The organism is Bacillus sp. 01N42_2, from assembly GCF_056399565.1.
Genome location: NZ_JBFTRO010000012.1, coordinates 1 through 55,231 on the forward strand (window position 1 = coordinate 1; position 55,231 = coordinate 55,231).

At 45.3% G+C, this 55,231-nt stretch carries 59 protein-coding genes, 2 tRNA genes and 1 rRNA gene; 61 read left to right on the forward strand and 1 reads right to left on the reverse strand.

Annotation, left to right across the window (positions count from 1 at the left end; genetic code table 11):
- Positions 1–30 precede the first annotated feature (30 nt).
- From rrf to rsmI, 14 genes are all read left to right on the forward strand, one after another.
- Positions 31–146: ribosomal RNA gene (gene rrf / locus AC1DN5_RS18375) — 5S ribosomal RNA — on the forward strand.
- Positions 147–320: 174 nt separating this feature from the next.
- On the forward strand, positions 321–515 hold the full coding sequence (locus AC1DN5_RS18380; RefSeq protein ID WP_366970202.1) for a sigma factor G inhibitor Gin: 195 nt from the start codon (positions 321–323) through the stop codon (positions 513–515).
- A 151-nt stretch (positions 516–666) separates the two neighbouring features.
- Positions 667–1,281, forward strand: a complete 615-nt coding sequence (locus AC1DN5_RS18385; protein ID WP_016936508.1) for a 5-bromo-4-chloroindolyl phosphate hydrolysis family protein — start codon at positions 667–669, stop codon at positions 1,279–1,281.
- Between the two features lie 15 nt (positions 1,282–1,296).
- A complete protein-coding gene (locus tag AC1DN5_RS18390; RefSeq protein WP_366970201.1) occupies positions 1,297–2,415 on the forward strand; it encodes a toxic anion resistance protein in 1,119 nt (372 codons plus the stop codon).
- Positions 2,416–2,493: 78 nt separating this feature from the next.
- Positions 2,494–3,927 (forward strand): aminotransferase class I/II-fold pyridoxal phosphate-dependent enzyme, encoded by a 1,434-nt coding sequence (locus tag AC1DN5_RS18395; RefSeq protein WP_366970200.1) that lies wholly within the window; start codon positions 2,494–2,496, stop codon positions 3,925–3,927.
- Positions 3,924–4,562 (forward strand): dTMP kinase, encoded by a 639-nt coding sequence (tmk, locus tag AC1DN5_RS18400; RefSeq protein WP_047478044.1) that lies wholly within the window; start codon positions 3,924–3,926, stop codon positions 4,560–4,562. The genes AC1DN5_RS18395 and tmk overlap by 4 nt, the downstream gene beginning before the upstream one ends.
- A 70-nt stretch (positions 4,563–4,632) precedes the next feature.
- The gene (gene darA, locus AC1DN5_RS18405; RefSeq protein ID WP_004264734.1) at positions 4,633–4,962 is read left to right on the forward strand and encodes a cyclic di-AMP receptor DarA; all 330 of its coding nucleotides are present in this window, start codon (positions 4,633–4,635) and stop codon (positions 4,960–4,962) included.
- 12 nt (positions 4,963–4,974) lie between these two features.
- On the forward strand, positions 4,975–5,415 hold the full coding sequence (locus AC1DN5_RS18410) for a YaaR family protein (RefSeq protein WP_047478049.1): 441 nt from the start codon (positions 4,975–4,977) through the stop codon (positions 5,413–5,415).
- Between the two features lie 11 nt (positions 5,416–5,426).
- Entirely contained in the window at positions 5,427–6,416 is a 990-nt protein-coding gene (gene holB, locus AC1DN5_RS18415; protein ID WP_016936513.1) for a DNA polymerase III subunit delta', read from the forward strand.
- Between the two features lie 2 nt (positions 6,417–6,418).
- Positions 6,419–7,246, forward strand: coding sequence for a competence/sporulation regulator complex protein RicT (gene ricT, locus AC1DN5_RS18420; RefSeq protein WP_004264723.1), 828 nt, complete (start codon positions 6,419–6,421; stop codon positions 7,244–7,246).
- Between the two features lie 14 nt (positions 7,247–7,260).
- Positions 7,261–7,620, forward strand: coding sequence for a replication initiation-control protein YabA (gene yabA / locus AC1DN5_RS18425; protein WP_016936514.1), 360 nt, complete (start codon positions 7,261–7,263; stop codon positions 7,618–7,620).
- A gap of 60 nt (positions 7,621–7,680) precedes the next feature.
- On the forward strand, positions 7,681–8,424 hold the full coding sequence (locus tag AC1DN5_RS18430; RefSeq protein WP_099743897.1) for a tRNA1(Val) (adenine(37)-N6)-methyltransferase: 744 nt from the start codon (positions 7,681–7,683) through the stop codon (positions 8,422–8,424).
- Positions 8,411–8,710 carry a GIY-YIG nuclease family protein gene (locus AC1DN5_RS18435; protein WP_047478056.1) on the forward strand — a complete coding sequence of 100 codons (300 nt, stop codon included), beginning with the start codon at positions 8,411–8,413 and terminating at the stop codon, positions 8,708–8,710. The genes AC1DN5_RS18430 and AC1DN5_RS18435 overlap by 14 nt, the downstream gene beginning before the upstream one ends.
- Positions 8,685–9,566, forward strand: a complete 882-nt coding sequence (rsmI, locus tag AC1DN5_RS18440) for a 16S rRNA (cytidine(1402)-2'-O)-methyltransferase (protein WP_366970199.1) — start codon at positions 8,685–8,687, stop codon at positions 9,564–9,566. Before AC1DN5_RS18435 ends, rsmI begins: the two co-directional genes overlap by 26 nt.
- Positions 9,567–9,615: 49 nt before the next feature.
- Here rsmI and abrB read toward each other — a convergent pair whose 3' ends face one another.
- Complete coding sequence (abrB, locus tag AC1DN5_RS18445; RefSeq protein WP_169510469.1) at positions 9,616–9,906, reverse strand: transition state genes transcriptional regulator AbrB; 291 nt, start codon at positions 9,904–9,906, stop codon at positions 9,616–9,618.
- A 483-nt stretch (positions 9,907–10,389) separates the two neighbouring features.
- On the opposite strand from abrB, the gene metG reads away from it, so the two are divergent.
- From metG to lysS, 47 genes are all read left to right on the forward strand, one after another.
- Positions 10,390–12,381 (forward strand): methionine--tRNA ligase, encoded by a 1,992-nt coding sequence (metG, locus tag AC1DN5_RS18450; RefSeq protein WP_366970198.1) that lies wholly within the window; start codon positions 10,390–10,392, stop codon positions 12,379–12,381.
- A gap of 75 nt (positions 12,382–12,456) precedes the next feature.
- A complete protein-coding gene (locus AC1DN5_RS18455; RefSeq protein ID WP_016936519.1) occupies positions 12,457–13,224 on the forward strand; it encodes a TatD family hydrolase in 768 nt (255 codons plus the stop codon).
- Between the two features lie 134 nt (positions 13,225–13,358).
- Positions 13,359–14,684, forward strand: coding sequence for a ubiquitin-like domain-containing protein (locus AC1DN5_RS18460; RefSeq protein WP_342007290.1), 1,326 nt, complete (start codon positions 13,359–13,361; stop codon positions 14,682–14,684).
- A gap of 134 nt (positions 14,685–14,818) precedes the next feature.
- Positions 14,819–15,382, forward strand: coding sequence for a ribonuclease M5 (rnmV, locus tag AC1DN5_RS18465; protein WP_013350755.1), 564 nt, complete (start codon positions 14,819–14,821; stop codon positions 15,380–15,382).
- Positions 15,372–16,253: a 16S rRNA (adenine(1518)-N(6)/adenine(1519)-N(6))-dimethyltransferase RsmA gene (gene rsmA / locus AC1DN5_RS18470; RefSeq protein ID WP_016936521.1), complete on the forward strand. Its 882-nt coding sequence runs from the start codon at positions 15,372–15,374 to the stop codon at positions 16,251–16,253. Before rnmV ends, rsmA begins: the two co-directional genes overlap by 11 nt.
- A 173-nt stretch (positions 16,254–16,426) precedes the next feature.
- Positions 16,427–17,302, forward strand: a complete 876-nt coding sequence (gene yabG, locus AC1DN5_RS18475) for a sporulation peptidase YabG (protein ID WP_016936522.1) — start codon at positions 16,427–16,429, stop codon at positions 17,300–17,302.
- Between the two features lie 210 nt (positions 17,303–17,512).
- Positions 17,513–17,773 carry a biofilm formation stimulator Veg gene (veg, locus tag AC1DN5_RS18480; protein ID WP_003218330.1) on the forward strand — a complete coding sequence of 87 codons (261 nt, stop codon included), beginning with the start codon at positions 17,513–17,515 and terminating at the stop codon, positions 17,771–17,773.
- Positions 17,774–17,935: 162 nt separating this feature from the next.
- The gene (locus tag AC1DN5_RS18485; RefSeq protein WP_011996172.1) at positions 17,936–18,124 is read left to right on the forward strand and encodes a small, acid-soluble spore protein, alpha/beta type; all 189 of its coding nucleotides are present in this window, start codon (positions 17,936–17,938) and stop codon (positions 18,122–18,124) included.
- Positions 18,125–18,267: 143 nt separating this feature from the next.
- Positions 18,268–19,137, forward strand: a complete 870-nt coding sequence (gene ispE, locus AC1DN5_RS18490) for a 4-(cytidine 5'-diphospho)-2-C-methyl-D-erythritol kinase (RefSeq protein WP_016936523.1) — start codon at positions 18,268–18,270, stop codon at positions 19,135–19,137.
- 55 nt (positions 19,138–19,192) lie between these two features.
- Positions 19,193–20,050 (forward strand): pur operon repressor, encoded by an 858-nt coding sequence (purR, locus tag AC1DN5_RS18495; protein WP_004264666.1) that lies wholly within the window; start codon positions 19,193–19,195, stop codon positions 20,048–20,050.
- Entirely contained in the window at positions 20,047–20,427 is a 381-nt protein-coding gene (ridA, locus tag AC1DN5_RS18500) for a 2-iminobutanoate/2-iminopropanoate deaminase (protein WP_004264663.1), read from the forward strand. Before purR ends, ridA begins: the two co-directional genes overlap by 4 nt.
- A gap of 195 nt (positions 20,428–20,622) precedes the next feature.
- Complete coding sequence (spoVG, locus tag AC1DN5_RS18505; protein ID WP_004264660.1) at positions 20,623–20,916, forward strand: septation regulator SpoVG; 294 nt, start codon at positions 20,623–20,625, stop codon at positions 20,914–20,916.
- Between the two features lie 191 nt (positions 20,917–21,107).
- Complete coding sequence (glmU, locus tag AC1DN5_RS18510; protein WP_016936524.1) at positions 21,108–22,478, forward strand: bifunctional UDP-N-acetylglucosamine diphosphorylase/glucosamine-1-phosphate N-acetyltransferase GlmU; 1,371 nt, start codon at positions 21,108–21,110, stop codon at positions 22,476–22,478.
- Positions 22,479–22,499: 21 nt separating this feature from the next.
- Positions 22,500–23,453, forward strand: coding sequence for a ribose-phosphate diphosphokinase (locus AC1DN5_RS18515; protein ID WP_013350761.1), 954 nt, complete (start codon positions 22,500–22,502; stop codon positions 23,451–23,453).
- A gap of 84 nt (positions 23,454–23,537) precedes the next feature.
- The gene (locus tag AC1DN5_RS18520; protein WP_016936525.1) at positions 23,538–24,146 is read left to right on the forward strand and encodes a 50S ribosomal protein L25/general stress protein Ctc; all 609 of its coding nucleotides are present in this window, start codon (positions 23,538–23,540) and stop codon (positions 24,144–24,146) included.
- Between the two features lie 84 nt (positions 24,147–24,230).
- The gene (pth, locus tag AC1DN5_RS18525) at positions 24,231–24,797 is read left to right on the forward strand and encodes an aminoacyl-tRNA hydrolase (protein WP_045926508.1); all 567 of its coding nucleotides are present in this window, start codon (positions 24,231–24,233) and stop codon (positions 24,795–24,797) included.
- Between the two features lie 61 nt (positions 24,798–24,858).
- On the forward strand, positions 24,859–25,089 hold the full coding sequence (locus tag AC1DN5_RS18530) for an anti-sigma-F factor Fin family protein (protein ID WP_016936527.1): 231 nt from the start codon (positions 24,859–24,861) through the stop codon (positions 25,087–25,089).
- Between the two features lie 70 nt (positions 25,090–25,159).
- Positions 25,160–28,693: a transcription-repair coupling factor gene (mfd, locus tag AC1DN5_RS18535; protein ID WP_327813713.1), complete on the forward strand. Its 3,534-nt coding sequence runs from the start codon at positions 25,160–25,162 to the stop codon at positions 28,691–28,693.
- 136 nt (positions 28,694–28,829) lie between these two features.
- A complete protein-coding gene (spoVT, locus tag AC1DN5_RS18540; RefSeq protein ID WP_016936529.1) occupies positions 28,830–29,366 on the forward strand; it encodes a stage V sporulation protein T in 537 nt (178 codons plus the stop codon).
- Between the two features lie 161 nt (positions 29,367–29,527).
- Entirely contained in the window at positions 29,528–31,108 is a 1,581-nt protein-coding gene (locus AC1DN5_RS18545; protein WP_327813712.1) for a putative polysaccharide biosynthesis protein, read from the forward strand.
- Positions 31,098–32,573 carry a bifunctional methyltransferase/pyrophosphohydrolase YabN gene (yabN, locus tag AC1DN5_RS18550; RefSeq protein ID WP_327813711.1) on the forward strand — a complete coding sequence of 492 codons (1,476 nt, stop codon included), beginning with the start codon at positions 31,098–31,100 and terminating at the stop codon, positions 32,571–32,573. Before AC1DN5_RS18545 ends, yabN begins: the two co-directional genes overlap by 11 nt.
- Before the next feature lie 2 nt (positions 32,574–32,575).
- On the forward strand, positions 32,576–32,836 hold the full coding sequence (locus AC1DN5_RS18555) for an RNA-binding S4 domain-containing protein (protein WP_007409934.1): 261 nt from the start codon (positions 32,576–32,578) through the stop codon (positions 32,834–32,836).
- Between the two features lie 78 nt (positions 32,837–32,914).
- Entirely contained in the window at positions 32,915–33,217 is a 303-nt protein-coding gene (yabP, locus tag AC1DN5_RS18560) for a sporulation protein YabP (RefSeq protein WP_004264638.1), read from the forward strand.
- A complete protein-coding gene (gene yabQ / locus AC1DN5_RS18565; RefSeq protein ID WP_016936532.1) occupies positions 33,214–33,849 on the forward strand; it encodes a spore cortex biosynthesis protein YabQ in 636 nt (211 codons plus the stop codon). The genes yabP and yabQ overlap by 4 nt, the downstream gene beginning before the upstream one ends.
- Before the next feature lie 17 nt (positions 33,850–33,866).
- A complete protein-coding gene (divIC, locus tag AC1DN5_RS18570) occupies positions 33,867–34,244 on the forward strand; it encodes a cell division protein DivIC (protein ID WP_016936533.1) in 378 nt (125 codons plus the stop codon).
- An 80-nt stretch (positions 34,245–34,324) separates the two neighbouring features.
- Complete coding sequence (locus tag AC1DN5_RS18575; RefSeq protein WP_004264630.1) at positions 34,325–34,711, forward strand: S1 domain-containing RNA-binding protein; 387 nt, start codon at positions 34,325–34,327, stop codon at positions 34,709–34,711.
- Positions 34,712–34,869: 158 nt separating this feature from the next.
- Positions 34,870–34,946, forward strand: a tRNA-Met gene (locus AC1DN5_RS18580).
- Between the two features lie 9 nt (positions 34,947–34,955).
- Positions 34,956–35,027 (forward strand) — tRNA-Glu (locus AC1DN5_RS18585).
- 209 nt (positions 35,028–35,236) lie between these two features.
- Positions 35,237–37,726, forward strand: coding sequence for a stage II sporulation protein E (gene spoIIE / locus AC1DN5_RS18590; RefSeq protein WP_366970197.1), 2,490 nt, complete (start codon positions 35,237–35,239; stop codon positions 37,724–37,726).
- Between the two features lie 67 nt (positions 37,727–37,793).
- Positions 37,794–38,531 (forward strand): vWA domain-containing protein, encoded by a 738-nt coding sequence (locus AC1DN5_RS18595; RefSeq protein ID WP_327813708.1) that lies wholly within the window; start codon positions 37,794–37,796, stop codon positions 38,529–38,531.
- Complete coding sequence (locus AC1DN5_RS18600) at positions 38,497–39,498, forward strand: protein kinase domain-containing protein (protein ID WP_016936536.1); 1,002 nt, start codon at positions 38,497–38,499, stop codon at positions 39,496–39,498. Before AC1DN5_RS18595 ends, AC1DN5_RS18600 begins: the two co-directional genes overlap by 35 nt.
- A gap of 104 nt (positions 39,499–39,602) precedes the next feature.
- Entirely contained in the window at positions 39,603–41,021 is a 1,419-nt protein-coding gene (tilS, locus tag AC1DN5_RS18605; protein WP_029575221.1) for a tRNA lysidine(34) synthetase TilS, read from the forward strand.
- Positions 41,018–41,557 carry a hypoxanthine phosphoribosyltransferase gene (hpt, locus tag AC1DN5_RS18610; protein ID WP_004264611.1) on the forward strand — a complete coding sequence of 180 codons (540 nt, stop codon included), beginning with the start codon at positions 41,018–41,020 and terminating at the stop codon, positions 41,555–41,557. Before tilS ends, hpt begins: the two co-directional genes overlap by 4 nt.
- A 97-nt stretch (positions 41,558–41,654) precedes the next feature.
- Entirely contained in the window at positions 41,655–43,574 is a 1,920-nt protein-coding gene (gene ftsH / locus AC1DN5_RS18615) for an ATP-dependent zinc metalloprotease FtsH (RefSeq protein ID WP_004264608.1), read from the forward strand.
- Positions 43,575–43,722: 148 nt separating this feature from the next.
- The gene (locus tag AC1DN5_RS18620; RefSeq protein WP_016936538.1) at positions 43,723–44,499 is read left to right on the forward strand and encodes a type III pantothenate kinase; all 777 of its coding nucleotides are present in this window, start codon (positions 43,723–43,725) and stop codon (positions 44,497–44,499) included.
- A 10-nt stretch (positions 44,500–44,509) separates the two neighbouring features.
- Positions 44,510–45,385: an Hsp33 family molecular chaperone HslO gene (gene hslO, locus AC1DN5_RS18625; RefSeq protein ID WP_047478107.1), complete on the forward strand. Its 876-nt coding sequence runs from the start codon at positions 44,510–44,512 to the stop codon at positions 45,383–45,385.
- A gap of 45 nt (positions 45,386–45,430) precedes the next feature.
- Positions 45,431–46,321, forward strand: coding sequence for a peptidyl-prolyl cis-trans isomerase (locus tag AC1DN5_RS18630; protein ID WP_366970196.1), 891 nt, complete (start codon positions 45,431–45,433; stop codon positions 46,319–46,321).
- A 75-nt stretch (positions 46,322–46,396) separates the two neighbouring features.
- Entirely contained in the window at positions 46,397–47,323 is a 927-nt protein-coding gene (gene cysK, locus AC1DN5_RS18635; RefSeq protein WP_366970195.1) for a cysteine synthase A, read from the forward strand.
- Between the two features lie 169 nt (positions 47,324–47,492).
- Positions 47,493–48,905 (forward strand): aminodeoxychorismate synthase, component I, encoded by a 1,413-nt coding sequence (pabB, locus tag AC1DN5_RS18640; protein WP_366970194.1) that lies wholly within the window; start codon positions 47,493–47,495, stop codon positions 48,903–48,905.
- Positions 48,906–48,920: 15 nt separating this feature from the next.
- The gene (gene pabA, locus AC1DN5_RS18645) at positions 48,921–49,508 is read left to right on the forward strand and encodes an aminodeoxychorismate/anthranilate synthase component II (RefSeq protein WP_366970193.1); all 588 of its coding nucleotides are present in this window, start codon (positions 48,921–48,923) and stop codon (positions 49,506–49,508) included.
- Positions 49,505–50,389: an aminodeoxychorismate lyase gene (gene pabC, locus AC1DN5_RS18650; protein WP_366970192.1), complete on the forward strand. Its 885-nt coding sequence runs from the start codon at positions 49,505–49,507 to the stop codon at positions 50,387–50,389. Before pabA ends, pabC begins: the two co-directional genes overlap by 4 nt.
- Positions 50,370–51,227: a dihydropteroate synthase gene (gene folP / locus AC1DN5_RS18655; RefSeq protein WP_016936544.1), complete on the forward strand. Its 858-nt coding sequence runs from the start codon at positions 50,370–50,372 to the stop codon at positions 51,225–51,227. Before pabC ends, folP begins: the two co-directional genes overlap by 20 nt.
- Positions 51,220–51,582 (forward strand): dihydroneopterin aldolase, encoded by a 363-nt coding sequence (gene folB, locus AC1DN5_RS18660; RefSeq protein ID WP_045926517.1) that lies wholly within the window; start codon positions 51,220–51,222, stop codon positions 51,580–51,582. The genes folP and folB overlap by 8 nt, the downstream gene beginning before the upstream one ends.
- On the forward strand, positions 51,579–52,082 hold the full coding sequence (gene folK / locus AC1DN5_RS18665; RefSeq protein ID WP_047478118.1) for a 2-amino-4-hydroxy-6-hydroxymethyldihydropteridine diphosphokinase: 504 nt from the start codon (positions 51,579–51,581) through the stop codon (positions 52,080–52,082). Before folB ends, folK begins: the two co-directional genes overlap by 4 nt.
- The gene (locus tag AC1DN5_RS18670; protein WP_016936547.1) at positions 52,034–52,261 is read left to right on the forward strand and encodes a helix-turn-helix domain-containing protein; all 228 of its coding nucleotides are present in this window, start codon (positions 52,034–52,036) and stop codon (positions 52,259–52,261) included. Before folK ends, AC1DN5_RS18670 begins: the two co-directional genes overlap by 49 nt.
- The gene (gene dusB / locus AC1DN5_RS18675) at positions 52,261–53,262 is read left to right on the forward strand and encodes a tRNA dihydrouridine synthase DusB (RefSeq protein WP_016936548.1); all 1,002 of its coding nucleotides are present in this window, start codon (positions 52,261–52,263) and stop codon (positions 53,260–53,262) included. Before AC1DN5_RS18670 ends, dusB begins: the two co-directional genes overlap by 1 nt.
- 91 nt (positions 53,263–53,353) lie before the next feature.
- Positions 53,354–54,853 carry a lysine--tRNA ligase gene (gene lysS / locus AC1DN5_RS18680; protein WP_016936549.1) on the forward strand — a complete coding sequence of 500 codons (1,500 nt, stop codon included), beginning with the start codon at positions 53,354–53,356 and terminating at the stop codon, positions 54,851–54,853.
- Positions 54,854–55,231 lie beyond the last annotated feature (378 nt).

The following is a 55,231-nucleotide window of genomic DNA, read 5'->3' on the forward strand; positions in this document are numbered from 1 at the left end:
TATCTAGTTTTGAGAGAACACTCTCAATGGTTTGGTGGCGATAGCGAAGAGGTCACACCCGTTCCCATGCCGAACACGGAAGTTAAGCTCTTCAGCGCCGATGGTAGTCGGGGGTTTCCCCCTGTGAGAGTAGGACGCCGCCAAGCCATCATAACGGTAAAGGCAGCTCATGATGAGCTGCCTTTTTTGTTTTGAATAAAAACAATACAAACACCGAAATACGGCAACGCCCATATACTAATTGCAAACTTCAAAAAGGTCCAAATTGTGTATACAATCAATGGCTTCAGGGAAGGCTATTCATACGGAGGTGGGCACAAATGAATGAAACGTCCAGCCATGAAGAAACATGTATTGTGTGTGAAACTAAAAAAAGCAGGGGTATTCATATTTATACGAAATTTATATGTTTAGAGTGTGAGAAGAAAGTAGTTTCAACTCCAACCTCTGATCCGAATTATGAATTTTTCGTTCGTAAACTGAAAAGCCTTCATGCACCGACATTATATTCTTAACCCTGAAAAGGGTCTTTTTTTTGCTTTAAAATAAGGGAGTAGTTTTTTCACTTTTTATAAAAGAACTGATACGATAAGAAGAGGAACTTGTTTAGAAATGGAATGTAATAGATAATACTGATAAAAGTGAATAAATAGGAGTCGATCTAATATGAAACCGTTTATTCAATATATGAAATGGATGCTTTGCGGCAGCGCGGTTTTTGTATTAGCGGGAACAGCCGCTTTTACGATAGGGCATCAGCCTTTTCTGTATTCGCTTTTATACGGAGCAGCAGGCGGAACTGCCGTCAGTATGGCCGGACTGTGGAATGCGAAGCGCCTCTTTTTAAAAAAACACCGGCTGACAAGAAAAGAATATACTTATATCAAGGAAAATCTTGAGGAAGCAAGAAATAAAATCGTTCGATTACGCAGGGCGCTTTTTCGCTCTAAAAGTATACAAATGCTGAAGCAGAATGCAGAAATACTGCGGATAACGCGGCGGATATATCTGCTCACAAAGCAGGAGCCGAAGCGTTTTTATCAGGCGGAGCGTTTCTATTATCAAACGCTTGATTCTGTTGTGGAGCTGACTGAAAAGTATGCTCTGCTCTCATCACAGCCGCGAAAAAATAAAGATTTATCAATGTCCTTGAGTCAGACAAGGATGACTCTTGCGGAGCTTGCCAGGCGGCTGGAAGAGGATCTTCATGAACTGATGAAGGAAGACATCGACGATCTGCATTTTGAATTAGATATGGCAAAGCAGTCACTGAGAAAGTAAGAAAGGGGGAAGGAAATGGCCAAAGACCGTTCCGATGATATCATGGGCGCTCAAAATAATCAGGCTGATCTAAAGCTTGCAGATACGCTGCCGGAAGAAAAAAGAGAAGCGGCACTTCAGCTCGCTGAAAAACTGGATCCTGGGAACATGCAAAGCATTGTTCTGTTTGGTTCACAGGCCCAGGCGAATCTTCTTGAGTTTTCCCGCACGATGATAGAGCATGTGCAAAGAAAAGATGCAGGAGAGATGGGACAGATACTGTCTGATTTGATGAGAAAGCTTGACCAGGTAAATCCGGATGATCTGCAGATGAAGAACAAAGGATTCTTTGCCCGTTTGTTCAAAAGGGTATCCGGCTCTGTACAGCAAGTGCTTTCGAAATATCAAAAGACCAGTGTACAGATTGACCGTATCAGCAGAAGGCTCGAACTTTCTAAAAATGGGCTGTTGAGTGATAATAAATGGCTAGATCAGCTGTACGCCCAAAATAAACGATACTTTTCTGACTTAAATATGTATATAGCAGCGGGTGAATTAAAGTTAGATGAGCTGAAAACAAAGCTGATTCCCGAAGCGGTAAGAAAAGCTGAATTAGGGGAACACAATCAAATGGCCGCTCAGGAAGTGAATGACCTTCGCCAGTTTGCCGACCGTCTGGATAAGAGAGTGCATGATCTGCTGCTGAGCAGGCAGATTACGCTTCAGAGTGCGCCGCAAATCCGTCTGATTCAAAACACGAATCAGGCACTGGCAGAAAAAATTCAGTCCTCCATTGTTACGGCTATTCCTTTATGGAAGAATCAAGTCGCCATCGCCCTGACACTAATGAAGCAGCGGAGTGCGGCGGATGCGCAGCAGAAGGCGGCGGATACGACGAATCAATTGCTCCTGAAAAATGCTGAGCTTTTGAAAACAAGTACAGTCGAGACCGCCAAAGCCAATGAGCGCGGACTTGTTGAGGCAGATACCCTAAAAAAAGTGCAGGAAAGCTTAGTCACCACACTGGAAGAAATCATGTCTATTCAAGAAGAAGGCAGGATGAAGCGCAGGCGGGCCGAGGAGGAGCTTATGATTATGGAAGGCGATTTGAAAAAGAAACTGCTTGATATGAAGTCCGGCCGGGATAATGGCTAGTTGGCAAAAAGTCTTAGCTTTAAGTTGGCTCACAGGCACGATATAATAAGAAAGACAGGCAAAGGATTTGTTTAAAATATGGACACACCTTTATATACAGCGCTGCTGAAGCATGCGCACCGAAATACGTATTCTTTTCATGTTCCGGGACATCACAATGGAGATGTCTTTTTTGATGAAGCCAGATCTGTATATCAATCTCTTTTATCTATTGATATGACTGAGATCACAGGGCTTGATGACTTACATCACCCGACGGGAGTCATCAAGGAAGCACAGGATTTGCTGAGCAGACTTTACGGTTCTCGGGAAAGCTTCTTTCTCGTCAATGGAACGACTGCCGGCAATCTGGCAATGATTTTAGCTGTTTGTGAACCGGGCGAACCCATTCTGATCCAGCGTAATTGTCACAAGTCTGTTTTCCATGCGGTGGCAATGGCTGGAGCCAAGCCGGTGTATTTAGCGCCGGAAATTGATAAAAACATGCATGTTCCGGCCCATGTACCCCTTCCGGTCATTGAAAAAGCGTTAGCGTCATATCCGAATGCGAAAGGCCTTGTTCTGACTAATCCGACTTACTACGGTCATGCTGCCGATTTGACCGCGGCAGTTAACAAAGCCCATTCATACGGCGTTCCTGTACTGGTGGATGAGGCTCATGGCGCTCACTTTGTGTTAGGTGAACCGTTCCCGCCATCATCATTGGATATGGGGGCGGATGCCGTTGTTCAATCGGCTCACAAAACGCTTCCGGCTATGACGATGGGATCTTACTTTCATTTAAACAGCACCCGCATTGACAGAGATCGATTAACCTATTATTTAAGCAGTTTGCAAAGCAGCAGCCCGTCATATCCGATAATGGCCTCTTTAGATACGGCGCGCGCTTATGTTCAGGATATCGCTGAAAAAGGGACACTCCCCGGTCATATGGCGCATATTGAACAAATCAAACGAATGTTCGCATCAATTTCTTCTATTGAAATGATCGAACCTTCCGGATTTGGGCTCAGGGCGGACCCGTTAAAATTCATTCTTCGGTCAAAGCTCGGACATTCCGGCTATTCATTACAAAGTATGTTGGAGAGTGAAGGCATTGTTGCCGAGCTGGCTGACGAGTACCAAGTATTGCTCGTCCTGCCGATAGGCGGCCGGCGGATGATAGAACAGGAAACCGTAAGAAACATACAGAGGAAACTGGAGAATACACCGCCCGATAAATTGCCGGATACCGTGAATTGGACCTTTCCGTCCATTTCGACACTTGAATATCCGCAAAATGAGATGCGGAAGTTTACAAAAGAGCTTACGGATATAAATAAGGCGGCCGGACGCTTGCACGCGGGGAATATTATTCCCTATCCCCCGGGAATTCCGCTGATCATGGACGGAGAACGGATAACAGAAGAGATCGTACAAAAGCTTTCCCGTTTAATCGGCATGGACGCGCATATTCAAGGCTTGTTAAACGGGGAACAACTACTTGTTTATACAGAAGAGGAGAAATCATGAGCGGTTTATTTATTACATTTGAAGGTCCTGAAGGTGCAGGGAAAACGACTGTGCTTCAGGAAGTGAAAGAGATTCTGTCGGCAAAGGGGCTTCCGGTAACAGCGACAAGAGAACCGGGCGGCATCGACATTGCGGAACAGATCAGAGAAGTGATCTTAAATAAAAACAATACACTGATGGATGCAAAAACGGAGGCGCTGCTCTACGCCGCTGCGAGAAGACAGCATTTAGCCGAGAAGGTGCAACCTGCATTGGAAGAAGGACGCATTGTGCTGTGCGATCGTTTTATCGACAGTTCGCTGGCTTATCAAGGCTATGCGAGAGGGCTCGGCATTGATGAAGTGCTTTCTATTAACCAGTTTGCAATCGGCGATACGATGCCTGATGTCACTATCTATTTTTCTATCGATCCGGAAGAAGGGCTGAAACGGATTACGTCGAATGATTCAAGAGAAAAGAATCGTCTTGATCTTGAGGCCCTGCACTTTCACACGAAAGTTCGGGAAGGATATCAAAAGGTGATGCAGCTTTTTCCGGAAAGATTTCATACAATCGACGCATCGAAAAAGAAGGAACTCGTCATTCAGGACGTACTTCAGGTGATAAATGAAACATTGAAAAAAATTCAGTTGTGACCTGTTTCTCATAAGTTGATATAATGAATGTAACGACCATGTTCTTTCCAACCTAAAGGGGGCCTATAGAATGAAATTAATAGTGGCAGTGGTGCAGGATCAAGACAGCAACAGACTTTTGAAAGTATTAACCGACCACAACTTCAGGGTGACGAAGCTTGCGACAACAGGCGGATTTCTTAAATCAGGCAATACGACGTTTATGATCGGGGTGGAGGATATCCGTGTCGATAAAGCGCTCAGCCTCATTAAAGAAAATGGCTGTAAACGTGATCAGATGATTGCCCCGGTATCCCCGATGGGCGGGAATGCGGATTCTTACGTTCCTTATCCTGTCGAAGTGGAAGTCGGCGGAGCGACGGTCTTTGTCCTTCCGGTCGATGAATTTCATCAATTTTAAGGATTTGACGACGTGAAAATAAATTCTGACTTACGCACATTTATTGAGAAAAAGCAGCAGCCTGCTTATAAAGCGGCAGAGCTTTCCGGGACGTTTAAAAGTTCAATGGACAGCCAAAGCAGCAAGCTGAAATTTGACCAGCTGAGCAGGTTCTTAACGGATATAGAAACGTTCGGGAAAAGACTGACGAAGTCGAGGAACTTCAAAGACTTAGCGAAATTCAAAGGATTGGTAAAACGTTTTGTAAAAGAGGCCGTTGACAGCGGATTATCGCATGAAACGACGAAAAGCTTTGACATGTACGGCAGCAGCCGGACCCTGGGGCTTGTAAAAGAAATAGATGAAAAGCTGCTCCAGCTGACAGAAGAGATGTTAGATCAGGAAAAACCGGCAATTGATTTGCTGGATCGAATCGGAGAAATAAAAGGTTTATTGATTAACCTTTACACATAGAGAGTGATACAATGGCAATATCATGGAAGGAAATGACCGGGCAGCAGCCCAGAGTGATGCGTCTTTTGCATAATAGCATTGAAAAGAAAAGGCTTTCTCACGCATATCTGTTTGAAGGCAAAAAAGGCACTGGCAAATTGGATGCCGCACTGCTTCTCGCAAAAAGCTTTTTTTGCCTTGAAGACGGGACTGAGCCTTGCGGGGAGTGCCGGAACTGCAAGCGTATTGATTCCGGAAACCACCCCGACCTGCATGTGGTTCAGCCCGACGGATTATCCATTAAAAAAGCTCAGATCCAATCGCTTCAGGAGGAGTTTTCTAAAACAGGACTGGAATCGCATAAAAAGCTGTACATTATATCCCATGCGGATCAAATGACGACAAATGCGGCAAACAGTCTGCTGAAATTTTTAGAGGAGCCGAGTCAAGACACTATCGCTATTCTGATTACTGAGCAGCTCCACAGAATATTGGATACCATCGTTTCGAGATGCCAGGTTCTTCCGTTTCAGCCGCTTCAGCCGAAAGCAATAGAAGAAAGGCTGGTTGAACAGGAAGTAAGCCCTCACATGGCCAGACTCTTAGCAAATATGACAAATAATATTGCGGAAGCAGTCGAATTAAGTCGAAATGATGAGTTTGCAGAGTCCAGAGCGAAAGTGATAAAATTGTATGAAGTCTTACATCAGCGGAAAGGACATGCCTTTTTCTTCATTCAGGATCAGTGGGTGCCCTTTTTCAAAGAAAAAACCCATCAAGAAATGGGTCTTGATATGCTCTTATTGATATACCGTGATGTATTATCCATCCAAATTGGAAATGAAGATAAACTGATTTATCAAGACTTATTCCAATCAATAAAACAGCATGCGCTGCAATTTACACAAGAAAGCGTTACGAACCAAATTCTCGCTGTTTTAGAAGCAAAAAAACGGCTTCATTCCAATGTGAATACACAGGGATTAATGGAGCACTTGGTGTTAACGTTGCAGGAGGGATAAGCTTGTACAACGTAATAGGCGTCCGCTTTAAAAAAGCGGGGAAAATTTATTATTTTGATCCGAACGGATTTGATATAGAACAGGACAGCTGCGTCATTGTTGAAACTGTAAGAGGTGTCGAATACGGGCAGGTTGTCATCGCAAATAAACAAGTGGACGAGCATGATGTGGTGCTTCCGCTTCGAAAGGTCATTCGCGTTGCTGATGAACGCGATCTTCTCATTGTAGAAGAAAATAAACAAGAGGCCCTGTCCGCCTTTGAAGTCTGTCAGAAAAAAGTGGCTGACCACGGCTTAGATATGAAACTCGTTGATGTTGAGTTTACGTTTGACCGCAATAAAGTCATTTTTTACTTCACGGCTGACGGACGGGTTGATTTCAGGGAATTGGTCAAAGACTTGGCTTCTATCTTTAAAACAAGAATCGAGTTGCGTCAAATCGGTGTGAGGGACGAGGCGAAAATGCTCGGCGGTATCGGCCCGTGCGGGAGAATGCTTTGCTGCTCCACGTTCCTCGGTGATTTTGAACCGGTATCCATCAAAATGGCAAAGGATCAAAATTTATCGTTGAACCCGACGAAAATTTCCGGTCTGTGCGGCCGTTTGATGTGCTGTTTAAAGTACGAAAATGATGAGTATGAGACGGCAAAAGAACAGCTGCCGGATTTAGGCGAAATGATTACGACGGCAAACGGCCCCGCAAAGGTTGTCGGTCTTAATATTCTGGAACGGGTGCTTCAGGTGGAACTGAAGAATCGTGAAAAAGTGATAGAATATACTTGGGAAGAGCTCTTGGAAGAGGGCGTCGTATCCGCACAAACCACAGATTAACGAGGTGTGGAACCTTGGATAAAAAAGAGTTATTTGATACTGTCATAAACCTGGAGGAACAAATCGGTTCGCTGTACCGTCAGCTGGGTGACTTAAAGCAGCATATCGGCGAAATGATTGAAGAGAATCACCATCTTCAGCTTGAAAACAAGCATTTGCGTAAGCGGCTTGATGACACGACAGAGCAAATTGAGCAATTCAAAGCCGATCAGAAAGAAACAAAAACACAGAAGGCAGAGCAAAGTGATATAGGAGAAGGCTACGACAATCTGGCCCGGCTGTATCAAGAAGGCTTTCATATTTGCAACGTCCATTATGGGAGCGTCCGCAAGGGAGATTGCCTTTTTTGTCTGTCCTTCTTAAATAAAAAATGAGGAAAAGGCTTCCGCTGATGTCGGAAGCCTTTTTCAAAGAGTGCCGAAAGGAATAAGATTATGGTTTCATTACGTGATGATGAAAGATTGGATTACTTATTAGCAGAGGATATGAAAATTGTACAGAGCCCGACGGTTTTCGCTTTTTCATTAGATGCCGTGCTGCTGTCAAAGTTTGCATACGTTCCGATTCAAAAGGGAAACATCGTTGATTTATGTACGGGGAATGGAATTGTGCCGCTTCTGCTTAGTACAAGGTCAAAGGCGGATATCACCGGGGTTGAAATTCAGGAGCGTTTGTATGATATGGCGCTCCGAAGCGTGGAATACAACGGATTGGACGGTCAGATCAGCCTCATTCATGATGATCTGAAAAATATGCCGGAAAGACTCGGACATAATAAATATGATGTTGTCACCTGCAATCCGCCTTATTTTAAAACACCGAAAGAGGCTGAGCAGAACCTGAACGAACATCTCAGAATCGCAAGGCACGAAATTCTTTGCACGCTTGAAGATGTAATTTCCGTCAGCAGCAAACTGTTGAAGCAAGGCGGGAAAGCGGCGCTCGTTCATCGGCCGGGCCGGCTTTTGGAAATCTTTGAATTAATGAAAGCGTACCGAATAGAACCGAAACGGGTTCAGTTTATCTATCCGAAACAAGGAAAAGAAGCGAACACTATTTTGGTTGAAGGAATTAAAGGCGGCCGCCCTGATCTCAAAATTCTTCCTCCGCTGTTTGTATATGATGAACAAAATGAATATACGAAAGAGATCCGCACGATTTTATATGGAGACAAATAGTCATTTCTTTTATGTGCTGCTGTGCAATGACAACAGTCTTTACGCCGGTTATACAAATGATCTGCAAAAACGGCTGAAAACCCACAATGAGGGAAAGGGCGCGAAGTACACAAGGGCGCGGAGGCCGGTTTCGCTATGCCATGCGGAATCATTTGATACAAAACGGGAAGCCATGCAGGCGGAATACCGTTTTAAGCAGCTGACCCGAAAGAAAAAAGAACAATATATAGAAGAAAAACGAAGCAGCAAGGAGGCTGTATATGTTAAGTCGCCAGATGAGTTTTAACGGAAAATCTGAAATGGGAATCCTTTATCTTGTTCCTACACCGATCGGCAACTTGGAGGACATGACCTTTCGTGCAGTGGAGACGCTGAAATCGGTCGATGTCATAGCTGCCGAAGATACGAGACAGACGAAAAAGCTGTGCCACGTCTATGATATAGAAACATCTCTTACCAGTTATCATGAACACAACAAAGAAAGCAGCGGCCATAAAATTATTGAATGGCTGAAAAACGGAAAGAATGTGGCTTTGGTCAGTGACGCCGGTATGCCGACAATTTCCGACCCGGGGGCTGAGATTGTAAGAGATTTTACCCAAATCGGCGGTTATGTCGTACCGCTTCCCGGTGCAAATGCGGCGTTAACCGCACTGACCGCATCAGGTATCACCCCGCAGCCGTTTTTCTTCTACGGATTCTTAAACAGACAGAAAAAAGAAAAGAAGAAAGAACTTGAACTCCTGAAAAAACGGCAGGAAACGATGATATTTTACGAAGCGCCGCACAGATTAAAAGAAACATTAACAACAATGCATGACGTTTTGGGGAATCGAACCATCGCCGTCACGAGGGAATTAACGAAAAAGTACGAGGAATTCATCAGAGGAACCATCGCCGAGGTGCTTGAATGGGCAAATGAAGATCAAATCCGCGGTGAGTTCTGTCTCGTTGTCGAAGGCAATCAAGCCACTGAACCGGATGAAGATGACAAGCCTTGGTGGACGGAGCTTTCTGAGAAAGAGCATGTGGAGCATTACATAAACGAAGGAGCATCTTCCAAACAGGCCATAAAACAAACAGCGGTAGATCGGAACGTCCCGAAACGCGAGATTTATGACGCTTATCACATTCAATCATAAAAAAAACCGTTCTTGTATCGTAACAAGAACGGTTTTTGTATGAAATAACTTATTTTTGGTTTTGAAGCTGATTTTGAATTTCAGAGATGATTTGCTCAGCGCCTTCTTTGCTGAGTACCAATTTGCCGCCGGCAAGTTTAAGGTTATCATCAGAAACTTCACCAGTTACTTGGCAAGTCATGTTTGGTTTATATTTTTTAAGGATGATTTTTTCATCATCAACATAAATTTCAAGAGCGTCTTTTTCTGCGATGCCCAGTGTACGGCGAAGTTCGATAGGGATAACTACGCGTCCAAGTTCATCAACTTTACGTACGATACCAGTAGATTTCATTAACAGTCTCCTCCCGAGAGATAATTATTTTGTAGTTTATATTTTTCTTCGTCATTATTCGACAAAATTCCTTACATTCCTAGCATAACAAGGTTTCCAATAATCGTCAATCTTTTTGTTTACTATTGATTGTAAGAATTAGTTCTTATAGTAAGTAAAGCCTTGGAAATCCTGAAATAACAGGCTTTTTGACTGCTTTTTCGAACCTATTATCCTACTGAAAATCCTTTTAAATCAAGACTTTCGAACCAAGATGTTTTATATTAGTAGATTATATACGACAAATTTCGACATGTTAAGACTTTTTTTAATTTCAATAAAAATTTTTAATTTTATTTACTCTTTTACGCGCAGTACGTATATATCCTTGATCTTAAAGGCTAAGATGGTATCATAGATAGAGGACAAATATCAATATTGTATATCAAATAAAACCGCTCTCGTCCTTTGGGCGTGAGCTTTTCGACATTCTGAATGGGAGGTTGCAACATGCCGCAAGACAATAATACTTTTTATATTACGACCCCGATATATTATCCGAGCGGAAAATTACATATCGGCCATGCTTATACTACCGTGGCCGGCGATGCGATGGCGCGTTACAAAAGATTAAAAGGATTTGACGTACGCTATCTGACAGGAACGGATGAACACGGACAAAAAATCCAGCAGAAAGCGGAGGAAGAGAATATCACACCTCAGGCTTATGTGGATCGTGCCGTGGCTGAGATCCAAAAACTATGGAAGCAGCTCGACATTTCTCACGATGATTTCATTCGGACGACGGAAAGCCGGCATAAAGAAATTATTGAGAAAGTGTTCCAAAAGCTTCTTAATAATGGTGATATCTATCTGGATGAGTATGAGGGCTGGTACAGCATCCCTGATGAAACATTTTATACTGAAACACAGCTGGTGGATGTGGAACGAAATGAAAAGGGTGAGGTTGTCGGCGGAAAAAGCCCGGACAGCGGCCACCCAGTCGAATTAATCAAAGAGGAGTCATACTTCTTCCGCATGAGCAAATATGCAGACCGCCTGCTGAAGTTTTATGAGGACAATCCTTCATTCATCCAGCCTGAATCACGCAAAAATGAAATGATTAACAATTTCATTAAACCGGGGCTTGAAGATTTGGCCGTTTCCAGAACGACGTTTGACTGGGGCGTAAAAGTGCCGGGAAACCCGAAGCATGTCGTGTATGTATGGATTGACGCATTATTCAACTACATTACGGCGCTCGGTTACGATACGGAAAATGATGAGCTTTACAAAAAGTACTGGCCTGCTGACGTCCACCTTGTCGGTAAAGAAATTGTCCGTTTTCATACCATTTACTGGCCGATTATGCTGATGGCGCTTGATCTCCCGCTCCCTAAGCAAGTATTCGCGCATGGCTGGTTATTGATGAAAGACGGAAAAATGTCGAAATCAAAAGGAAATGTCGTTGATCCGGTAACATTGATTGAACGCTACGGCTTGGATGAGCTTCGCTATTACCTGCTTCGCGAAGTGCCATTTGGTTCAGACGGTGTCTTTACGCCGGAAGGTTTTGTAGAACGGATTAATTATGACTTGGCAAACGACTTAGGAAACCTTCTGAATCGTACAGTCGCTATGATCCAAAAGTATTTTGACGGTGAGATTGGTTCATATGAAGGAAATGTGACTGATTTTGATCAAGAGCTTTCTTCTGTAGCCGGTGAAACGGTTAAAGCATATGAAAAGGCAATGGAAAACATGGAGTTTTCAGTGGCTTTATCAACACTATGGCAATTAATCAGCCGTACGAACAAATATATTGATGAAACTGCTCCGTGGGTGCTGGCAAAAGATCCGGAAAAACAAAAAGAATTACGTTCTGTCATGTATCATTTAGCTGAATCATTGCGTATTTCGGCCGTACTGCTTCAGCCTTTCTTAACGCAGACGCCTGAAAAAATGTTTGCTCAGCTCGGGATTGAGGATCAGTCTCTTAAAGCTTGGGACAGCATTCAGACATTCGGCCAATTAAAGAACGCGAAAGTGAAAAAAGGGGAGCCGCTTTTCCCTCGTCTTGAAGCTGAAGAGGAAGTAGCTTACATCAAGCAAAAAATGCAAGGGACTGCTCCTGTGAAAGAAGAAAAAACAGAAGAGCCGCAAGAAGCAGAGCGTCTTCCGGAAATTACGTTTGATCAATTTATGGATACAGAACTTCGCGTCGCAGAAGTCTTGTCCGCAGAACCGGTAAAAAAAGCGGACCGTCTGCTGAAGCTGCAAATTGATCTGGGCTTTGAACAGCGCCAAGTTGTATCAGGTATCGCGAAGCATTACACACCGGATCAGCTTGTGGGAATGAAGATCATTTGTGTAACGAATCTAAAACCGGTAAAACTGAGAGGCGAGCTTTCTCAAGGGATGATACTGGCAGGAGAATCTGACGGCGTCCTTAAGGTTGTAGCTGTCGACCAGTCATTACCGAAAGGCACCAGAATTAAATAATAGATGCAAAAGGTGTTTCACGTGTAACATTTCGTCGAACACCTTTTGTTTTTCAACAAGAAAGGAGTTTTTATGATGCTTTTTGATACACATGCACACTTAAACGCCGAGCAATTCGACACAGACTTAGAAGAAGTCATTGCGCGTGCAAAGGCTGAAAAAGTTGAACGAATCGTCGTTGTCGGATTCGACAAACCTACCATCACGCGTGCAATGGAGCTGATTGAGGAATATGACTTTATATACGCTGCGATCGGCTGGCATCCGGTAGACGCAATTGACATGACAGAGGAAGATTTATCATGGATTAAGGAACTGTCCGCTCATGAAAAAGTCGTGGCAATCGGAGAAATGGGCCTTGACTATCACTGGGACAAATCACCGAAGGATATCCAAAAAGAGGTATTCCGGAAACAAATCGCGCTTGCCAAAGAAGTGAACCTTCCAATTATCATTCACAACCGTGATGCAACCGAGGATGTTGTCACGATTTTGAAAGAAGAGGGAGCGGAAGAAGTCGGCGGCATTATGCACTGCTTTACGGGCAGCGCGGAGGTTGCGCGGCAGTGTATGGATATGAATTTCTATATCTCATTCGGAGGACCGGTTACCTTCAAAAATGCGAAGAAACCAAAAGAAGTGGCAAAGGAAATTCCGAATGACCGTTTGCTGATCGAAACTGACTGTCCTTTCCTGACACCCCATCCTTTCCGCGGCAAACGAAATGAGCCAAGCTACGTGAAATATGTTGCTGAACAGCTCGCGGAATTAAAAGGACTGACGTATGAAGAAATTGCTTCGATAACAACCGAAAACGCAAAAAGACTTTTCCGTATGAACTGACAAAATGCGCTGTCGTAACGTGTAAAGGCTTGTCCGATTCAGTGGATATGTAAAACGGTTCTACAAGCTTCCTTCTCCTCATAAGATAGGTTGTCGATATGTCTCTCTTCCTTTTTTTGCTTTGTTTTTGCATAATGAGGGATACGCTGAAGGTTTTTTATCTTCGAGATGGGAGGGTTGACAGCATTTTAGATACTCTATATAATCTCTCCGAGGAGAAGGAGGCGTTTTTCATCACACAAAAAATGAAAAAACTGTTTTCCGTAAAGCTTGGTAAAAGCAAGGTTATTCTTATTGCAGCTATTATTCTGCTGGGCGGAACCGGGACTGCATACGGGGCACATGAGCTCTCAAAACAATCAGTCTCTGTTTCTATCAACGGCAAGAAAAAGCAAATACGCACTCATGCAAAAACGGTTGGGGAACTTCTGGAAGATTTACATATAGAGACAAGAAATGAAGACCGGATTACCCCGTCTAAGCAGACAGCATTGGCTGAGAACATGAATGTCGTATATGATGCTGCAAAGCAGATCCGTGTGACAAGAGGCGGAGAAGAAAAGACTTTATGGTCAACGGCAAAAACAGTCGGCGCATTTCTGAACGAACAGCATACACCTGTGAATCAGCACGATAAAATAGATCCAGCAGCAGATACGAAAGTGACAAACGGCATGAAAGTCACGGTCGACCCGGCTTTTCAGGTCACTGTAAATGATGCGGGAAAGAAAAAGAAAATATGGACGACTTCGACTACGGTCGCTGACTTTTTAACGCAGCATAAGATGGACATGAAAGACGAAGATCAAGTAAAACCGGCATTACACGAAAAGCTCACAAAAGATCAGGCCGGCATACAAATCACTCGTATCGAAAAAGTCACCGATGTAGTTGAGGAAAAAATAGCGTATCGAGTGAAAGAAAAAGAGGATGCGTCTCTCGACAACGGGAAAGAAAAGATCGTTCAAAAAGGAAAAGAAGGCAAGCTTAAAAAGCATTTTCATGTTGTCAAAGAAAATGGAAAAGAAGTATCAAGAAAGCTTGTCAAAGAAGAAACATCTGAAAAAAGCAAAGATCAGATCATTGCGGTCGGCACAAAGCGGCACAGTCCCAAGATTGAGCAGCTCAGTGCACCGGTGAAGGCTTCTTCGGGTGAAACCGGATCTTCCGGTAAAGTGATTACCGTGTCTTCCACGGCATATACCGCAAGCTGCAGCGGCTGTTCCGGCCATACGGCTACAGGCGTTAACCTGACAAGCAATCCGAATGCCAAGGTCATTGCGGTAGACCCAAGCGTCATTCCGCTCGGCACAAGAGTCCACGTAGACGGATACGGGGATGCTGTGGCCGCAGATACGGGCTCAGCCATTAAAGGAAGACGGATTGATGTCTTTTTCCCTGAAAAATCTTCGGCATACCGCTGGGGAAAGAAACAGGTCAAAATAAAAATTTTAAATTAATTCCGATTCATTCAGAGGGTTTTGCGCCCTCTGTTTTTTTCGTTATAATAGGTAAAGTGTATTTTCAGTATATTAGACGTGACATGTAAACAAAGGTTTCGTTTTGGATATAAAAAGTTTTTTTGGAGGAAGTAATGAAAATTAAAGAAATTATTGTAGTCGAGGGACGCGATGACACTGCGCGCATAAAACTTGCCGTTGATGCGGATACGATTGAGACGAACGGTTCGGCAATCGGAGATGAAGTCATCAGGCAGATTCGGCTGGCGCAGGAAACGAGAGGAGTCATCGTGCTGACGGACCCGGATTTTCCGGGGGAAAAGATCCGGAAAACCATTTCCGAAGCAGTACCCGGCTGTAAACACGCATTTCTGCCCAAACATCTTGCCAAACCGAAGAACAAGCGCGGCATCGGCGTTGAGCACGCATCCATTGAAAGCATCAGAGCATGTCTGGAAAATGTGCATGAAGAGATGGAGGCAAAGCCGAGTGAGATTTCGGCTGAAGATTTAATACAAGCCGGTCTGATCGGCGGGCCGGCTGCCAAAAGACGCCGCGAACGATTGGGCGACCTGCTGAAGATCGGCTATACAAACGGCAAACAGCTTCAAAAACGGCTGCAGATGTTTCAAATCAAAAGAAGTGATTTTATTGATGCGCTCGATGCTATGATGCAGGAGGAACAGGATGAACAATAAAGATATCGCGACACCTATCAGAACGAAAGAAATTCTGAAAAAATACGGTTTCTCTTTTAAAAAGAGTCTGGGACAGAATTTCTTAATTGATACAAACATATTGGACAGAATTGTGGACCATGCGGAAATAACGGATCGGACCGGAGTCATTGAAATCGGACCCGGAATCGGCGCGCTGACAGAGCAGCTTGCCAAACGGGCGAAAAAGGTCGTCGCGTTTGAAATTGATCAGCGCCTCCTGCCCATTCTCAATGATACGCTGTCTCCGTATGACAATGTAACGATCATTCATCAGGATGTGCTGAAAGCAGACGTCAAATCCGTCATTGAAGAGCAGTTTCAGGATTGTGATGAAATTATGGTGACGGCGAATCTTCCGTATTATGTAACGACCCCGATCATCATGAAGCTTTTGGAAGAGCATCTTCCCTTAAAAGGAATTGTCGTCATGCTGCAAAAAGAGGTTGCTGAGCGGATGGCGGCTGATCCTTCCTCTAAGGAGTACGGATCGCTTTCCATCGCAGTTCAGTTCTACACGGAGGCCAAAACGGTCATGACCGTACCGAAAACGGTGTTTGTGCCTCAGCCTAACGTCGATTCCGCGGTCATCCGTCTCTTGCTTCGAGACGGCCCGGCGGTTGACGTCGATAATGAACCGTTTTTCTTCCAGCTGATTAAAGCAAGCTTCGCTCAGCGCCGGAAAACCTTGCTGAACAACCTTGTGAACAATCTTCCGGGCGGAAAAGAGAAGAAAGCTCAAATCGAAGAAATTCTCCAAGAAACGAATATTGACGGAAAGCGGCGCGGTGAATCCCTGTCTATAGAAGAATTCGCGCTCCTGTCCAACGGATTGTATAAAGCCCTTTTCTAAGAAGGGCTTTTTGTTTTGCGTCACCACTTGGACTGCCGCTACATAGGCTAGAGAAGAACCTTATTCATTCAACTGCAAGAAAAGCTTGAAACATCAAGCGCCGCAGCGGAAAGAGGTGCATTTGATAAGGCTTCTTTCATGATGAGGCTTAGTCTATTTGTGGAGTGGGTAACGTGCAATTTCAAATAGGAGATATGGTAGCCAGAAAATCCTATCAAATGGATGTTTTATTTCGCATTATCGGCATAGAGCAAACAAGCAAAGGAAATTCAATTGCCATCCTGCATGGTGACGAAGTCAGATTGATTGCGGATGCTGATTTTTCTGATTTGGCGCCTGTAAGAAAAGACGAACAGGCCGTGAGAAAGCAGAAAGATGAAAGCAGGATGAATGAATCTCTCGAGCTGCTCCGCCAGGATTATAAGCTGCTTCGGGAAAAACAGGAATATTATGCGACGAATCAATATCAGCATCAGGAGCACTACTTTCATATGCCCGGCAAGGTATTGCATTTGGACGGCGATGAGGCTTATTTGAAAAAGTGCCTGAACTTTTACGAAAAAATCGGTGTGCCGGTGTACGGGATTCACTGCCATGAGAAAAAAATGCCGGCATCCATTGAGGAGCTGCTCGATAAATACCGGCCGGATATTTTAGTCATCACCGGCCATGATGCATATTCCAAGCATAAGGGAGACGTGAACGATTTAAGCGCCTACAGGCATTCTAAACACTTTGTCGAAACGGTTCAAAGAGCGAGACGAAAAGTCCCCCACTTGGACCAGCTTGTCATATTCGCGGGTGCCTGCCAATCCCATTTCGAGTCTTTAATCAAAGCGGGCGCGAATTTTGCAAGTTCACCGTCACGCGTCAACATTCATGCGCTTGACCCGGTATATATTGTCGCGAAAATCAGCTTCACTCCGTTTATGGAGCGGATTAATGTGTGGGATGTCCTGAGAAATACGCTGACGAGAGAGAAAGGGCTGGGAGGCATTGAAACGAAGGGTGTGCTGCGTGTCGGTATGCCGTATAAATCAAATGGATGAGTGAAAAACCCGCATGAAATTCGCTATGCGGGTTAATTATTTTACATATTGATACATAAATTTCCGGAACTTGTGAAAAATAATGCAGAAATCAATAGAATTTTGTCAAAATAATTTTGTTGACAATGACTTATTAACGTTGATATAATTTAAATTTTGTTTGACAAAATTGGGCTCTTGTTGTACAATAAATGTAGTGAGGTGGATGCAATGGCGAAGACGTTGTCCGATATAAAAAGATCGCTTGATGGGAATTTAGGTAAACGGCTTACGTTAAAAGCAAACGGCGGCCGCCGAAAAACGATTGAGCGTTCGGGCATTTTAGCTGAGACGTACCCTTCTGTTTTTGTGATACAACTAGATCAAGACGAGAATTCGTTTGAAAGAGTTTCATACAGTTATGCTGATATTCTGACTGAGACTGTTGAATTGACATTCAATGATGATGCGGCAAGCTCAGTAGCATTTTAATGGGCAGTGAACCTTTTGTTTACTGCTTTTTGTTTTGCCTTCTAAAGCTCTTCTAATTATTCCCTCGAAAGTTTCAGCTGATTAAACGGAAGCTATAAGTGTCACATGTTTTATCGTGGCGTGCACGAATGGTGATCAATTCTATAAAAGGGGTTGTTTCGTTTGGGCAGACGTCGTGGAGTTATGTCAGATGAGTTCAAGTATGAGCTGGCAAAGGACCTTGGTTTTTACGATACGGTGAAAAACGAGGGCTGGGGCGGCATTCGGGCGCGCGATGCCGGGAATATGGTAAAGCGTGCGATTGAGATTGCCGAACAGCAGATGGCGGCTCAGAACCAAAATAACCGATAATGCAGTGGCCCGGGGGACAATCCGTTCCCCGGTTTTTTCTATCGGCTGTCAAAATCGGCGTCAATTTCGGATAAGTACCTCCGGGTCTCCAAATGTGATACAATGTTCATACTTATGTTTAGATGGAGAAGTAGGTGAAAGCTATGCGTATTTTAGAAAAAGCGCCGGCCAAAATCAATCTGTCCCTCGATGTGAGGAGTAAACGCCCGGATGGTTATCATGAAGTGGAGATGATCATGACGACAATTGATTTGGCAGATCGGATTGAACTGACAGAACTGCCCGAAAACGTTATCAGAGTGGCGTCGCATAATCGCTTTGTTCCGGATGATCAAAGAAATCTGGCTTATCAGGCAGCCAAACTGCTCAAAGAACGGTTTCAAGTCAAAAAAGGCGTTTCCATTATGATTACAAAGGTGATCCCTGTAGCGGCGGGGCTTGCCGGCGGAAGCAGCGATGCGGCTGCCACGCTAAGAGGGCTGAACAGGCTTTGGGATTTAAAGCTTTCTGTCGAAGAGCTCGCGGAGCTTGGCGCTGAAATCGGTTCAGACGTGTCCTTCTGTGTTTACGGAGGCACTGCCCTGGCAACCGGACGCGGTGAGAAGATCAGGCATATCAGTGCTCCGCCTCATTGCTGGGTCGTGCTCGCCAAACCGACGATCGGGGTATCGACCGCCGAAGTGTACCGCCGGCTGAATTTGCAGCAGGTTCGGCATCCGGATGTACAGGCGATGATTGACGCAATTGAAGAAAAAAGTTTCCAAAAGGTGTGCAGCCAACTAGGAAACGTATTGGAATCGGTTACGCTCAACCTTCATCCCGAGGTGGCGATGATTAAAAATCAAATGAAACGCTTCGGTGCCGATGCGGTGTTAATGAGCGGAAGCGGACCGACTGTATTCGGTTTGGTTCAATACGAATCAAAGGTGCAGCGGATTTATAACGGGTTAAGAGGCTTCTGTGATCAGGTGTACGCGGTGCGGATGATCGGCGAACAGAATGCTCTTGATTAAATCCGTATGTTAAGTTATATTGTTTTTAAATTATTCGGATTTTGGGGGTAAGTTCATGAAGTTTCGTCGCAGCGGCAGATTGGTGGACTTAACAAATTATTTGTTAACCCATCCGCATGAATTAATACCGTTAACGTTTTTCTCTGAACGGTATCAATCAGCAAAGTCATCAATCAGTGAAGATTTAACGATTATTAAACAGACCTTCGAACAGCAAGGCATTGGGACGCTGCTTACAGTGCCGGGAGCTGCCGGAGGCGTCAAATACATTCCGAAAGTGAAACAGGCTGAAGCAGAAGCGTTTATACAGGAGCTGGGACAGTCTTTAGTAAATCCTGAGCGTATCCTTCCGGGCGGTTATGTATATTTAACGGATATCTTAGGCAAACCATCTGTCCTCTCTCATGTAGGCAGGCTTTTTGCTTCCGTTTTTGCGGAGCGGGAGATTGATGTGGTGATGACCGTTGCGACAAAGGGAATCCCTCTCGCTTACGCAGCGGCCAGTTATCTGAACGTTCCGGTTGTCATCGTACGAAAAGACAATAAAGTGACGGAAGGCTCCACGGTGAGCATCAATTATGTATCAGGGTCGTCTAACCGCATTCAAACGATGTCACTTGCGAAAAGAAGTTTGGCCACGGGGTCGAACGTTTTGATTATTGACGACTTTATGAAAGCGGGCGGCACCATAAACGGCATGATCAGCTTGCTTGATGAGTTTAATGCGAACGTCGCGGGAATAGGCGTCTTGGTTGAAGCTGAGGGAGTGAATGAACGGCTTGTCGATGAATACATGTCGCTGCTCACACTTTCAACCATCAATATGAAAGACAAAACGATTGAGATTCAAAACGGCAATTTTCTGCGATTTTTTAAAGAACAGCATTTAAAGAATGGGGAGACAGAAAAATGACAAAAGCAATCCATACAAAACACGCGCCGGCAGCAATCGGGCCATATTCACAAGGAATCATCGTAAACAACATGTTTTACAGCTCAGGCCAGATTCCTCTTACTGCTGAAGGAGAAATGGTAAACGGTGATATCACAGAACAAACGCATCAGGTGTTCAGCAATTTAAAGGCTGTGCTGAAAGAAGCGGGCGCTTCTCTCGAGACGGTTGTCAAAGCAACGGTATTTATTGCTGATATGGAGCAGTTTGCGGAAGTGAATGAAGTGTACGGACAATACTTTGATGTACATAAGCCGGCAAGGTCTTGTGTGGAAGTGGCGAGACTGCCGAAAGACGCTCTCGTGGAAATTGAAGTCATTGCGCTGGTGAAATCTTAAATCTCAGAAAAGTGGTTCCGGTCTCCGGAATCACTTTTTTTATGCAGTATATGATCCCCCGATATGGTTTATCACCTAATTGTGTATGTATATCCTATATTTTCAAAAAAACTTTTTGAAATGTGCAGGAATTTAAAAAGAATCGTGGAATTGTTAGACTAATGCTTTTATATAGGGAAAAGGTGGTGAACTACTGTGGAAGTTACTGACGTAAGATTACGCCGCGTGAATACCGATGGTCGCATGAGAGCGATTGCATCCATCACGCTGGATCACGAATTTGTCGTACATGATATTCGTGTGATTGATGGAAACAATGGTCTTTTCGTTGCGATGCCGAGTAAACGCACCCCTGATGGAGAATTCCGCGATATTGCTCATCCTATTAATTCCAGCACGCGGGGCAAGATCCAGGATGCTGTTTTAAATGAGTATCATCGTTTGGGTGATTCTGAAGCATTAGAATATGAAGAAGCTGGGGCTTCTTAAACATAACAAAATGTAAGGACTGCTGATAAAGGCTGACACAAGGCCTTTTCCGGCAGTCCTTTTTTAAATCTGATTTTTCAGTAATAAAGCGATTACATAGAAAATTCTTGCACTTTTTGATGTCTTCTTGAAATCAACAGCTATTTAGGATATATTTTTCTATGGATAAAAGGGATATTGGAGGCCATTAAATGGATAAGCGGTTTGCAGTGATTTTAGCTGCCGGAAAAGGAACGAGAATGAAATCTAAGCTTTATAAGGTCCTTCATCCGGTATGCGGAAAGCCTATGGTAGAGCACGTCGCAGACGAGGCTCTGAAATTATCTTTAGCGAAGCTTGTCACCATCGTAGGACATGGCGCCGAAGATGTGAAAAAGCAGCTCGGACAGAAAAGCGATTACGCTCTCCAAGCAGAACAGCTCGGTACGGCTCATGCAGTCAAGCAGGCAAAACCATTTCTTCACGGAGAGAAAGGTGTCACGATCGTTATTTGCGGCGATACACCGCTTCTGACGGCGGAGACGATGGAAGCCATGCTGAATGAACATACAAACAAAGGCGCAAAAGCCACGGTGTTAACGGCCGTTGCCGACGATCCCGCCGGATACGGAAGAATCATCCGGGGAGAAGACGGCGCCGTTCAAAAAATCGTGGAGCATAAGGATGCTTCGGAGCAAGAACGTCTTGTGAAAGAAATCAACACGGGAACGTACTGTTTTGATAACGAGGCCCTTTTTCGTGTCATCGAACAGGTTTCGAATGAAAATGCCCAAGGCGAGTATTACCTGCCGGATGTAATCGAAATCCTCAAAGACGAAGGCGAAACTGTTGCCGCTTACCAGACTGGTAACTTCCAAGAGACGCTCGGAGTGAATGATAGAGTCGCTCTTTCTCAGGCTGAAATGTATATGAAAGAGCGTATTAACAAACGGCATATGCAAAACGGAGTCACTTTAATCGATCCGATGAATACGTACATCTCACCTGACGCACGTATCGGACAAGATACAGTTATTTATCCCGGAACTGTGTTAAAGGGACAAGCTGAAATCGGCGATGAATGTGTCATCGGCCCTCACACTGAGATAGAGGACAGCTCGATCGGCAGCCGCACTGTGATTAAACAATCCGTTGTCAATCGGAGCAAAGTTGGGAATGATGTAAATATCGGTCCTTTTGCTCACATCAGACCTGATTCCGCAATCGGCAATGAAGTGAAGATCGGAAACTTTGTGGAAATCAAGAAAACACAATTCGGCGACCGAAGCAAAGCATCTCATTTAAGCTATATCGGTGATGCCGAAGTGGGCACGGACGTCAATCTCGGGTGCGGCTCCATCACGGTCAATTATGATGGGAAGAACAAATATTTAACCAAAATTGAAGACGGCGCGTTTATTGGCTGCAACTCCAATCTGGTCGCTCCTGTCACAGTGGGAGAAGGCGCGTACGTCGCTGCGGGCTCAACCGTAACTGAAGATGTGCCGGGCGAAGCGCTTGCCATTGCCAGAGCAAGACAAGTAAATAAAGAAGATTATGTGAAAAATATTCATAAAAAATAATCCTAAAATCGGAGGTTTACCATGTCTAACGAATACGGAGATAAGAATTTAAAGATTTTTTCTTTGAATTCAAATCCAGAACTTGCAAAAGAAATCGCGGATAATGTAGGAGTTCAATTAGGAAAGTGCTCTGTTACAAGATTCAGTGACGGAGAGGTCCAGATCAACATAGAAGAAAGTATTCGCGGCTGTGATTGTTATATCATTCAGTCTACAAGTGCGCCGGTCAACGAGCACATCATGGAATTGCTGATTATGGTGGACGCTTTAAAGCGCGCTTCCGCGAAAACAATCAACATTGTGATTCCGTACTACGGTTATGCGCGCCAGGACAGAAAAGCAAGATCACGTGAACCGATCACGGCAAAACTTTTTGCAAACCTGCTTGAAACAGCGGGTGCGACACGCGTGATCGCGCTTGATTTACACGCGCCGCAAATTCAAGGTTTCTTTGATATTCCGATTGACCACTTAATGGGTGTTCCGATTTTAGGCCATTACTTTGAAGGTAAAGACTTGAAAGATATCGTCATTGTTTCTCCTGACCACGGCGGTGTGACGCGCGCCCGCAAACTTGCGGACCGTCTGAAAGCGCCGATCGCGATTATCGACAAACGCCGTCCTAGACCGAATGAGGTAGAAGTGATGAACATCGTCGGTAACGTGGAAGGAAAAACTGCGATTCTGATCGATGATATTATTGATACCGCCGGCACAATCACACTTGCTGCAAACGCGCTGGTTGAAAACGGAGCCGCGGAAGTGTATGCATGCTGTACGCACCCTGTATTGTCAGGCCCTGCGGTTGAGCGGATCAACAACTCTAAAATCAAGGAGCTTGTCGTAACGAACAGCATTAAGCTTCCTGAAGAGAAAAAAATCGAACGCTTTAAGCAGCTTTCTGTCGGACCGCTTCTGGCTGAAGCGATTATCCGTGTTCACGAGAAACAATCTGTCAGCTATTTATTCAGCTAAACCGAAACTTTAAGGTTTAAATCCCAGTTATTGTGGGTATTGTTCTAATAGGACGATAAAACGATAATTAGGATGGTGCTGAATATGGCAACTTTAAAAGCAAATGAAAGAACAGATTTTAAACGTTCGACGCTTCGGAAAATCCGTCATTCAGGACATGTTCCAGGGATTATATACGGGAAAGAAACAACGAACACGGCTGTCTCTTTAGACAGTGTCGAATTGCTTAAAACATTGCGGGACGAAGGAAAAAACACGATTATCACAATTGATGTCAACGGAAATCAGCAATCGGTTATGGTGACAGATCTTCAGACAGACCCGCTCAAAAACGAATTGACGCACGCCGATTTTCAAGTCGTGAATATGAGTGAGGAGCTGGAGGCGGAAGTGCCGATTCAGCTGACGGGAGAGGCGAAAGGAGTCAAAGACGGAGGCGTCATCCAGCAGCCGCTGCATGAGCTTTCGATCAAGGCTAAGCCGAAGGACATCCCTCAGACAATCAATGTTGATATTTCCGGGCTTGAAATGAATGATGTGCTGACCATCGCAGATCTGACTGCCGACGGCAATTATACATTTACAAACGATCCGGAAGAAGTCGTGGCTTCCATCCTTCCTCCTAAGCAGGAAGCATTCGAAGAAGATGCAGAACCATCTCCTGAGGAAGAGCCCGAAGGAGAAAATCAATAAGCGCTTTAAGACGTAACCCGCCCGAGGTTACGTCTTTTGTGCTAGAATGAGAAGAATTACAGCGATGTTGAGGGAGGATTTACGATGCTTGTGATTGCCGGTCTGGGTAACCCGGGAAAAACCTACGAGAACACGAGACATAATGTCGGCTTTATGGCCATTGACGAGCTTTCTAAAGAATGGAATATTGAATTAAATAAAACGAAATTCAACGGACTTTACGGAATCGGTTTTGTTTCCGGAAAAAAAGTTCTACTTGTTAAACCGCTTACATATATGAATTTATCAGGGGAATGTTTGCGGCCGCTATTGGATTATTATGAAGCCGATCATGAAGATTTGAAAGTCATATACGATGACCTGGATCTTCCGACGGGGAAAATCAGGCTCCGGACGAAGGGGAGCGCAGGCGGACACAACGGAATTAAATCGCTTATTCAGCACCTCGGAACCCCTGAATTTGACCGGGTCAGAATCGGAATCGGCCGTCCCGTCAACGGGATGAAAGTCGTTGATTATGTGCTGGGCGCTTTTACGAAAGATGAAGCGCCGCATATCAATGATGCCGTCTCAAAAACCGTAAAAGCCTGCGAAGCTTCCTTGACGAAACCATTTTTAGAAGTTATGAACGAATTTAATGCAAATGTATAAGATAAATAATGGGAGACCATACTAGGGAAAAATGATTTTTTCACATCAGGAGGTCCAATGTATGGCTTTGCATTATTTCTGCCGCCACTGCGGTTTTAAGGTAGGGAGCCTGGAGTATTCGTCGGTGCCGACACAGTCACTTGGATTTCAGCACTTAACAAATGAGGAAAGAAACGATATGATTTCATATAAAGACAATGGAGATGTCCATGTTCTTACAATTTGTGAAGACTGCCAAGAGGCGCTGGAACGCAATCCGCACTACCATGAACACAACACATTTATTCAATAATGAGCTTTGGTGTAGATTCTAGACCAAAGCGTTTTTCTGTTCTTGCAGAAAATAGAGAGGAGGGGCCCATATGGACAATATTCAAACCTTTATTAAAGAAAGCGATGATTTTAAATCCATTGTTAACGGTTTACATGAGGGGCTGAAGGAACAGCTGCTTGCGGGTCTGTCAGGTTCTGCGCGTTCTGTTTTTACCTCCGCCCTTGCACAGGAAACGAAAAAGCCGATTTTCTTTATCACTCATAATTTATATCAGGCCCAAAAAGTGACGGAAGATCTGACGGCGCTTCTCGGGGATCAATCTGTTTTTTTATACCCCGTAAATGAATTGATTTCTTCAGAAATTGCGGTGGCGAGTCCTGAACTGCGCGCTCAGCGGCTTGATGTCATTAATAGATTAACAAACGGAGAAGCGCCGGTCGTAGTGGCACCCGTTGCAGCACTGAGAAGAATGCTTCCGCCGAAAGAACTGTGGAAAAGCAGCCAAATCGCCATATCACTCGGAGACGATATAGAACAGGATCAGCTGTCTGCACGCCTTGTAGAGGTGGGGTATGAGCGTTCCGATATGGTTTCTGCACCCGGTGAATTCAGTATTCGCGGCGGAATAATCGACATTTATCCGCTGACGTCAGAACATCCGGTGCGGATTGAGTTGTTTGATACGGAGGTCGACTCCATCAGAAGCTTCAACTCTGATGACCAGAGATCAATTGAGACGCTAAAAACGGTGGCCATCGGACCGGCGAAGGAACTGATCATCCGGGCGGAAGAAAAAGCCCGCGCGATGGAAAGGCTCGATAAAGGGCTTGCCGACAGTCTGAAGAAGCTGAAGCAGGACAAACAAAAGGAAATGCTTCATATCAATATCTCACATGATAAAGAACGGTTATCAACGGGACAGACTGATCAGGAACTTGTGAAGTATCTCTCGTACTTTTACGAAAAGCCTGCTAGTTTGCTAGATTATACACCGTCAGACACCTTGTTATTGTTAGACGAGGTCAGCCGGATTCATGAAATGGAGGATCAGCTCCAAAAAGAAGAAGCCGAATTCATGACAAGTCTGCTGGAAGAAGGAAAAATTCTGCATGACATCAATTTATCCTTCAGCTTTCAGGAGATTATGGCCGAGAAGCGGCGTCCTGCCATTTACTTTTCATTATTTTTGCGTCATGTTCAGCATACAAGCCCTCAAAATATCGTGAATGTCACAAGCCGGCAGATGCAGAGTTTTCACGGGCAGATGAATGTGCTCGCCGGTGAAATGGAGCGCTTTAAGAAATCAAACTTCACCGTCGTCTTTTTAGGCGCAAATAAAGACAGAACCGACAGATTGGCGTCCGTGCTGGCTGATTACGAAATTGAAGCCGCCAAAACGGACAGCTCCAAAGCGCTTGTACAAGGACAGGTCTATGTCATGGAAGGCGAGCTGCAATCCGGTTTTGAACTGCCGCTGATGAAGCTGGCCGTCATTACGGAGGAAGAGCTGTTCAAAAACCGAATCAAGAAGAAGCCGAGAAAGCAGAAGCTGACAAATGCTGAACGGATCAAAAGCTACTCTGAGCTTCAAGTCGGTGACTATGTCGTCCACGTCAACCACGGGATCGGTAAGTATTTGGGGATCGAAACACTTGAAATCAAGGGCATTCATAAAGATTACCTCAACATTCATTACCAGGGCAGTGATAAGCTGTACGTCCCGGTAGAACAAATTGATCAGGTGCAGAAGTACGTCGGCTCTGAAGGAAAAGAACCGAAGCTTTATAAACTGGGCGGCAGTGAATGGAAACGGGTGAAGAAAAAAGTTGAAAACTCCGTTCAGGATATTGCCGATGATCTGATTAAGCTTTATGCGGAACGCGAAGCAAGCAAAGGCTATGCGTTCTCGCCGGATCATGAAATGCAGCGTCAGTTCGAGTCTGCTTTCCCTTATCAGGAAACCGATGATCAGCTCCGATCCATTCAGGAAATTAAAAAGGATATGGAAAGAGAGCGTCCGATGGACCGTTTGCTTTGCGGTGATGTCGGTTACGGGAAGACGGAGGTAGCCATCCGTGCGGCCTTTAAAGCGATCGCCGACGGAAAACAGGTCGCGCTCCTTGTACCGACGACCATACTCGCGCAGCAGCATTATGAAACCATTACGGAGCGTTTCCAAGACTATCCGATTAACATCGGTCTTCTCAGCCGATTCAGAACGAGAAAAGAATCTAATGAAACGCTCAAAGGTCTGAAAAACGGAACAGTAGATATCGTGATCGGAACCCACAGGCTCTTATCTAAAGATGTCGTCTATAAAGATCTCGGCTTGCTCATCATCGACGAAGAGCAGCGCTTCGGTGTTACACATAAGGAAAAAATCAAACAGATCAAAGCCAATGTCGATGTGCTGACTCTGACGGCGACGCCGATTCCGCGTACGCTTCATATGTCCATGCTCGGTGTGCGGGACTTATCTGTTATTGAAACGCCGCCGGAAAACCGTTTCCCTGTCCAGACATATGTCGTGGAATACAACGGCGCGCTTGTACGAGAAGCCATTGAAAGAGAACTGGCGCGCGGAGGACAGGTATATTTCTTGTACAACCGCGTGGATGATATCGAGCGGAAGGCTGACGAAATTTCTATGCTTGTTCCCGATGCGAAAGTGGCATACGCCCACGGAAAAATGACCGAAAATGAATTGGAAAGCGTCATGCTTAATTTTCTGGAAGGGGAATCAGATGTCCTCGTCAGCACGACTATTATTGAGACAGGCGTAGATATACCGAACGTCAATACCTTGATCGTGTTTGACGGAGACAAAATGGGACTGTCTCAGCTGTATCAGCTGAGAGGACGGGTCGGCCGCTCCAATCGTGTCGCGTACGCGTATTTTACGTACCGCAGAGACAAAGTGCTTACTGAGGTGGCGGAAAAACGGCTGCAGGCGATTAAAGAATTTACCGAGCTGGGATCAGGGTTTAAAATTGCCATGCGTGACTTGACGATCAGGGGAGCGGGGAACCTTCTCGGCGCCCAGCAGCACGGTTTCATCGACTCGGTCGGTTTTGACCTGTATTCGCAAATGCTCAAAGAAGCCATTGAAGAGCGTAAAGGCGATACGCCGAAAAGCGAACAGTTTGAGACAGAAATCGATATCGAGCTTGATGCATATATTCCTGAAAACTATATACAAGACGGCAAGCAAAAAATCGACATGTATAAACGTTTCAGATCAATCGCTACAATTGAGGAGAAAAATGAGCTTCAAGATGAAATCATCGACAGGTTCGGCAGCTATCCTAAAGAGGTTGAATGGCTGTTTACAGTTGCTGAGATGAAAGTGTACGGCAAATATGAACGCGTCGAACTCATCAAGCAGGATAAGGACGCGGTCAGATTCACTATTTCGGAAGAGGCCAGCTCCCAGATTGACGGCCAGAAATTGTTTGAACTCGGCAATAAATACGGCCGGCAGATCGGACTGGGAATGGAAGGGAAAAAACTGAAAATCTCAGTGCAGACGAAAGGCCGCAAAACCGAAGAGTGGCTGGAGACCGTACTCGGCATGCTGAAAGGCCTTCAAGATGTGAAGAAAGAAACAATCGCGTCCTCATAAAAATTGTTACTCTCTGGTGTATATTACATTTGATGTGACGGATACTAATTTCAAGCGAGTGGCGGAAGCTACATAAAGTAAAGAGCTTTAGTACTTTCCCTTAAATATCATCACATGAAAGAGAGGCACCAGAGAGATGAAAGCTACAGGTATTGTACGTCGTATTGATGATCTAGGACGGGTCGTCATCCCTAAGGAAATTCGGAGAACACTGCGAATCAGGGAAGGAGACCCGCTTGAAATATTCGTTGACCGCGACGGAGAAGTTATATTGAAAAAATATTCTCCTATCAGTGAGCTTGGCGATTTTGCGAAAGAATATGCGGATGCATTGTATGACAGTCTCGGTCATTCCGTTTTGATTTGCGACCGTGACGTGTATATTGCCGTTTCGGGCAGCTCCAAAAAAGAATTTCTGAATAAATCCATCAGCGATTTGCTTGAAAAAACGATGGACCAGCGCAGCTCGGTGCTGGAAAATGACGTAAAATCCGCACAGCTTGTTAATGACATTGATGAAGACATGAGCTCCTATACAATCGCTCCTATCGTGGCGAATGGCGATCCTATCGGTGCCGTGGTCATTTTTTCTAAAGAACAGGCACTTGGAGAGGTAGAACACAAAGCGGTAGAAACGGCAGCCAGCTTTTTGGCGAGACAAATGGAACAGTAGGTCTTATTACCATTATTGAAATAAGAAACGGGGAAAGAACAGCTCTTAAACAAGTGCTGTTCTTTTTCATATGTGCTCACTATCGGTTCGGCCGTTAGGATTGTGATATAATAAGCTCGTTTTATAGACGTAATTTTCTAGCGGCTGGAAGGAGCTTTTGGATGAACGATTCAGTTGGCGTCAAACGGCAATCGGCATGGAAAGGTGCTTTTGTGCTTGTTGTTGCGGGCATCGTGACAAAGATATTAAGCGCCGTGTACAGAGTTCCTTTTCAGAATATTGTCGGTGACGTCGGATTTTACATTTATCAGCAGGTGTATCCGTTTTTAGGCATCGCGGTCATGCTTTCAACATCCGGATTTCCGGTGATCATCTCAAAATTAATGAACGATTATAGCAATCATAAACAAAAAATAATGAAAATTTCCGCCCTTTATGTCACGGCGGCCGGACTTATACTGTTTGTGCTCATGTATGCCGGCGCGGCGCCGTTGGCCGGTTTTATGGGTGACGCCCGCCTTGAACTGCTGATACGGGTAGCGGCGTTCGCTTTTATACTGTTTCCGTTTACGGCGGTTTTTCGGGGGTATTTCCAGGGCGTGCATGATATGATGCCGTCCGCCTTATCCCAGATCACCGAACAGCTTCTCCGTGTGGCGGTGCTTCTCGGTTTATCTTTCTGGCTTTTGAAAAGCGGCCGTTCATTATATGCGGCAGGTGCGGGGGCAGCCTCGGGATCAATTGCCGGAAGCTTGGCGGCTCTTTGCGTATTGGCCTTATTCTGGTACAAGCAGGAAGACAAGAAGACAGACATCGGACATATCGAAACAGGTATCATTGTAAAAAAGCTGCTGCTTTATTCAGTCACCATCTGTATCAGCAGTGTACTCATGCTTTTGATTCAGCTCGTAGACGCCTTAAACTTATATTCACTGCTGTCAGACGGGACAAAGAGCCATGCTGCGAAACAGCTGAAAGGCATATATGACCGCGGACAGCCGCTCCTTCAGCTGGGAACCGTGTTTGCCGTCAGTATCGCCGCATCTCTTGTTCCTTCCATTTCAAAAGCGGTGCATGGGAACAAGCCGTTTATTATAAAAGAGAAAGCGACCTCTGCCATTAAGCTCTGCCTTGCGGTAGGAATCGGCGCATCGGCCGGACTTTTTTGCATTTTAGAACCGGTGAACATCATGCTTTTCCAAAACAGTGAAGGGACGCAGCCCTTACAAATATTCAGTTTATCTATCTTTTTTGCTTCGATTGCGCTTACGGCAGCCGCGATCCTGCAAGGCGCGGGACATACCGTCTTCCCCGCCGTGTCCGTCTTGGCGGGAGGGGTGCTGAAATGGGTGCTGAATGTTTGGCTGGTCCCGGACTGGGGTATTACAGGAGCGGCGCTGGCGACCGTCTTGGCATTTGCCGCAGTTGCGTGCCTGAATCTGCAGAGAATTTGGTCGAAGGGCTGGCTGACGAATATCGGCGGCATAATTGCCCGTTTGTGCTGGTGCACTCTGCTGATGGCTTCTTTTCTGCTCGTGTATACGAAGCTTTGGCAGTTATTCGTTCCCGTCAGCAGAACCGGAGCAGTATGTGAGAGTCTGTCTGCGTCAGTCATAGGGGGGCTTTTGTTTATTTATTGTATGATGAGAATGAAGATATTTACGGACGAAGAGCTGAGCAGCCTTCCTTTCGGCAATGCTTTAAGCAAATTGAACAAGAGGAGAGAAAAACATGGCAGGTAACATTACGGTCGTCGGCCTCGGCGCCGGTGACATGGATCAGTTGACAGTGGGCGTACATAAGCTGCTGACTCAGGCGAAGCATCTATATATAAGAACGAAAGACCACCCTTTGATTCCGGAATTAGAGCAAGAGGCTGCAGCGGATATCCGGTATTTTGATGATATTTATGAAAAGCACGATCAGTTTGAAGCGGTCTATGAAGAGATCACGGACATTCTGTTTGAAAAAGCGAAGCAAGAGGATGTCGTCTACGCTGTACCCGGCCATCCGTTTGTCGCTGAGAAAACCGTTCAGCTGTTATTTGAACGCCGGGAAGAACAGCAGGTGACGGTTCATACCGCCGGAGGACAAAGCTTTCTGGATGCCACCTTTAATGCATTGCGGATTGATCCGATTGAAGGGTTTCAATTTACAGATGCGCAAACAATGACGCCGGATGAGCTTGAGCTCCGCCATCACCTGATCATTTGCCAGGTTTATGACCAAATGACGGCCTCTGAGGTGAAGCTGACGCTTATGGAGAAATTGCCTGACGATTATGAAGTGGTCATCGTAACGGCAGCCGGAAGCAAGGGAGAAAAGATCACCAAAGTGCCTTTGTTTGAACTTGACCGCAATGTAGAGATAAATAACTTAACAAGTGTGTATGTTCCGCCGATTAAAAAAGAAGAACTCCTTTACCAGGAATTTTCCGCATTCCGAAGAATTATTCGTGAGCTTCGCGGGCCGAACGGCTGTCCGTGGGATCAAAAGCAGACACACCAGTCATTAAAGAAATATATGATTGAGGAATGCTACGAATTGCTTGAGGCCATTGACGAAGAGGACACGGATCACATGATAGAAGAGCTCGGGGATGTCATGCTTCAGGTTATGCTTCATGCCCAGATCGGAGAAGACGAAGGGTATTTCTCAATTGATGATGTCATCAGAGACATCAGCGCCAAGATGGTCAGACGGCACCCGCACGTGTTTAAGGATGTTAAGGTTCAGGATGAACATGATGTCGTCGCCAACTGGGAAGAAATCAAAAAGGCGGAAAAGCAAACAACATCCTCTTCATTGCTGGATGCCGTGCCAAAAACACTGCCTTCTCTTGCAAAAGCGGCCAAGCTTCAGAAAAAAGCCGCAAAAACCGGCTTTGACTGGGATGACGTTCAGGATATATGGGAGAAAGTAAATGAAGAGCTGAAGGAATTTTCTGCGGAGGCTTCCGCCGAATCAGCAGATGAAATCAGCTTAAAAGCTGAATTCGGCGATGTTTTATTTGCATTGGTCAATATCGGCCGATACTATAAAATTGAGCCTGAGGAAGCGCTCGCCATGACAAATGACAAATTCCGCAGACGCTTTGCTTATATTGAGAAAGAAGCGGCGGCAAAGGGACTTGAATTGACCGCAATGTCACTTGAGGAAATGGACAAATTGTGGGATGAAGCAAAAGAAATGGAGAGGAGATTCTAAATATGAGACTTGATAAGTTTTTAAAAGTATCCAGATTAATTAAGCGCCGCACTTTGGCGAAAGAGGTCGCCGACCAGGGGAGAATCACCGTTAACGGGAATCAGGCGAAAGCCAGCTCAGACGTAAAAGCCGGCGATGAACTGACGGTTCGCTTCGGCCAAAAGCTTGTCACGGTAAAGGTAAACGAATTGAAAGAAACAACCAAAAAAGAAGAAGCCGCGGGCATGTATACAATCGTCAAAGAAGAAAAACTCGGCGAATAGGCTTGTTCTAAACAAAGCTCCCGCCTCATACAATGCAGTAATAATGCTAAAAGTATCGAGGATATGGGGGCTGAATAGATGAATTCATATTATGAGCAAAAAGGTTCTTCTTCTGTTCCGGAACAGCATGATGTGACGATGAAAGGGAGAAAGCATTTAGACATTTCGGGCGTCAAGCATGTAGAAAGTTTTGACAACGAAGAGTTTTTGCTGGAAACGGTTATGGGAATGCTTTCCGTCAGAGGCGAGAACCTGCAGATGAAAAACCTTGATGTGGAAAAAGGGATTGTATCTATAAAGGGCAGGGTGTTTGACCTTGTATATTTAGACGAGCAGCAAGGGGATAAAGCTAAAGGGTTTTTTAGCAAGTTGTTTAAATGACGCTGACGACCCAATTTTATACGATGCTGGCAATGACCGGTATGGGCGCCTGGCTCGGAGCGTCGCTTGATACATACAGGCTGTTTGTCAGCCGCGCCAAAACGGCCAGATGGCTGTTATTCATTCATGACCTTCTTTTTTGGATTGTACAAGGTCTGCTGTTTTTCTATGTGCTGCTCAACGTGAATGAAGGTGAACTCAGGATATACATTTTCTTGGCTGTCTTACTGGGAATTGCGACGTACCAAAGCCTGTTTAAACGAATGTATATAAAAATACTGAAATTCGCCATCCATCTTGCGGTATCTCTTTACCAATTCGCAAAAAAGCTCATTCAGCATGTGCTGTTCCGTCCGGTGGTTCTGCTTTTTAAGCTGCTCATCGGACTGATCACGTTTATTTCTTTATACTCCTATCGGGTGAGCGCCTTTTTTGTGAAGTGTCTTTTTAAGATCGTAACGTTTTTGCTGCATCCGCTGTTCTTCCTGTTGAAACAATTATTGAAACTTCTTCCTGAAAAGTGGCGTCTTACTTTCAAACGATATTTTCAAAAAAGTGCAGGATTTTTACAAAAGAGCAAGAAACTAATCATAACAATCAGATCGACCATGATACGTATTTTGAAAAGATGAAAGGAGGACCGTCTGGTTTGAATCTATCTAGAGAACGTACAATAACTGAAATTCAAAACGACTATAAAGAGCAGGTTGAGCGGCAATCCCAGCTTATGAAAAGAAGGCGGAAAGGGCTTTTCAGACGGTTGATCGTATTCGGCGCCCTTGTGTTGTTGACGGCTATTGTCTTAGCGGGTTCTCTGTGGTCACAGACCTCTTCCCTTAGCGCAAACGAAGAAAAGAAAGCTCAGCTGGAAAAACAAGTGAAAGAATTGGACGCGAAACAGGCTGATTTAAAAGATGAAATTTCCAAATTAAAGGATGAGGATTACGTCACAGAGCTTGCCAGAAGAGACTTGTTTATGTCAGGAAATGGTGAGATTCTCTTTAATGTAGAAAAGAAGAGCAAGTAGCCTTGTTGACACTTAAAATTTTATTTAGGTATAATTAAACAAACGATCTTTTTATAAGCCTAAGGAGGAGCACTTTTTTTATGTCGATTGAAGTTGGCAGCAAGTTGCAAGGGAAAATAACAGGTATTACAAATTTCGGAGCATTTGTTGAATTGCCTGGAGGCTCAACCGGTCTCGTTCATATCAGTGAGGTAGCCGATAATTATGTGAAAGACATTAACGAGCATTTAAAAGTCGGCGATCAAGTTGAAGTGAAAGTCATCAACGTTGAAAAAGACGGGAAAATTGGTTTATCAATTAAAAAAGCTAAAGACCGTCCGCAAGCCAGACCTAGAAATGATTTCCGTCCGAAAGAATCTTTTGAACAGAAAATGAACAAGTTTCTTAAAGATAGCGAAGACCGCTTATCATCTTTAAAACGAAACACGGAATCAAAACGTGGAGGGCGCGGAGCAAGAAGAGGATAACTTGCTGCTTTCTATAAATACATTGGAGCATCCGTCTATCCCGCGGGTGCTTTTTTTTGTAAACATCCATGTAGTCAGAAAATTAAAACTTCAAAGTTTCTGTTGACGGAATGAAGAAACCTTTGTATTATATAACTTGTGCTTATAAGCACTTATATGGCGGTGTAGCTCAGCTGGCTAGAGCGTACGGTTCATACCCGTGAGGTCGGGGGTTCGATCCCCTCCGCCGCTACCATATATTTTTGGCCCGTTGGTCAAGCGGTTAAGACACCGCCCTTTCACGGCGGTAACACGGGTTCGAATCCCGTACGGGTCATCAAGCAAATCGGCTTCTGTTGCAGAAGCCGATTTTTTCATATTTAGACAACTTTTTGAGAAATGTCGGAGGAAATAAGAAAGGAAAGGGGAACAAGGGAGAAAGCGTCGAAGAGTTCTTTGGAATCGTTACCTTCTTTTGACAAAATCCTATCTGTGCTTTCATTTATAATGACAAGCAACGAATAAAACAGGTGGGGGATGAGAGCAATGGAAAAAGCGGAAAGAAGAGTGAACGGGCCGTTGGCGGGACAAGCTCTGGAAAAACTGCAATCGTTTTTTGAAAAGGCTGCAAAGCTTGCGGTTCATCAGGCGCATTCATTTTTTTTCTATAAGGGTTTCATTTATGTCGTGATCGGTTTTCTGCTTGGACGGGCTTTTATATTATCTGAGGTTCTTCCGTTTGCGCTGCCGTTTTTCGGGGCGATGCTTTTGATCAGAAGAGATAAAGCCTTCTATGCTTGTCTGTCATTGCTTGCAGGCGCGTTAACCATTTCGCCGAAACACTCTTTGCTGATTCTCACAGCTTTAGCCGTCTTTACTCTATTTTCAAAAATCGGTACATATATCATGCAGGACCGGGTGAAGATGCTGCCGATCGTAGTATTTTTCTCTATGGCTGCCGCGAGAATCGGTTTTGTATATATTGATAGCGGCGCTTTTACCACTTATGACTATGTGATGGCTGTTGTCGAGGCTGGCTTGGCCTTTATTTTGACGCTGATCTTTTTGCAAAGTCTGCCGATCTTCACGATCAAAAAAGTGAAACAATCATTAAAAATAGAAGAAATCATCTGTTTTATGATCTTGATCGCATCCGTTTTAACCGGTCTTGCAGGCGTTTCGTTTCAGGGAATGCAGGCCGAACACATACTGGCCCGTTATGTCGTTCTGAGTTTTTCCTTTGTCGGCGGAGCAAGCATCGGCTGTACTGTCGGTGTTGTGACCGGGCTGATTCTCGGGCTTGCGAATATCGGCAATCTCTATCAAATGAGTCTGCTTGCGTTTTCCGGGCTTCTTGGCGGACTGCTGAAGGAAGGCAAGAAAGCCGGCGCCGCAGTCGGATTGGTGATCGGCTCACTGCTGATATCATTATATGGAGAAGGGTCTGCCGGGTTAATGACCACCCTTTACGAATCTTTGATTGCCGTTGCCTTGTTTTTAATTACGCCCCAGTCGATTACGAAAAAGGTGGCGCGATACATACCGGGCACTGCTGAGCACAGTCAGGAACAGCAGCAGTACGCGAGAAAAATCAGAGATGTCACTGCCCAGAAAGTAGATCAGTTCTCCAATGTGTTTCATGCCTTGTCGGAGAGCTTCGCCACCTTTCATCAGACGTCTTCCGATGAGCAGGCTGAAGAAGGGGAAGTGGATCTCTTTTTAAGCAAAATCACCGAGCATTCCTGCCAATCCTGTTATAAGAAAAGCAAATGCTGGGTTCAAAACTTTGATAAAACATATGATTTAATGAAACAAGTTATGCATGAAACAGAGGAAAAACAGTATGCCTCAAACCGCAGATTAAAAAAGGAGTTTCAGCAGCACTGTTCCAAATCCAGACAGGTGGAAGAGCTGATTGAAGACGAACTTGCCCATCATCACGCCCATCTGACCCTGAAGAGAAAAGTTCAGGACAGCAGAAGGCTTGTTGCCGAGCAGCTGTTGGGGGTTTCTGAGGTCATGGCGGACTTTTCTCGGGAAATAAAACGGGAGAGGGAGCAGCATTTTATTCAGGAAGAACAAATGATAGAGGCGCTTCAGCATTTCGGAATCGAGATTCAGCATGTCGAGATATACAGCTTGGAGCAGGGCAATATTGATATTGAAATGACAATCCCGTTCAGCGGCGGGCATGGCGAGAGTGAGAAAATTATCGCTCCGATGCTGTCTGACATTCTTGAGGAGCAGATACTTGTCAAAAGCGAACAGCACTCGGCTCATCCGAATGGCTACAGCCATGTCGCGTTCGGTTCGACCAAGTCTTACCGGGTATCGACAGGCGCGGCTCACGCGGCAAAAGGAGGGGGCCTTGTCTCCGGCGACAGCTACAGCATGATGGAACTGGGGGCGAGAAAGTATGCGGCCGCGATCAGCGACGGCATGGGCAATGGGGCGAGGGCCCATTATGAGAGCAATGAAACGATTAAACTTCTCGAAAAAATTCTCGAATCGGGGATTGATGAAAAAATCGCGATCAAAACGATCAACAGCATTCTGTCTTTACGGACGACAGATGAAATCTACTCAACTCTCGATCTTTCTATCATTGATCTTCAGGATGCAAGCTGTAAATTCTTGAAGGTCGGTTCTACGCCGAGTTTTATCAAGCGGGGAGATCAAGTCATGAAAGTTCAGGCCAGCAATCTGCCGATCGGCATCATCAATGAATTTGATGTGGAGGTCGTAAGTGAACAGCTGAAAGCGGGAGATCTGCTCGTCATGATGAGTGACGGTATTTTTGAAGGGCCGAAGCACGTAGAGAACCACGACCTGTGGATGAAACGGAAAATGAAAGGGCTGAAAACCGAAGACCCGCAGGAAATCGCTGATATATTAATGGAAGAGGTCATCAGAACACGTGCGGGCCAAATCGAAGACGATATGACGGTCGTTGTCGTCCGGATTGACCACAATACACCGAAATGGGCATCCATACCGGTGCCGGCGGTTTTCCAAAATAATAAGGAGATTTCTTAATCCTTTCGTATAAATCACATTCCTTCTGGCGAAGATGGGACTAATCGTATCACCGGGAGGAATGAATGTGAATAAGGGACATTTAAATCAAGTTCTGCTGATTACAGATGGCTGCTCCAATCATGGTGAAGACCCGATCGCAATGGCGGCTTTCGCCAAGGAGCAGGGGATTACGGTGAATGTTATAGGAATTATGGAAGAAAACGCGATTGACCAAGAGGCAATGAAGGAAGTTGAAGGGATCGCCATGGCCGGAGGCGGCGTCCATCAAGTTGTGTATGCGTCTCAATTGTCTCAAACGGTTCAAATGGTGACAAAAAAAGCAATGACCCAGACACTTCAAGGTGTCGTCAATCAAGAGCTTAAACACATTTTAGGGAAAAACGTTGAAATGGAAGAACTTTCTCCGGAAAAACGCGGCGAAGTGATGGAAGTGGTTGATGAACTCGGCGAAACGGTTCATCTGCAAGTGCTTGTGCTGGTTGATACGAGTGCGAGTATGGCGCCGAAACTGCCGACGGTGAAAGAAGCGCTGATTGATCTTTCCATCAGTTTAAATTCCCGGGCCGGTCACAATGAATTTGCCATGTGTATATTTCCCGGGAAAAGCCAGGAAGTTGAGCTTGTGCTGAATTGGACGCCGAAGCTTGAATCGCTTTCCGCTCTCTTTGCGAAGCTGTCAACCGGCGGTATCACCCCTACGGGTCCTGCTATCCGGGAAGCGGCACAGCAGTTTGAAAGAATCCGCTCAAGAAGGAGCATGTTGGCAGATGATGAACGACGCTTTAACGAGTTTGGCATGTAGTCTGGCACCGGGAACGGAAATCCGTGGCAAGTGGAACGGCAAATCCTACAGATTGCTCAAGCAGCTTGGCAAAGGGGCTAACGGTATTGTATATCTGGCAGAAGCATCAGGGGGACATGTCGCTTTGAAAATAAGCAGCGACAGCATGTCTGTTACCTCTGAAGTGAATGTCTTAAAATCCTTTTCAAAGGCCCGGTCGCAAACGATGGGGCCTTCTTTTTTTGATGCGGATGATGCCTTTATACCGCAACTGAATAAAAATGTCTCTTTTTACGTGATGGAGTACATAGAAGGGCCGCTTCTTCCGCAATATATCAGCAGTAAGGGAACGGAGTGGATTCCGGTGCTGATGGTGCAGCTTCTTTCCAGTCTGTCTGTCCTTCATCAGCAAGGGTGGGTCTTTGGCGACCTCAAGCCGGAAAACCTCATTGTAACCGGACCTCCGGCTGCCATTCGCTGCATTGATGTAGGGGGAACGACAAAACAGGGGCGCGCGATTAAAGAGTATACGGAGTTTTACGACAGGGGCTATTGGGGGTATGGAACAAGAAAAGCGGAACCATCCTATGACCTGTTTGCTGCAGCCATGATCATGATCCACTGTGTTCAGAAGAAAGAGTGCAAAAAGACAGGACAGCCGAAAGAACAGCTTCGTTCTATTATTGAAGGCCACCCGTTTTTGAATAAGTATAAGAAGGTTCTGTTTTCTGCTTTAAACGGGCAATATCCGTCTGCTGAAGCGATGAAACATGACATCCTGACGGCGGGGCAGAGCACGGGGGGCAAAAGGAAAACCGCCGCCAAGCCTAAGGCGCAGCAGGCGAAACCGCGGCAGGGCACTGTTTCTCAGACGCGGTATAAACCAAAACAAAAGCCCGCAAAACACAATGGTTTGTTTGAAACAACACTTATTCTAATCAGCGTTCTCGCCCTTTATTTCGCTTACATCGTCTTTTTTCTCATCTAATGCCGGCCGGACGCCGATGTTCATGCTTCTTCTTTGCTTGGAGGGAATGAAAGTGATAGGATATGTATATCTTTAAAAAACCTGCTCATCGTGAGGGGGACATTGTGAAAAGCGTGGAAGATTTTTTCAAAACATATCATCTTCAGGCGGAGGGAGAAACGATTATAGCCGGAGTCTCCGGAGGCCCTGATTCAATGGCGCTTCTCAGCATGCTGAATAAGCACTTCGGGCATTCCTCCGTTATCATTGCGGCGCATGTCGACCATCAGTTCAGAGGACCTGAATCTGAAGAAGATATGAAGTTTGTGCAGTCATATTGCGAGGCGGAACACATCCTTTGCGAAGCGGTACAGATTGATGTTTCCGCATATGCAAGGAAGAATAAGCTGAACAAGCAGGCTGCCGCGCGTGATTGCAGATATCAGTTTTTTAAAGAGCTGATGGCAAAACACCAAGCAAAGTTTTTAGCGCTGGCTCACCATGGCGACGACCAAGTTGAGACAATGCTCATGAGGCTTGCGAAAGGTACGCTCGGGGCGGGGCTTGCGGGAATGCAGCCTGTCCGCGAATTCGCATCCGGCCTGCTGATCAGACCTTTCCTTTATACGGCAAAAGATGAAATTCTTGAATACTGCCGTCAAGAAGGGCTGTCCTACAGAACGGATGAGAGCAACACAAAAGACGATTATACAAGAAACAGATTCAGAAAGACCGTGCTTCCTTTTTTAAAACAAGAATCACCTGACGTTCATAAAATGTTTCAAAAGGTGAGTGAAGCACTGACAGAAGACGAACAATACTTGCAGTCATTAACGAAAGAACGAATGAATAAGGTTATTACAAGCAAGTCTGACACATCAGTTGAAGTCAATTCCTCTCAATTGCTTGCCCTTCCGATACCTTTACAAAGAAGAGGAGTTCAACTAATATTAAACTATCTTTATGAAAACGTTCCATCGTCGTTTTCCGCCCGCCATATCCAGCAGTTTCTTGAATGGGCAGAAAACGGAAGCGCCTCAGGAGTGCTTGATTTTCCGAAAGGGCTGAAGGTGGTCAAATCATATCAGACATGTTTGTTTACATTTGAACAATGGCAGTGTGAAAAGATTCCCTTTGAGCTGCAGCTGCAAGGAGCAGAAGGTGAGACTGCTGTTCTGCCCAACGGCTTTATGATAGAGGTGGCCGATCAGGCCGACCCTCATATCAAAAATGGGAATGCTGTTTTTATAACAAGCAGAAATAAGGTGCAATTTCCTTTAACAATCCGGACGAGAAAAATCGGCGACCGGATCAAACTTAAAGGGATGAATGGCTCGAAAAAGGTAAAAGATATATTTATTGATCATAAACTGCCTCTGCGTGATCGGGACGAATGGCCGATTGTAACGGATGCGAGCGGTGAAATTATCTGGCTGCCTGGCTTGAAAAAATCCATCTTTGACAATCTTGTGATTTCAAACAGTGACCGCATTGTATTACAATATAGACAGCATGAAAAGTGTAGGGGGCAAGCATTAACATGAAACAAGATATCGAAAAAGTGCTGATTTCAGAAGATGAGATCCAGCAGAAAGTAAAACAGCTTGGAGAACAATTAACAAGCGAGTACAGCGACACGTTTCCGTTGGCAATCGGTGTGTTAAAGGGAGCGCTCCCTTTTATGGCTGATCTTATAAAGCATATTGATACATATTTGGAAATGGACTTCATGGATGTATCAAGCTACGGAAATTCCACGGTTTCTTCCGGAGAAGTCAAAATCATCAAAGATTTGGATACATCTGTAGAAGGCCGGGACATCTTAATCATTGAAGATATTATCGACAGTGGGTTAACCTTGAGCTATCTCGTAGAACTCTTCCGATATCGTAAAGCGAAATCAATTAAGATTGTTACCCTGTTGGATAAACCAAGCGGAAGAAAAGCGGACATTAAAGCAGACTTCGTAGGCTTTGAAGTTCCTGACGCGTTTGTTGTGGGTTACGGACTTGATTATGCCGAACGCTATCGCAATCTGCCTTACATCGGAGTGTTGAAACCGGCGATTTATGAAAGCTGATCGGCTGCCTGCTTCCGAGATGGTTATCGGTTGTATTGGAATGATTTTCTATGGTACTATTGAACATAGTTGTGCTTACTGTGGGAGGAGGTAAGGAATGAATCGGGTCTTCCGTAATACCATTTTTTATTTACTTATTTTATTAGTAGTAATCGGGGTTGTGAGTTACTTCCAGACTTCAAACCCGAAAACAGAAAATATGTCGTACAGTACGTTTATCAAGAACCTCGATGAAGGGAAAGTTGATAGCGTATCGGTTCAGCCTGTCAGAGGTGTTTATGAGGTAAAAGGACAGCTGAAAAAATACGACAAAGACCAGTACTTTTTAACACATGTTCCTGAAGGAAAAGGAGCAGACCAGATATTTGACGCAATTAAAAAGACGGACGTAAAAGTTGATCCCGCACAGGAAACAAGCGGGTGGGTGACGTTCTTAACGACGATCATTCCGTTTGTCATCATCTTTATTCTGTTTTTCTTCCTGCTCAATCAGGCTCAGGGCGGCGGAAGCCGTGTCATGAACTTCGGAAAGAGCAAAGCGAAGCTGTATACGGAAGAAAAGAAACGCGTGAAGTTTAAAGATGTAGCCGGCGCGGATGAGGAGAAGCAGGAGCTTGTTGAGGTTGTTGAGTTTCTGAAAGATCCCCGCAAATTCGCCGAGCTTGGCGCCAGAATTCCTAAAGGCGTGCTGCTGGTCGGACCTCCGGGAACCGGTAAGACATTGCTTGCGAGAGCCTCAGCCGGTGAAGCTGGCGTTCCTTTCTTCAGCATCAGCGGATCTGACTTCGTTGAAATGTTTGTCGGTGTCGGTGCTTCCCGTGTGCGTGATTTATTCGAAAATGCGAAAAAGAATGCGCCTTGCCTGATCTTCATTGATGAGATCGACGCGGTAGGACGTCAGCGCGGCGCCGGTCTTGGCGGCGGGCATGATGAACGCGAACAGACGCTGAACCAGCTGCTTGTTGAGATGGACGGTTTCAGTGCGAATGAAGGAATCATTATTATCGCTGCGACAAACCGTGCGGACATTCTTGACCCTGCATTGCTCCGTCCGGGACGTTTTGACCGTCAGATTACGGTAGACCGTCCGGATGTCATCGGCCGTGAAGCCGTATTGCAGGTCCATGCGAGAAACAAACCGCTTGATGAGACGGTGAACTTAAAAGCAATCGCTTCAAGAACACCTGGTTTCTCAGGCGCAGATTTAGAAAACCTTCTTAACGAAGCGGCACTCGTTGCTGCCCGTCAAAACAAGAAGAAAATTGATATGCGCGACATTGATGAAGCAACGGACCGTGTTATTGCGGGTCCTGCGAAGAAGAGCCGCGTCATCTCGAAAAAAGAACGCAATATCGTGGCATACCACGAGGGCGGTCACACCGTTATCGGACTTGTGCTGGATGAAGCCGATATGGTTCATAAAGTAACGATCGTTCCGAGGGGGCAGGCAGGCGGATACGCGGTCATGCTTCCGAGAGAAGACCGCTACTTCCAGACAAAGCCTGAGCTTCTCGACAAAATTGTCGGTCTTCTGGGCGGACGCGTTGCCGAAGAAATTATTTTCGGCGAAGTCAGCACCGGGGCTCACAATGACTTCCAGCGGGCAACGAACATTGCCAGAAGAATGGTGACGGAGTTCGGTATGTCAGAAAAACTCGGACCGCTCCAGTTCGGTCAATCTCAAGGCGGTCAAGTATTCCTGGGCCGGGATTTCAACAACGAGCAAAACTACAGTGATCAGATCGCTTACGAAATCGATCAGGAAATTCAGCGCATCATTAAAGAATGTTATGAGCGTGCGAAAACCATCCTGACTGAAAATCGCGATAAGCTTGAATTGATTGCTCAGACATTGCTAGACGTGGAAACATTAGATGCGGAACAAATCAAGCATCTCGTGGATCATGGAAAACTCCCAGAGCGCAATTTCTCAGATGACCATCTTCAAAAAGACGATGTGAAAGTAAACATTCTGTCTAAAACAGAAGACGAAAAGAAAGACGAACCGAAAGAATAGTTCGTTTTCCGATATGAAAACCGCCGGCTTATACCGGCGGTTTTTTTACTGGTTCCGTTTTGTTTACAAAAGAGCCGCAGATCGTGTATGGTATTGTAGAATGTTGAAAAAGTTATGATTAGAAACTATTCAAAAGTGGTGATAGAGGTTGTTACTGGTTATAGATGTGGGGAACACCAACACCGTGATTGGTGTATATCATGATGGTGAATTAGAATATCATTGGCGTGTAGAAACGAGCAGACACAAAACAGAAGACGAATTCGGCATGCTGCTCCGCTCCTTATTTGAACATTCCGGACTCATGTTTGAACAGATCGAAGGAATTATCATCTCATCCGTGGTGCCGCCGATTATGTTCTCTTTAGAAAGAATGTGCACAAAATACTTTCACATCGAGCCGCAGGTTGTCGGCCCGGGGATGAAAACAGGTTTAAATATAAAATATGACAATCCGAAAGAAGTGGGAGCAGACAGGATTGTCAATGCCGTTGCGGCGATTCATCAGTATGGCGGCCCCTTAATTGTCGTTGACTTCGGAACGGCGACGACGTATTGCTACATTGATGAAAACAAACAATATATGGGCGGCGCGATAGCTCCCGGCATTACGATTTCAACGGAAGCGCTGTACTCGCGCGCGGCCAAGCTTCCGAGAATTGAAATCGCCCGACCGGACAATATCATCGGCAAAAACACGGTAAGCGCCATGCAGTCCGGCATCCTTTTCGGCTATGTCGGACAAGTTGAAGGCATTGTCAAGCGGATGAAATGGCAGGCCAAACAAGAACCGAAAGTCATTGCGACAGGCGGTCTTGCCTCATTAATCGCAAATGAATCAGACTGTATTGATGTTGTTGACCCGTTTCTTACTTTAAAAGGGCTGGAAATCATTTATGAGCGAAATCGCGTGGGTCACGTATAGGAGGTAAACGATGGATTATTTAATTAAAGCAATTGCATATGACGGTAAAGTTCGGGCTTATGCAGCCAGAACGACTGATATGGTAAATGAAGCGCAAAGAAGGCATGACACATGGCCGACGGCATCAGCCGCAATCGGCCGGACGATGACAGCGTCTCTGATGCTCGGAGCGATGATGAAGGGTGAAGATAAGCTGACCGTCAAAATAGAAGGCGGCGGGCCGATCGGCGCCATCATCGCAGATGCGAATGCAAAGGGCGAAGTCAGAGCATACGTATCAAATCCGCACGTTCACTTTGACCTCAATGAGCAGGGAAAACTGGATGTGAGACGGGCGGTAGGAACGGATGGAACACTTAGTGTCGTAAAAGATTTAGGCTTGCGTGATTATTTTACGGGACAAGTAGAAATTGTCTCAGGTGAACTCGGTGACGACTTCACATACTACCTTGTTTCTTCTGAACAAGTCCCTTCATCTGTCGGTGTAGGAGTGCTTGTGAATCCTGATAACACGATTCTCGCTTCCGGCGGGTTCATTATTCAGCTTCTTCCGGGGACTGATGAAGAAACCATTTCAACAATTGAAAAGCAATTATCTCAAATCGAACCGATTTCAAAATTGATTCAAAAAGGCCTGACGCCGGAAGAAATTTTAGAAGAAGTACTGGGCCAGAAACCGGACATACTTGAGACTATGCCGGTTAAATTTCACTGTTCTTGTTCTAAAGATCGTTTCGAAGCAGCCATTTTAGGACTAGGCAAAAAAGAAATACAAGATATGATAGAAGAAGACGGAAAAGCCGAAGCGGTTTGCCATTTTTGTAATGAGAAATATTTATTTACAAAAGAAGAACTGGAAGAGCTTCGTGACGAAACAACCCGCTAGCTCTTTAGCGGGTTGTTCTATTTTAAAAAAGGGATGGGGTAGATTTTGAAACCGAGAACACTTTTGACGATTATTGTAGCGGCGCTGTTAGTATGCAGCGTGGCAGTCGCGTATAAGTTAACAAAATCCCAAGCTGCAGGGTCATCTGAAGAATCCATCGCGACAATCGGTGATAAACATATCACGCGGCAGGACTGGATGAAAAAGATGGAAGACCAATACGGAAAATCAACCTTGGAAGACATGATTAATACACAAGTAGTGGAAGAGCTTGCGAAAAAGAATAAACTCACAGTTTCAAACAGCGAATTGGAACGTGAATTTCTTTTAATCAAAGCGGTGAATAATTCATTTTATGAAGACGATCATATTACGGAAAACGAATGGAAAGACCAGATCCGCTACAACATTCTTCTTGAGGAACTGCTGACGAAGGACATCGATATATCGGATAAGGAAATGCAATCATTTTATAATAAAAATAAAGAACTGTATCAATTTGATGATTCTTACAGAATCCGGCACATCGTCGTCAAAAGCAAAGGAGAAGCGGACAGGGTGCTTGCTGATTTGAAAGGCGGTTCCAGCTTTGAAGCCGTCGCCGCAGAGCGTTCCACTGACAGATACACGTCTCAGTATGGCGGAGACCTCGGCTTTGTCACGGAAAACCAGGAGAATATCCCGCAGGCATATATCACAGAAGCCAAAAATCTCAAAGAAAATGAATGGTCCGCTGAACCGATTAAAGTTTCTTCAGGATACGCCGTCATTCAGCTGAAAGAAAAGCTTAAGGCGAGAACTTTCTCATATAATGAAGTGAAGAGCCAAATCAGACGTCAGATCGCGATGGATCAATTAGGTGATAAGGCGACAGTCAAAACGCTGTGGAAAGAGGCGGGAGTCTCTTGGTTCTACGGGGAAAAAAGAACTAAATGATTGACAAAAAATTTTGAAATTGATAACTTATATTTATAATACCAATAAATTTAGTCGGAAATTGAGGTGTCCAACATGGTGCGTATTGCAAATTCTATTACTGAACTAATCGGAAATACTCCTATTGTGAAATTGAATCGCCTGACGGATGAAAACAGCGCAGATGTATATCTGAAGCTTGAATACATGAATCCGGGCAGCAGCGTAAAAGACCGTATCGGAGCAGCGATGATTGAAGCGGCTGAAAAAGAAGGCAAATTAAAAGCCGGCGACACAATCATTGAACCGACAAGCGGAAATACAGGAATCGGTCTTGCGATGGTGGCAGCGGCAAAAGGTCTCAGAGCCATTCTCGTTATGCCTGATACGATGAGCATGGAGCGACGCAATCTGCTGCGCGCATACGGAGCAGAGCTTGTGCTGACTCCCGGCGCAGAAGGAATGAAGGGCGCCATTAAAAAGGCGGAGGAGCTTGCAGAGGAACACGGTTATTTTGTGCCTCAGCAATTCAACAATGCGGCAAACCCGGAAATTCACCGCCAAACGACTGGGAAAGAAATTGTCGAACAGTTTGGAGACGAACAGCTTGATGCGTTCGTGGCCGGTATCGGGACGGGCGGAACCATCACAGGAGCGGGTGAAGTGCTGAAAGAAGCATATCCATCCATCAAAATCTATGCGGTAGAGCCGGCGGATTCTCCAGTTCTTTCTGGCGGAAAACCGGGTCCGCATAAAATCCAGGGTATCGGAGCGGGTTTTGTCCCTGAAACATTGAATACAGACATCTATGATCAGATCATTCCCGTCAAAAATGAGGATGCATTTGAATATGCCCGTAAAACGGCAAAAGAAGAAGGGATTCTCGGCGGTATTTCTTCCGGAGCGGCCATTTACGCGGCGCTGGAAATCGCGAAAAAACTGGGTAAAGGCAAGAAAGTGCTTGCGATCATCCCTAGTAATGGAGAACGTTACTTAAGCACCCCGCTTTATCAGTTTGAATAGAGACATACACACGGCTCCCGGCTGTATCCGGGAGTTTTTTTTTGTGCCTGAAGCATCGAAAATCCAAAAAACGTTTCGAATTTTATGGTTGGAAGAGAAATTCACTTTTTTCACCAGTATGATTGCTTTAAAATAAAACTACAGAAAAACGAAGCAGAGGATTGATAAGATGGCACAACGCAGACCGGCAGGAAGAAAGATACCTTTTACGAAGCAAGCATTTTTACAGCAATATGAGAACCTTTCGAAATCGAGAAAACGGCATGTTCTGCTCGAAAGCGCGAGAGGGGGAAGATTCAGTATAGCCGGTCTAGATCCGATTGCGTCCGTCAGAGGGAAAGACGGAATCACAACGATCAAGCATGAAGGGGAAACACTGTTTAAAGAAGGTGACCCGCTGCGGGCTTTTCATGATTGGTTTGAGACGCTTGGGACGGAAACAAACGATGAGTTCCCGGATTTTCAAGGCGGCGCGATTGGATTTATCAGTTACGACTATGCCCGATACATTGAGAATTTTAAAATGCTGTCTTTAGATGATTTGGAAACACCTGATATATACTTTCTCGTTTTTGATGATGTGGCCGTTTTCGACCATGAGGCTGAGGCGTTATGGCTCATTACCCATACCGAAGCGGAAGAAGCGGAGCTTGCGGAAGCAAAGCTGTCCGGATTAGAGGATATGTGGCGCTCCCGTCAAACGCGGGACGAGCCTTTTTCTCCGCTGAGCCGGGAAGGAGACGGATCGTATGCCGCTCCGTTCACTGAAGAAGGATTTTCACAGGCCGTAGAACAAATTAAGCAATATATCGCGAGCGGCGATGTATTTCAGGTTAATCTGTCCATCAGGCAATCCCAATCTTTATCCGTTCACCCGTATGAGGTGTATAAACATTTGAGAAACGTCAACCCGTCTCCTTACATGGCTTATCTTGAGACACCGGGTTTTCAAGTGATATGCGGGTCGCCGGAGCTATTGGTGACGAAAAAGGGGAAGAAGCTTGAAACAAGACCGATCGCGGGTACGCGTTCAAGAGGAAAAGACGATGCAGAAGACAAGGCGCTGGCTGATGAATTAATTCACAACGAGAAAGAACGTGCGGAACACGTCATGCTTGTTGATCTGGAGCGCAATGATCTCGGCCGCGTATCGCGCTACGGCTCCGTGCGGGTTAACGAGTTTATGGCGATCGAAAAATATTCGCACGTCATGCATATCGTGTCAAATGTACAGGGGGAGCTGCAGGACGGATATGACGCGACAGACATTATTCATGCGGTTTTCCCGGGTGGCACCATCACCGGAGCACCCAAAGTGAGAACGATGGAAATTATAGAAGAGCTTGAGCCGACAAGACGGGGGCTTTATACTGGATCTATAGGCTGGTTCGGCTTCAACGGAGATTTGCAATTTAACATTGTGATCCGGACGATCTATGCAGCCGGCGGACATGCTTTTATGCAGTCCGGAGCAGGAGTGGTCATTGACTCGGTTCCGAAGCACGAATACAAGGAATCGTTCAAAAAAGCTTTTGCCATGAAAAAGGCGTTAGAGCTGAGCGAAGAAGAGACAAAAAATTAGATGAGGTGAGCAGAGATGATTTTAATGATTGACAATTATGATTCATTTACGTACAACTTGGTTCAATATTTGGGCGAGCTTGGAGAGGAACTGATCGTCAGACGGAATGACGGGATTACGATTGAAGAGATAGAAGAGCTGGCGCCGGATTTCTTGATGATTTCACCTGGGCCGTGCAGTCCGGATGAAGCGGGAATCAGCCTCGAGGCCATCAAACATTTTGCCGGCAGCATTCCTATTTTCGGCGTATGTCTCGGACATCAGGCGATCGCACAAGTGTTCGGAGGAGATGTCGTCAGAGCGGAGCGGCTCATGCACGGCAAAACGTCAGACATTATGCATGACGGACAGACGATTTTTAAAGGCCTGCAAAATCCGCTGGTCGCCACCCGGTACCACTCGCTTATTGTCAAAGCGGACACATTGCCTGACTGCTTTACGGTATCCGCTCAAACCAAAGAAGGAGAAATTATGGCAATCCGCCATAATGAGCTGCCTGTTGAAGGTGTTCAGTTCCATCCGGAATCCATCATGACCTCCTTCGGCAAAGAGATGCTCAGAAACTTTATTGAGACACACCGTAAGAAGGAAGTGACGGTGTGATTATATATTTGAATGGTCAATATATAGAGGAGAAAGAAGCGGCGCTTTCTCCTTTTGACCATGGTTATCTGTACGGGATCGGCGCGTTTGAGACGTTCAGGCTTTATAACGGCCGGCCGTTTTTGCCGGATGCGCATGTCGCCAGGCTCAACAGGGCGCTTCGGGATTTGCGGATTGCGTATGAGGTGAATAAACAGGAGCTGCTTGATATGCTTGCAAGCCTGTTGCACCTCAATGACATCAAGGACGGCAGCGCGCGTGTCCGGCTTAACGTCTCGGCAGGCGTCAGCGATAAAGGATTTACTGCCCAGACTTATGACAAGCCGACCGTCCTTTGTTTCGTCAGCCGGCTTAATCCGGAAGCTTTGCCTCTTGAAAAAGAAGGCAAACTTCTCTCTGTCCGGAGAAATACGCCTGAAGGATCTTTTCGGTTAAAATCCCATCACTATTTAAACAATATGTATGCTAAACAAGAAATCGGCAATGATCCGAATCTTGAAGGGATTTTCCTGACCCGAGAAGGAGATGTCGCGGAAGGCATTGTCTCCAATGTGTTTTGGCGAAAAGGAGACAAGGTCTTTACGCCATCCTTGGATACAGGCATTCTCGACGGGGTAACGAGGCAGTTTGTCATTGATGAATTGAAACGGCAGGGGACAGAGATTGCCGAAGGCCGATTCCGTTTTCAATCAATGCTTGAAGCGGATGAAGCATGGATGACAAACTCCGTGCTTGAAATTATCCCGTTTTCTAAAATAGAGGAAGTGCCGCTGCCCGGAGTGAGCGGAAAAACGGTGCAATTGCTCCGTAAGCAGTATCAGCAGGAAATAAACAAAATGAATGTAAAGGAGGAGGAACAAAATGGCGCAGCAAACGATTGAACAGCCTAAACTGATTCATACAAAAAAAGGCGCTTTGTCCTATAAAGAGAAGACACTCGTTATGGGAATTTTAAATGTAACGCCAGACTCCTTCTCTGACGGCGGAAAATACGACAGTACGGAAAGAGCGCTTCTGCATGCGGCGAAGATGGCTGAAGAAGGAGCGCATATCATAGATATCGGCGGCGAATCGACAAGGCCCGGCGCATCACTCGTGTCGGCTGATGAAGAACTGTCGCGTGTAATCCCCGCCATAGAACGGATCACAAGCGAACTGGACGTTCCGATTTCAATTGATACGTACAAAGCGTCCGTGGCAGACGAAGCGGTGAAAGCGGGCGCCTCTATCATCAATGATATCTGGGGGGCGAAAGGTGACCCTGACATGGCGCCGGTAGCAGCCAAACACGGAGTTCCGATTATCTTAATGCATAATCGAAAAGAAAGAAATTATAACGATCTTATTCCTGATATGCTTGCAGACTTAATGGAAAGCGTAAAAATTGCCGCGGATGCCGGCGTTTCAGATGAAAATATGATTCTGGATCCGGGGATCGGCTTTGCGAAAAACTATGAGGACAATCTGGCTGTCATGAACAAGCTGGAAGTATTCAGCGGGTTAGGTTATCCGCTGCTCCTGGCGACATCAAGAAAAAGATTCATCGGCCATGTGCTTGACCTCCCTCCTGAGGAACGTGCAGAGGGGACAGGGGCGACAGTATGCCTTGGCGTTCAGAAAGGCTGCGACATTGTGAGGGTGCATGATGTTAAAGAGATCGCAAGAATGACGAAGATGATGGATGCTATGTTGAACAAAGGAGGCGCGCATTATGGATAAAGTATATGTAGAAGGTATGGAGTTTTACGGATATCACGGTGTGTTCGAAGAAGAAAACAAACTCGGCCAGCGTTTCAAAGTAGACCTGACTGCCGAACTGGACTTGAGCAAAGCGGGACAAACAGATGACCTTTCTTACACTATTAACTATGCGGAGCTGTACAGCGTCTGCCGCGGCATCGTTGAGGGCGAGCCCGTCAATTTGGTCGAGACGCTTGCGGAGCGGATCGCAGACACCGTTCTTAAGAAATTTGAGCCGGTGCGGCAATGTACGGTAAAGGTTGTTAAGCCTGATCCGCCGATTCCCGGTCATTATAAATCAGTAGCCATAGAAATGACGAGAACGAAATCATGAACAACACGGCATATATCGGTCTCGGGTCCAACATGGGCGACCGTGAACGTTACTTGCGGCGCGCAGTGGCCATGCTCAGCCGGCATGATGGCGTGACGGTGTCGAAGGTGTCCTCCATATATGAAACAGATCCCGTGGGTTATGAAGATCAAGATCAGTTTCTCAATATGGCCGTTGAAGTGAAGACGTCATTGACTCCTTTCGAACTTCTTGACGTGACGCAGAGCATTGAAGCTGAATTAGGCAGAACGAGAGAAATCCGCTGGGGGCCGCGAACGGCAGACCTTGACATTTTGCTGTATAATCGTGAAAATATTGAAACAGAGCGGCTGATTGTTCCGCATCCGAGAATGTACGAGCGCTTATTTGTCCTAGCGCCGTTAAAAGAAATTTGTCCGCATGCGGATCATATCACGATAAGCGATGAAACAAACCAAGAAGGTGTAAGCGTATGGAAGCAGAAATCTGGGGTAGACGAATTCGTGCATTCAGAAAGCTGAAGGGGTATACTCAAGAAGGGTTTGCAAAAGCGATAGGTATTTCAGTTTCCATTCTCGGCGAGATTGAACGCGGAAACCGTTTGCCGTCAGCTTCGATCATTCGTGACGCTGCTGATGCTTTAAATATAAGCGCGGAGGAATTGGCTCCGCCTGAAAATGCAGGAAAGGAGGACGAATAGTGTTTAAAATCGGTGATATTGAGTTAAAAAACAGAGTGGTTCTTGCTCCGATGGCCGGAGTCTGCAACGCCGCATTCCGTCTTACCGTTAAAGAATTCGGAGCGGGACTCGTATGTGCGGAAATGGTCAGTGACAAAGCCATTCTGTACAACAACGCGAAAACAATGGGAATGCTCTACATCGAGGAGAGAGAAAAACCTCTCAGCCTGCAGATTTTCGGAGGGAAGAAAGAAACCCTTGTAGAAGCGGCTAAGTTTGTCGATCAAAATACGACGGCTGATATTATTGATATTAACATGGGATGCCCTGTGCCGAAGATTACAAAATGCGACGCGGGAGCAAAATGGCTTCTCGATCCGAATAAAATTTATGAAATGGTATCCGCAGTAGTAGATGCTGTTGATAAGCCCGTCACAGTGAAGATGAGAATGGGCTGGGATGAAGATCACATTTATGCCGTGAAAAACGCCCAGGCTGTTGAACGTGCCGGCGGAAAAGCTGTTGCGATGCACGGACGCACAAGAGTGCAAATGTATGAAGGCACTGCGAACTGGGATATCATTAAAGAAGTAAAGCAATCCGTCTCTATTCCTGTCATCGGAAACGGCGATGTCAAAACGCCTCAGGATGCGAAACGCATGCTCGAGGAAACCGGTGTTGACGGCGTCATGATCGGCCGTGCCGCACTCGGCAACCCGTGGATGATTTACCGTACGGTTCAGTACCTTGAAACTGGTGAGTTAAAAGACGAACCGAAAGTCCGTGAAAAAATGTCAGTATGCAAACTGCACCTTGACCGCCTGATTAACTTAAAAGGTGAAAAGGTAGCGGTAAGAGAAATGAGAAAGCACGCTGCATGGTATTTGAAAGGCGTAAAAGGCAATGCGAATGTTCGCAATGAAATCAATCAATGTGAGACAAGAGAAGAGTTTGTACAGCTTTTAGATGCATTTACGGTTGAAGTTGAGACGAAAGAACTTCAAAACGCAAAAGTAGGATAATACTCACCTCTATTTGCTGCTCACTGCTAGTTTTGTGCTGGCAGTTTTTCTGCTTTTTTCATGAAACAATATCTGTAATGGAGTGATAACAATGAGTCAAGAAGAGCAAAATCATGAGGAATTGAACGACCAGCTGCAAGTCAGACGCGATAAAATGAACCAGCTGAGAGAAAACGGCATTGATCCTTTCGGCGAACGCTTCGAGAGAACACATCAATCTCAGCAGATCATTGACGCCTACCAAGAGCTTTCTAAAGAAGAACTGGAAGAAAAAGCGATTGAAGTTACCATTGCAGGCCGTATGATGACAAAGCGCGGAAAAGGAAAAGCCGGCTTTGCCCATCTGCAGGACTTAGAGGGTCAAATTCAAATTTACGTAAGAAAAGACAGTGTCGGCGAAGAACAATATGAAATCTTTAAATCTTCAGACCTCGGAGACGTTATCGGCATCACCGGGAAAGTTTTCAAAACAAACGTAGGCGAGTTGTCTGTCAAAGCGACATCTTTTGAATTGCTGACAAAAGCACTGCGTCCTCTTCCTGATAAATATCATGGATTAAAAGATGTTGAACAGCGTTACCGTCAGCGTTATCTTGACCTGATCGTAAACCCTGACAGCAAACAAACGTTTATCACACGCAGCAAAATCATCCAAGCGATGAGAAGATACTTAGATGACCATGGATACTTAGAAGTCGAAACACCTACAATGCACAGCATACCGGGAGGGGCATCTGCGCGCCCGTTCATCACGCATCATAATGCGCTGGATATGCCACTTTATATGCGTATTGCGATTGAGCTTCATCTGAAACGCCTGATTGTCGGCGGGCTGGAAAAAGTCTACGAAATCGGACGCGTGTTCCGTAATGAAGGTGTTTCTACACGCCACAACCCTGAATTCACGATGATCGAACTGTATGAAGCGTACGCTGATTATAAGGACATTATGAGCCTGACGGAAAACCTCGTTGCACATATTGCGCAGGAAGTGCTGGGAAGCACCACAATCCAGTACGGTGAAGAGCAGATTGATCTGAAACCTGAATGGAAACGACTCCATATGGTAGATGCGGTCAAAGAAGCTACAGGCGTAGATTTCTGGAATGAGATGACTGTTGAAGAAGCCCGCGGCCATGCAAAAGAACATGGTATCGAGATCACAAACTCAATGACGGTGGGCCATATCATCAATGAATTCTTCGAACAAAAAATTGAAGAAACACTCATTCAGCCTACATTTATTTACGGCCACCCTGTAGAGATTTCGCCTCTTGCTAAGAAAAATCCTGAGGATCCGCGCTTTACAGACCGTTTTGAACTGTTTATCGTCGGCCGTGAGCACGCTAACGCATTTACGGAGCTGAATGACCCTATCGACCAAAGAGAACGTTTTGAAGCGCAATTAAAAGAAAGAGAAGAAGGAAACGATGAAGCGCATATGATGGATGAAGACTTCGTTGAAGCTCTTGAGTACGGCATGCCGCCGACCGGAGGATTAGGTATCGGCATCGACCGCCTTGTCATGCTGTTAACAAATGCTCCGTCTATCAGAGACGTTTTATTATTCCCTCAAATGAGACATCGCTAATAAAAGGAAAGGCGCCGTTTCTGCATATCGCAGCACGGCGCTTTTTTATAAACAAGCCGTTCATAAAGCTTTTTTGATTTTCTTTTAAAAAACTATTGCACTATTATTTGTGAGGTGGTATATTATTATTCGTTGCCGCTAAACAAGGCGCTGACGAAAAAAGAAATTTAAAAAGTTATTGACTTCAAGAGATTGATAAGATATAATAATAAAGTCGCTTGAACGAAAGACAAAATGATCTTTGAAAACTAAACAAGACAAAACGTACCTGTTAATTCAAAGTTTTAAATAAATCGCACAGCGATGTGCGTAGTCAGTCAAACTACTTTATCGGAGAGTTTGATCCTGGCTCAGGACGAACGCTGGCGGCGTGCCTAA

What these genes read in the sequence shown, in the direction of transcription:
- yabN (WP_327813711.1), top strand. Translation starts at nt 31,098, where the DNA reads ATGGCAGGTAACATTACGGTCGTCGGCCTCGGCGCCGGTGACATGGAT.
- AC1DN5_RS18515 (WP_013350761.1), top strand. Translation starts at nt 22,500, where the DNA reads ATGTCTAACGAATACGGAGATAAGAATTTAAAGATTTTTTCTTTGAAT.
- AC1DN5_RS18455 (WP_016936519.1), top strand. Translation starts at nt 12,457, where the DNA reads ATGCTTTTTGATACACATGCACACTTAAACGCCGAGCAATTCGACACA.
- veg (WP_003218330.1), top strand. Translation starts at nt 17,513, where the DNA reads ATGGCGAAGACGTTGTCCGATATAAAAAGATCGCTTGATGGGAATTTA.
- AC1DN5_RS18670 (WP_016936547.1), top strand. Translation starts at nt 52,034, where the DNA reads ATGGAAGCAGAAATCTGGGGTAGACGAATTCGTGCATTCAGAAAGCTG.
- AC1DN5_RS18460 (WP_342007290.1), top strand. Translation starts at nt 13,359, where the DNA reads ATGAGGGATACGCTGAAGGTTTTTTATCTTCGAGATGGGAGGGTTGAC.
- hslO (WP_047478107.1), top strand. Translation starts at nt 44,510, where the DNA reads ATGGATTATTTAATTAAAGCAATTGCATATGACGGTAAAGTTCGGGCT.
- folP (WP_016936544.1), top strand. Translation starts at nt 50,370, where the DNA reads ATGGCGCAGCAAACGATTGAACAGCCTAAACTGATTCATACAAAAAAA.
- cysK (WP_366970195.1), top strand. Translation starts at nt 46,397, where the DNA reads ATGGTGCGTATTGCAAATTCTATTACTGAACTAATCGGAAATACTCCT.
- rnmV (WP_013350755.1), top strand. Translation starts at nt 14,819, where the DNA reads ATGAAAATTAAAGAAATTATTGTAGTCGAGGGACGCGATGACACTGCG.
- ispE (WP_016936523.1), top strand. Translation starts at nt 18,268, where the DNA reads ATGCGTATTTTAGAAAAAGCGCCGGCCAAAATCAATCTGTCCCTCGAT.
- ftsH (WP_004264608.1), top strand. Translation starts at nt 41,655, where the DNA reads ATGAATCGGGTCTTCCGTAATACCATTTTTTATTTACTTATTTTATTA.
- AC1DN5_RS18430 (WP_099743897.1), top strand. Translation starts at nt 7,681, where the DNA reads ATGGTTTCATTACGTGATGATGAAAGATTGGATTACTTATTAGCAGAG.
- AC1DN5_RS18530 (WP_016936527.1), top strand. Translation starts at nt 24,859, where the DNA reads ATGGCTTTGCATTATTTCTGCCGCCACTGCGGTTTTAAGGTAGGGAGC.
- AC1DN5_RS18545 (WP_327813712.1), top strand. Translation starts at nt 29,528, where the DNA reads ATGAACGATTCAGTTGGCGTCAAACGGCAATCGGCATGGAAAGGTGCT.
- AC1DN5_RS18575 (WP_004264630.1), top strand. Translation starts at nt 34,325, where the DNA reads ATGTCGATTGAAGTTGGCAGCAAGTTGCAAGGGAAAATAACAGGTATT.
- lysS (WP_016936549.1), top strand. Translation starts at nt 53,354, where the DNA reads ATGAGTCAAGAAGAGCAAAATCATGAGGAATTGAACGACCAGCTGCAA.
- holB (WP_016936513.1), top strand. Translation starts at nt 5,427, where the DNA reads ATGGCAATATCATGGAAGGAAATGACCGGGCAGCAGCCCAGAGTGATG.
- AC1DN5_RS18600 (WP_016936536.1), top strand. Translation starts at nt 38,497, where the DNA reads ATGATGAACGACGCTTTAACGAGTTTGGCATGTAGTCTGGCACCGGGA.
- yabQ (WP_016936532.1), top strand. Translation starts at nt 33,214, where the DNA reads ATGACGCTGACGACCCAATTTTATACGATGCTGGCAATGACCGGTATG.
- purR (WP_004264666.1), top strand. Translation starts at nt 19,193, where the DNA reads ATGAAGTTTCGTCGCAGCGGCAGATTGGTGGACTTAACAAATTATTTG.
- AC1DN5_RS18385 (WP_016936508.1), top strand. Translation starts at nt 667, where the DNA reads ATGAAACCGTTTATTCAATATATGAAATGGATGCTTTGCGGCAGCGCG.
- AC1DN5_RS18390 (WP_366970201.1), top strand. Translation starts at nt 1,297, where the DNA reads ATGGCCAAAGACCGTTCCGATGATATCATGGGCGCTCAAAATAATCAG.
- rsmA (WP_016936521.1), top strand. Translation starts at nt 15,372, where the DNA reads ATGAACAATAAAGATATCGCGACACCTATCAGAACGAAAGAAATTCTG.
- yabP (WP_004264638.1), top strand. Translation starts at nt 32,915, where the DNA reads ATGAATTCATATTATGAGCAAAAAGGTTCTTCTTCTGTTCCGGAACAG.
- pth (WP_045926508.1), top strand. Translation starts at nt 24,231, where the DNA reads ATGCTTGTGATTGCCGGTCTGGGTAACCCGGGAAAAACCTACGAGAAC.
- AC1DN5_RS18380 (WP_366970202.1), top strand. Translation starts at nt 321, where the DNA reads ATGAATGAAACGTCCAGCCATGAAGAAACATGTATTGTGTGTGAAACT.
- AC1DN5_RS18395 (WP_366970200.1), top strand. Translation starts at nt 2,494, where the DNA reads ATGGACACACCTTTATATACAGCGCTGCTGAAGCATGCGCACCGAAAT.
- folB (WP_045926517.1), top strand. Translation starts at nt 51,220, where the DNA reads ATGGATAAAGTATATGTAGAAGGTATGGAGTTTTACGGATATCACGGT.
- spoVT (WP_016936529.1), top strand. Translation starts at nt 28,830, where the DNA reads ATGAAAGCTACAGGTATTGTACGTCGTATTGATGATCTAGGACGGGTC.
- folK (WP_047478118.1), top strand. Translation starts at nt 51,579, where the DNA reads ATGAACAACACGGCATATATCGGTCTCGGGTCCAACATGGGCGACCGT.
- spoIIE (WP_366970197.1), top strand. Translation starts at nt 35,237, where the DNA reads ATGGAAAAAGCGGAAAGAAGAGTGAACGGGCCGTTGGCGGGACAAGCT.
- pabA (WP_366970193.1), top strand. Translation starts at nt 48,921, where the DNA reads ATGATTTTAATGATTGACAATTATGATTCATTTACGTACAACTTGGTT.
- tmk (WP_047478044.1), top strand. Translation starts at nt 3,924, where the DNA reads ATGAGCGGTTTATTTATTACATTTGAAGGTCCTGAAGGTGCAGGGAAA.
- rsmI (WP_366970199.1), top strand. Translation starts at nt 8,685, where the DNA reads ATGTTAAGTCGCCAGATGAGTTTTAACGGAAAATCTGAAATGGGAATC.
- metG (WP_366970198.1), top strand. Translation starts at nt 10,390, where the DNA reads ATGCCGCAAGACAATAATACTTTTTATATTACGACCCCGATATATTAT.
- mfd (WP_327813713.1), top strand. Translation starts at nt 25,160, where the DNA reads ATGGACAATATTCAAACCTTTATTAAAGAAAGCGATGATTTTAAATCC.
- AC1DN5_RS18435 (WP_047478056.1), top strand. Translation starts at nt 8,411, where the DNA reads ATGGAGACAAATAGTCATTTCTTTTATGTGCTGCTGTGCAATGACAAC.
- AC1DN5_RS18555 (WP_007409934.1), top strand. Translation starts at nt 32,576, where the DNA reads ATGAGACTTGATAAGTTTTTAAAAGTATCCAGATTAATTAAGCGCCGC.
- ridA (WP_004264663.1), top strand. Translation starts at nt 20,047, where the DNA reads ATGACAAAAGCAATCCATACAAAACACGCGCCGGCAGCAATCGGGCCA.
- AC1DN5_RS18520 (WP_016936525.1), top strand. Translation starts at nt 23,538, where the DNA reads ATGGCAACTTTAAAAGCAAATGAAAGAACAGATTTTAAACGTTCGACG.
- hpt (WP_004264611.1), top strand. Translation starts at nt 41,018, where the DNA reads ATGAAACAAGATATCGAAAAAGTGCTGATTTCAGAAGATGAGATCCAG.
- glmU (WP_016936524.1), top strand. Translation starts at nt 21,108, where the DNA reads ATGGATAAGCGGTTTGCAGTGATTTTAGCTGCCGGAAAAGGAACGAGA.
- pabB (WP_366970194.1), top strand. Translation starts at nt 47,493, where the DNA reads ATGGCACAACGCAGACCGGCAGGAAGAAAGATACCTTTTACGAAGCAA.
- darA (WP_004264734.1), top strand. Translation starts at nt 4,633, where the DNA reads ATGAAATTAATAGTGGCAGTGGTGCAGGATCAAGACAGCAACAGACTT.